Annotated in this window: 50 protein-coding genes, 5 tRNA genes and 1 riboswitch (2 of these 56 only partly in view); of the genes, 29 read left to right on the forward strand and 26 right to left on the reverse strand. The window is 69.4% G+C overall.

Annotated elements, in window-relative coordinates; genetic code table 11:
* On the reverse strand, positions 1-812 hold the 5' portion of the coding sequence (locus I004_RS0123895) for a Glu/Leu/Phe/Val dehydrogenase dimerization domain-containing protein (RefSeq protein WP_028437571.1). 319 nt of this gene lie to the left of the window's left edge; 812 of the gene's 1,131 nt are visible here — the first part of the coding sequence; its start codon is at positions 810-812; its stop codon lies off the left edge, out of view.
* A gap of 268 nt (positions 813-1,080) precedes the next feature.
* On the opposite strand from I004_RS0123895, the gene I004_RS0123900 reads away from it, so the two are divergent.
* On the forward strand, positions 1,081-1,956 hold the full coding sequence (locus I004_RS0123900) for a DUF8083 family protein (RefSeq protein WP_028437572.1): 876 nt from the start codon (positions 1,081-1,083) through the stop codon (positions 1,954-1,956).
* Between the two features lie 539 nt (positions 1,957-2,495).
* The gene (bldC, locus tag I004_RS0123905; RefSeq protein ID WP_027749187.1) at positions 2,496-2,702 is read left to right on the forward strand and encodes a developmental transcriptional regulator BldC; all 207 of its coding nucleotides are present in this window, start codon (positions 2,496-2,498) and stop codon (positions 2,700-2,702) included.
* A 578-nt stretch (positions 2,703-3,280) separates the two neighbouring features.
* Here bldC and I004_RS39920 read toward each other — a convergent pair.
* From I004_RS39920 to hrpA, 3 genes are all read right to left on the reverse strand, one after another.
* Positions 3,281-3,457 (reverse strand): DUF6274 family protein, encoded by a 177-nt coding sequence (locus I004_RS39920; protein WP_199779455.1) that lies wholly within the window; start codon positions 3,455-3,457, stop codon positions 3,281-3,283.
* A gap of 300 nt (positions 3,458-3,757) precedes the next feature.
* Positions 3,758-3,832: transfer RNA gene (locus I004_RS0123915), tRNA-Asp, on the reverse strand.
* Positions 3,833-3,916: 84 nt separating this feature from the next.
* Complete coding sequence (gene hrpA, locus I004_RS0123920) at positions 3,917-8,017, reverse strand: ATP-dependent RNA helicase HrpA (RefSeq protein WP_028437573.1); 4,101 nt, start codon at positions 8,015-8,017, stop codon at positions 3,917-3,919.
* Between the two features lie 310 nt (positions 8,018-8,327).
* Here hrpA and I004_RS0123925 point away from each other — a divergent pair, with 310 nt between their 5' ends.
* Entirely contained in the window at positions 8,328-9,329 is a 1,002-nt protein-coding gene (locus tag I004_RS0123925; RefSeq protein ID WP_037977530.1) for an ABC-2 transporter permease, read from the forward strand.
* A 121-nt stretch (positions 9,330-9,450) separates the two neighbouring features.
* Positions 9,451-9,660 carry a hypothetical protein gene (locus I004_RS0123930; RefSeq protein ID WP_028437575.1) on the forward strand — a complete coding sequence of 70 codons (210 nt, stop codon included), beginning with the start codon at positions 9,451-9,453 and terminating at the stop codon, positions 9,658-9,660.
* A gap of 119 nt (positions 9,661-9,779) precedes the next feature.
* On the opposite strand, the gene sph is transcribed toward I004_RS0123930, so the two are convergent.
* Positions 9,780-10,835, reverse strand: coding sequence for a sphingomyelin phosphodiesterase (gene sph / locus I004_RS0123935; protein ID WP_078511729.1), 1,056 nt, complete (start codon positions 10,833-10,835; stop codon positions 9,780-9,782).
* A 291-nt stretch (positions 10,836-11,126) separates the two neighbouring features.
* Between sph and I004_RS0123940 the strand changes: the two genes are divergently transcribed.
* Complete coding sequence (locus tag I004_RS0123940) at positions 11,127-12,599, forward strand: VCBS repeat-containing protein (protein WP_028437577.1); 1,473 nt, start codon at positions 11,127-11,129, stop codon at positions 12,597-12,599.
* A 186-nt stretch (positions 12,600-12,785) separates the two neighbouring features.
* On the opposite strand, the gene I004_RS0123945 is transcribed toward I004_RS0123940, so the two are convergent.
* Both I004_RS0123945 and I004_RS0123950 read right to left on the reverse strand, forming a co-directional pair.
* Entirely contained in the window at positions 12,786-13,661 is an 876-nt protein-coding gene (locus I004_RS0123945; protein ID WP_028437578.1) for a geranyl diphosphate 2-C-methyltransferase, read from the reverse strand.
* Between the two features lie 57 nt (positions 13,662-13,718).
* Positions 13,719-14,777 carry a family 2 encapsulin nanocompartment cargo protein terpene cyclase gene (locus tag I004_RS0123950; RefSeq protein WP_028437579.1) on the reverse strand — a complete coding sequence of 353 codons (1,059 nt, stop codon included), beginning with the start codon at positions 14,775-14,777 and terminating at the stop codon, positions 13,719-13,721.
* A gap of 662 nt (positions 14,778-15,439) precedes the next feature.
* On the opposite strand from I004_RS0123950, the gene I004_RS0123955 reads away from it, so the two are divergent.
* Both I004_RS0123955 and I004_RS0123960 read left to right on the forward strand, forming a co-directional pair.
* The gene (locus I004_RS0123955; protein WP_486580188.1) at positions 15,440-17,704 is read left to right on the forward strand and encodes a phosphoinositide-specific phospholipase C-related protein; all 2,265 of its coding nucleotides are present in this window, start codon (positions 15,440-15,442) and stop codon (positions 17,702-17,704) included.
* A 167-nt stretch (positions 17,705-17,871) separates the two neighbouring features.
* The gene (locus tag I004_RS0123960) at positions 17,872-18,102 is read left to right on the forward strand and encodes a hypothetical protein (RefSeq protein ID WP_028437581.1); all 231 of its coding nucleotides are present in this window, start codon (positions 17,872-17,874) and stop codon (positions 18,100-18,102) included.
* Positions 18,103-18,407: 305 nt separating this feature from the next.
* On the opposite strand, the gene I004_RS0123965 is transcribed toward I004_RS0123960, so the two are convergent.
* The 5 genes from I004_RS0123965 to I004_RS35715 all read right to left on the reverse strand — a co-directional run bounded on the left by I004_RS0123965 (position 18,408) and on the right by I004_RS35715 (position 21,050).
* Entirely contained in the window at positions 18,408-18,749 is a 342-nt protein-coding gene (locus I004_RS0123965; RefSeq protein WP_028437582.1) for a VOC family protein, read from the reverse strand.
* Positions 18,750-18,908: 159 nt separating this feature from the next.
* Positions 18,909-18,982: transfer RNA gene (locus tag I004_RS0123970), tRNA-Phe, on the reverse strand.
* A gap of 63 nt (positions 18,983-19,045) precedes the next feature.
* A tRNA-Asp gene (locus I004_RS0123975) sits at positions 19,046-19,120 on the reverse strand.
* Positions 19,121-19,159: 39 nt separating this feature from the next.
* Positions 19,160-19,232, reverse strand: a tRNA-Glu gene (locus I004_RS0123980).
* Between the two features lie 84 nt (positions 19,233-19,316).
* Positions 19,317-21,050 carry a metallophosphoesterase gene (locus I004_RS35715; protein ID WP_051345365.1) on the reverse strand — a complete coding sequence of 578 codons (1,734 nt, stop codon included), beginning with the start codon at positions 21,048-21,050 and terminating at the stop codon, positions 19,317-19,319.
* Positions 21,051-21,140: 90 nt separating this feature from the next.
* Here I004_RS35715 and I004_RS0123990 point away from each other — a divergent pair, with 90 nt between their 5' ends.
* The 7 genes from I004_RS0123990 to I004_RS0124020 all read left to right on the forward strand — a co-directional run bounded on the left by I004_RS0123990 (position 21,141) and on the right by I004_RS0124020 (position 25,975).
* Positions 21,141-21,503, forward strand: a complete 363-nt coding sequence (locus tag I004_RS0123990; protein ID WP_028437583.1) for a metallopeptidase family protein — start codon at positions 21,141-21,143, stop codon at positions 21,501-21,503.
* A 68-nt stretch (positions 21,504-21,571) separates the two neighbouring features.
* A complete protein-coding gene (locus I004_RS0123995) occupies positions 21,572-22,075 on the forward strand; it encodes a FluC/FEX family fluoride channel (protein ID WP_028437584.1) in 504 nt (167 codons plus the stop codon).
* A complete protein-coding gene (gene crcB, locus I004_RS0124000) occupies positions 22,072-22,446 on the forward strand; it encodes a fluoride efflux transporter CrcB (protein ID WP_028437585.1) in 375 nt (124 codons plus the stop codon). The genes I004_RS0123995 and crcB overlap by 4 nt, the downstream gene beginning before the upstream one ends.
* 135 nt (positions 22,447-22,581) lie before the next feature.
* On the forward strand, positions 22,582-23,091 hold the full coding sequence (locus tag I004_RS0124005; RefSeq protein WP_158677080.1) for a hypothetical protein: 510 nt from the start codon (positions 22,582-22,584) through the stop codon (positions 23,089-23,091).
* Positions 23,092-23,312: 221 nt separating this feature from the next.
* The gene (locus tag I004_RS0124010) at positions 23,313-25,148 is read left to right on the forward strand and encodes a DEAD/DEAH box helicase (RefSeq protein WP_078511747.1); all 1,836 of its coding nucleotides are present in this window, start codon (positions 23,313-23,315) and stop codon (positions 25,146-25,148) included.
* 77 nt (positions 25,149-25,225) lie between these two features.
* A tRNA-Lys gene (locus I004_RS0124015) sits at positions 25,226-25,298 on the forward strand.
* A 362-nt stretch (positions 25,299-25,660) separates the two neighbouring features.
* On the forward strand, positions 25,661-25,975 hold the full coding sequence (locus I004_RS0124020) for a DUF4333 domain-containing protein (protein ID WP_028437588.1): 315 nt from the start codon (positions 25,661-25,663) through the stop codon (positions 25,973-25,975).
* Positions 25,976-26,039: 64 nt separating this feature from the next.
* Here I004_RS0124020 and I004_RS0124025 read toward each other — a convergent pair whose 3' ends face one another.
* Positions 26,040-26,831 carry a hypothetical protein gene (locus tag I004_RS0124025; protein ID WP_028437589.1) on the reverse strand — a complete coding sequence of 264 codons (792 nt, stop codon included), beginning with the start codon at positions 26,829-26,831 and terminating at the stop codon, positions 26,040-26,042.
* Between the two features lie 220 nt (positions 26,832-27,051).
* Between I004_RS0124025 and I004_RS0124030 the strand changes: the two genes are divergently transcribed.
* The 4 genes from I004_RS0124030 (at position 27,052) to I004_RS0124045 (ending at position 30,182) form a co-directional block, all read left to right on the forward strand.
* Positions 27,052-27,738, forward strand: coding sequence for a hypothetical protein (locus I004_RS0124030; RefSeq protein WP_028437590.1), 687 nt, complete (start codon positions 27,052-27,054; stop codon positions 27,736-27,738).
* 245 nt (positions 27,739-27,983) lie between these two features.
* The gene (locus I004_RS0124035; protein WP_028437591.1) at positions 27,984-28,298 is read left to right on the forward strand and encodes a hypothetical protein; all 315 of its coding nucleotides are present in this window, start codon (positions 27,984-27,986) and stop codon (positions 28,296-28,298) included.
* A 10-nt stretch (positions 28,299-28,308) separates the two neighbouring features.
* Complete coding sequence (locus I004_RS37690; protein ID WP_051345366.1) at positions 28,309-29,550, forward strand: putative T7SS-secreted protein; 1,242 nt, start codon at positions 28,309-28,311, stop codon at positions 29,548-29,550.
* Between the two features lie 98 nt (positions 29,551-29,648).
* Entirely contained in the window at positions 29,649-30,182 is a 534-nt protein-coding gene (locus I004_RS0124045) for a hypothetical protein (protein ID WP_028437592.1), read from the forward strand.
* Positions 30,183-30,310: 128 nt separating this feature from the next.
* Here the strand turns inward: I004_RS0124045 and I004_RS35725 are convergent, their stop codons facing one another.
* From I004_RS35725 to I004_RS0124060, 3 genes are all read right to left on the reverse strand, one after another.
* Complete coding sequence (locus I004_RS35725; RefSeq protein WP_051345367.1) at positions 30,311-32,014, reverse strand: glycosyltransferase family 2 protein; 1,704 nt, start codon at positions 32,012-32,014, stop codon at positions 30,311-30,313.
* Between the two features lie 284 nt (positions 32,015-32,298).
* Positions 32,299-33,183 (reverse strand): FkbM family methyltransferase, encoded by an 885-nt coding sequence (locus tag I004_RS0124055; protein ID WP_028437593.1) that lies wholly within the window; start codon positions 33,181-33,183, stop codon positions 32,299-32,301.
* 68 nt (positions 33,184-33,251) lie between these two features.
* Complete coding sequence (locus tag I004_RS0124060) at positions 33,252-34,418, reverse strand: citrate/2-methylcitrate synthase (RefSeq protein WP_028437594.1); 1,167 nt, start codon at positions 34,416-34,418, stop codon at positions 33,252-33,254.
* 82 nt (positions 34,419-34,500) lie between these two features.
* Here I004_RS0124060 and I004_RS0124065 point away from each other — a divergent pair, with 82 nt between their 5' ends.
* The 5 genes from I004_RS0124065 (at position 34,501) to I004_RS0124085 (ending at position 41,709) form a co-directional block, all read left to right on the forward strand.
* Positions 34,501-35,793, forward strand: a complete 1,293-nt coding sequence (locus tag I004_RS0124065) for a citrate/2-methylcitrate synthase (RefSeq protein WP_078511731.1) — start codon at positions 34,501-34,503, stop codon at positions 35,791-35,793.
* Positions 35,794-35,902: 109 nt separating this feature from the next.
* On the forward strand, positions 35,903-36,661 hold the full coding sequence (locus I004_RS0124070) for a MerR family transcriptional regulator (RefSeq protein ID WP_028437596.1): 759 nt from the start codon (positions 35,903-35,905) through the stop codon (positions 36,659-36,661).
* Positions 36,662-37,105: 444 nt separating this feature from the next.
* The gene (locus I004_RS0124075) at positions 37,106-38,572 is read left to right on the forward strand and encodes an aldehyde dehydrogenase family protein (protein ID WP_028437597.1); all 1,467 of its coding nucleotides are present in this window, start codon (positions 37,106-37,108) and stop codon (positions 38,570-38,572) included.
* 42 nt (positions 38,573-38,614) lie between these two features.
* Positions 38,615-40,225: a GMC oxidoreductase gene (locus I004_RS0124080; protein ID WP_028437598.1), complete on the forward strand. Its 1,611-nt coding sequence runs from the start codon at positions 38,615-38,617 to the stop codon at positions 40,223-40,225.
* The gene (locus I004_RS0124085) at positions 40,222-41,709 is read left to right on the forward strand and encodes an amino acid permease (RefSeq protein ID WP_028437599.1); all 1,488 of its coding nucleotides are present in this window, start codon (positions 40,222-40,224) and stop codon (positions 41,707-41,709) included. The genes I004_RS0124080 and I004_RS0124085 overlap by 4 nt, the downstream gene beginning before the upstream one ends.
* Positions 41,710-41,760: 51 nt before the next feature.
* Here I004_RS0124085 and I004_RS0124090 read toward each other — a convergent pair whose 3' ends face one another.
* Positions 41,761-42,588 carry an SDR family NAD(P)-dependent oxidoreductase gene (locus tag I004_RS0124090; protein ID WP_028437600.1) on the reverse strand — a complete coding sequence of 276 codons (828 nt, stop codon included), beginning with the start codon at positions 42,586-42,588 and terminating at the stop codon, positions 41,761-41,763.
* Between the two features lie 193 nt (positions 42,589-42,781).
* Between I004_RS0124090 and I004_RS0124095 the strand changes: the two genes are divergently transcribed.
* A complete protein-coding gene (locus I004_RS0124095; RefSeq protein ID WP_028437601.1) occupies positions 42,782-43,693 on the forward strand; it encodes a serine hydrolase in 912 nt (303 codons plus the stop codon).
* Between the two features lie 226 nt (positions 43,694-43,919).
* Here the strand turns inward: I004_RS0124095 and I004_RS0124100 are convergent, their stop codons facing one another.
* Positions 43,920-45,215 carry a PP2C family protein-serine/threonine phosphatase gene (locus I004_RS0124100; RefSeq protein WP_051345368.1) on the reverse strand — a complete coding sequence of 432 codons (1,296 nt, stop codon included), beginning with the start codon at positions 45,213-45,215 and terminating at the stop codon, positions 43,920-43,922.
* A gap of 156 nt (positions 45,216-45,371) precedes the next feature.
* Positions 45,372-46,298 carry a Rieske (2Fe-2S) protein gene (locus I004_RS0124105; RefSeq protein ID WP_028437603.1) on the reverse strand — a complete coding sequence of 309 codons (927 nt, stop codon included), beginning with the start codon at positions 46,296-46,298 and terminating at the stop codon, positions 45,372-45,374.
* Positions 46,299-47,057: 759 nt separating this feature from the next.
* Positions 47,058-47,216, forward strand: a riboswitch (cyclic di-AMP (ydaO/yuaA leader).
* A 338-nt stretch (positions 47,217-47,554) separates the two neighbouring features.
* On the opposite strand from I004_RS0124105, the gene I004_RS35730 reads away from it, so the two are divergent.
* Positions 47,555-48,499, forward strand: a complete 945-nt coding sequence (locus I004_RS35730) for a peptidoglycan DD-metalloendopeptidase family protein (protein WP_051345378.1) — start codon at positions 47,555-47,557, stop codon at positions 48,497-48,499.
* Positions 48,500-49,130: 631 nt separating this feature from the next.
* Entirely contained in the window at positions 49,131-50,141 is a 1,011-nt protein-coding gene (locus I004_RS35735; protein ID WP_051345369.1) for an aldo/keto reductase, read from the forward strand.
* Between the two features lie 117 nt (positions 50,142-50,258).
* Here the strand turns inward: I004_RS35735 and I004_RS0124125 are convergent, their stop codons facing one another.
* The 3 genes from I004_RS0124125 to I004_RS0124135 all read right to left on the reverse strand — a co-directional run bounded on the left by I004_RS0124125 (position 50,259) and on the right by I004_RS0124135 (position 51,795).
* Entirely contained in the window at positions 50,259-50,684 is a 426-nt protein-coding gene (locus I004_RS0124125) for a PPOX class F420-dependent oxidoreductase (RefSeq protein ID WP_028437604.1), read from the reverse strand.
* A gap of 66 nt (positions 50,685-50,750) precedes the next feature.
* Positions 50,751-50,963: a DUF397 domain-containing protein gene (locus tag I004_RS0124130; RefSeq protein WP_028437605.1), complete on the reverse strand. Its 213-nt coding sequence runs from the start codon at positions 50,961-50,963 to the stop codon at positions 50,751-50,753.
* On the reverse strand, positions 50,947-51,795 hold the full coding sequence (locus I004_RS0124135; RefSeq protein WP_028437606.1) for a Scr1 family TA system antitoxin-like transcriptional regulator: 849 nt from the start codon (positions 51,793-51,795) through the stop codon (positions 50,947-50,949). Before I004_RS0124135 ends, I004_RS0124130 begins: the two co-directional genes overlap by 17 nt.
* 120 nt (positions 51,796-51,915) lie before the next feature.
* Between I004_RS0124135 and I004_RS35740 the strand changes: the two genes are divergently transcribed.
* Entirely contained in the window at positions 51,916-52,386 is a 471-nt protein-coding gene (locus I004_RS35740; RefSeq protein WP_078511733.1) for an ATP-binding protein, read from the forward strand.
* Between the two features lie 10 nt (positions 52,387-52,396).
* Positions 52,397-52,816 (forward strand): (deoxy)nucleoside triphosphate pyrophosphohydrolase, encoded by a 420-nt coding sequence (locus I004_RS38445; protein ID WP_078511735.1) that lies wholly within the window; start codon positions 52,397-52,399, stop codon positions 52,814-52,816.
* On the opposite strand, the gene I004_RS39620 is transcribed toward I004_RS38445, so the two are convergent.
* A complete protein-coding gene (locus I004_RS39620) occupies positions 52,813-53,778 on the reverse strand; it encodes a hypothetical protein (RefSeq protein WP_158677081.1) in 966 nt (321 codons plus the stop codon). The genes I004_RS38445 and I004_RS39620 overlap by 4 nt on opposite strands.
* 9 nt (positions 53,779-53,787) lie before the next feature.
* On the reverse strand, positions 53,788-54,786 hold the full coding sequence (locus tag I004_RS39625) for an SRA domain-containing endonuclease (RefSeq protein WP_158677082.1): 999 nt from the start codon (positions 54,784-54,786) through the stop codon (positions 53,788-53,790).
* Between the two features lie 106 nt (positions 54,787-54,892).
* On the opposite strand from I004_RS39625, the gene I004_RS37695 reads away from it, so the two are divergent.
* Positions 54,893-55,192: a PIG-L deacetylase family protein gene (locus tag I004_RS37695; protein WP_486580189.1), complete on the forward strand. Its 300-nt coding sequence runs from the start codon at positions 54,893-54,895 to the stop codon at positions 55,190-55,192.
* 230 nt (positions 55,193-55,422) lie between these two features.
* Here I004_RS37695 and I004_RS35750 read toward each other — a convergent pair whose 3' ends face one another.
* A complete protein-coding gene (locus tag I004_RS35750; RefSeq protein ID WP_486580190.1) occupies positions 55,423-55,893 on the reverse strand; it encodes an SseB family protein in 471 nt (156 codons plus the stop codon).
* 205 nt (positions 55,894-56,098) lie between these two features.
* Positions 56,099-56,797 carry the 3' portion of a PrsW family intramembrane metalloprotease gene (locus tag I004_RS35755; protein WP_051345371.1) on the reverse strand. The gene runs 651 nt beyond the window's last position, so 699 of the gene's 1,350 nt are visible here — the last part of the coding sequence; its start codon lies off the right edge, out of view — the gene reads right to left on this strand; its stop codon occupies positions 56,099-56,101.

The following is a 56,797-nucleotide window of genomic DNA, read 5'->3' on the forward strand; positions in this document are numbered from 1 at the left end:
GCGGTCAGGACCGGGACGGTGTCGTCGTCGAGCGCTCCGCCGAGGGCACAGGGCGCATAGACGTCGAGCCCGTCGAAGCGGACCAGTGCGGCGGCGTCCGCCACGGCCTCCACATCCGGGTGCGAGGAGCGCACCCGCTCGATCGTCTCGGGGCGTACGTCGGTGACCACGACGCGTGCGCCGTCCTCCAGCAGGTGCTCCACCAGGTGGTGGCCGACCTTGCCGACCCCCGCGATGCCGACCGTACGGCCGCGGAGCGTGGGAGCCCCCCACAGGTGCTGTGCGCTGGCGCGCATGCCCTGGAAGACGCCGAAAGCGGTGAGCACCGAGGAGTCGCCCGCTCCGCCCCGCTCGGGGGATCGCCCCGTCGTCCAGGGGCACTCACGGGCGATGACGTCCATGTCCTGCACGTACGTGCCCACGTCGCATGCCGTGACGTAGCGGCCTCCCAGCGAGGCGACGAAGCGGCCGTAGGCGAGGAGCAGCTCCTCCGTCTTGATCTTCCCGGGGTCGCCGATGATCACGGCCTTGCCGCCGCCGTGGGGGAGGCCGGCCATCGCGTTCTTGTACGACATGCCGCGAGCGAGGTTCAGCGCGTCCATGAGCGCGGCTTCCTCGGGCTGCTCGTGCCCCGAGTAGGGGTGGAACCTCGTCCCGCCCAGGCCGGGGCCGAGAGCGGTGGAGTGGAGGGCGATGACCGCCTTCAGACCGCTGGCGCGGTCCTGGCACAGCACGACTTGCTCGTGCCCGCCGAGCTCGGACCGGAAGAGAGTCCGCAGAATCCCTGTGCCGCTCGCTCCGTCGGCGCTGATGGTGGGCGCCGAGGTGTGCTGCGGGGAGGGACGTACGTCAGCCACGGTGGTGACTCCTGATGTCGGGTTGTACGCCCTCTTGGTCGCCGTCCGGGCTTGTGGCGAGGACGGCGGGGAGGGCCGGTCGACAGCAGGGTACGACCTGCGCGCGGCCGGATCGTTGCGGTGCCACGATCGGTGGTAGTCAACTGTCCTCGGGGCCCGCCCGGCAGGGCGCGGGCCGGGGCTCCTGCCGGAGCCGTTTTTCGTGAAATCTGGAGGAGAACGCGTGGGTCAGCAGGCGTCGGTCATCGTCCCGTACGCGGCGTATCTGCGGGTGTACGAGCCACTGGCCGCGTTTCCCGAACCGGAGCGGGCGCACTGGGTGCGGTACGCGAAGCGGGACCGGGTGCCCACCGCCCAGGACGAGTTGAGGCGTTCGCTGGCCGATCTGCTTCCGGTGCCGCCGGTGGCCGTGCCCGTGCGCGAGAGCGCGGACGCCTTCGTGGCGGAGGTGGACGGAGTCGTCTGCGTCTGCCCCTGGCGGACCCGGCTGCGCGGCTGGCAGGCGCTTGCGGCCCTGTCCCAGGCGGCGGGCGAGCAGGAGGTCGCGATGCCCCAGACGGTGCTGGACGCGGCCGTGCCGCCGGTCGTCCGCCGACAGGCCGCGGCGGACTATGAGCGCTGGTTGACCCGCAATCCCGATGCCCGTCCGTGGATCCGCACGGCGCTGTGGCACGTACCCGTGCGATGGTTCGTTCTTTTTTCTTCGGAAGAGAAAGAGTTTGCGAAGCCCGGAAGCGGTGAGGAGAGCGTTCAGCAGTCCGTCCTCCGCTATCGCACCCCGATGGTGCAGGCGAGGCGCCGCCTCGCTCGTGGCCTGAAGGTTCTCCGCGAGGAGTTGGAGGAGGGGCCGCTCGTCGACGGCCTGGTCGACGTGGGCCGGTGGCTGGAGGAATTCCATCCTCGGTCCCTCGTCGAACTGGACTACGGCGGTCTGGCGCACGCGATCTCTGAGGAGCAGCTTGCCGACGACGACTCCGCCGCGGATGTGGCGGAGGGCATCGCGGCACTGCGCGCAGGGGACGGGGAGCGGGCCGGCGTCGCCTACGAGCGGCTCACGGACCGCTGGCGGGCTGTGAGAGAACTGCAGTTCGCCAACTGACAACGCGGGTTCGGTCCGTGGGGTTCACGTACACGGTTGTGTTCGTGAACTGAACGCGGTCCGGGGCCTACGGGGTGGTGCACGTCACGGACCTCCAGGACCAAGGTCCCGAAAGGGGCCAAAGCCTCAAGCGTGACGGACAGCACTTTCTTGGGCCTTGCTCTCAGAGCGCTCCCTCGTGTCAAAATAGGACAAGGAGTTCGACGGGGGCTCCTTCCATCCAACTGTGGCCGGAAAGATCGGTATTGCCCACCTTGGTGGGGCTGGTGCCAGTAAGTCACCCTGTGACTGATCGTCACGGTGGGGTGACTGTCCGCTATGGGCTGGTCCATCGGCATCCGTTGAGGTTCACCACCTCAGAGGGCAATTCCATCGGTTTGGCCGACGTGGCTGGACAGATGGTGTAGTTGTAGTGCCGAGGACAAGCCGTTCGTCCTATAACCGACTCGGCTCGCGTACGTCCATATCGGGCATCGCGGGCCAAGGTGCAGAATTTTGGGAAAGAACCGTAAGGTTCGGTTCCTTCGAGGAGGCCGCTCATGACCGCTCGCACCCCTGATGCCGAGCCGCTGTTGACCCCGGCGGAGGTTGCCACGATGTTCCGCGTGGACCCGAAGACGGTCACACGCTGGGCAAAGGCAGGCAAGCTCACGTCGATCCGCACGCTCGGTGGTCATCGCCGATACCGCGAGGCGGAGGTGCGCGCACTGCTGGCGGGCATCCCGCAGCAGCGCAGTGAAGTTTGATCAGGCGAAATAACTGCATATCCGGGCGCATTCGGGGCCCTCATTCCCGATCGGCGCCCGAGGCAACAGACATCAGGCCGCTGTCCCCAACGGCGCTTGATCGTTGATCGCGCTGGACTCCGCCGGGTCCGGCGCGATCTTTTTGTGCCCGGATCTGCCGTGCCCGGACTGGTCGTGCCCGGATCTGCCGCATCCGGACGGACCCTCCGGTGAGCGGGAACCGCGTGGTCGACGGGGGTCCGACTGGCGCTTCGGGAGGGGGAGTTGGCGTGCCGGCTACGCCTCGTGCGGACCGCCGCGGACACCAATGGGGCGTAGTGCAATTGCACATATTAAATTGGCGGGTGGTGAGAAGGGCGTAAGTTCCCACACATCCGGAACAGAGGCCGTGACTCCTGTCACATCGGATGCCGGTTGTGGAGAACGATCACTCTCCGATATTGCGACGGCCTCCTGGGCCCGGTTTGCTGCAGCTTCACAGCACATCACCGAACGCCCTTATGCGGAACGGGTGTTGACTAGTTGGACTCGGCCGACGTGAGTGCCGGCCCGGCGCGGGACCGCCGTGGTCCGTCGGCTCACTCCGCGGGCCCGCCCGTGGGCCCCTCCGCCGCGTGCTCCATCGCCAGGCGCAGCAGCCTGTGGCAGACGGGGCAGTGGCGCGTCACGTGCCGGTAGCGGGTGGCCGCCGCCAGGTGAGCGCGCAGGAGTGCCCTCGTCTCATGTGGCCGAGAGCTGCGCGGAGTTGTCCCCATTGATGCCCCACCTCCCTTTCGAGGAGTACCGGCCGGACGGTTCGCCGTCAAGGAACCCAGGTGGGGGCGCACGGAGCACCGGGCACGGCGCACGGACCGCCGGAGGAGACGCTGAGAGCGCTTGTGACGGCTCGGACGGGGCTGACGGGGTGTCAGTGCCGCCGCTGCGCCTGGGAGCCGTGTAGGCGCCCCTCAGGGCGCCGCTGAGACGGTTCCGTTCCGGTGCCACAGCGCCGCAGCCCGCCCCCTGCGTACGGGGACGGGCTGCGGCGCTGACTCGATCTTCTTCTGCTTCCTCTGCGGTCCTGACGGGATTTGAACCCGCGGCCTCCACCTTGACAGGGTGGCGAGCACTCCAAACTGCTCCACAGGACCTTGCGTGCACCCGGCGAGCAGGCGCGAGCGAGACTCTACAGCAGCCCGCCGAGCGGCGCGAACTCACGTTGTGCGACGGGCTCGTCACCGCTGAGGCGCCGCCGCATCCACCGCCTTCATGATGCGTTTGTCCGAGACGGAGTAGGCGGTGCCCAGTGCGTGGGCGAAGTAGCTGACGCGCAGTTCCTCGATCATCCAGCGGATCTCCAGCGCCGCCTGCGGCACGGGCCGCCCTCGGGGGAACTGCTCCAGCAGCCACAGGTATTCGTCCTGCATCTCCTTGACCTTGGCCATCCGTGTGCGGTCGCGTTCGGCGTTGTTCGGCATCTGCTGGAGGCGGCGGTCGGCGGCGACGAGATAGCGCAGCATGTCCGGTAGCCGAGCCGCGCCGTGCCGTGTGACGAAGCCGGGGCTGACCAGGTCGGCGAGCTGCCGGCGGACGTCCTCGGCGGAATCCGCGAGGGCAGGGCTCGTGACGCCGCGCAGACGCGTCTCGCACGAGTGCCAGGCGGCCAGCACTTCCTGAACCTGCTTGACCGTCTTGAGTGTGGTGTCGACCAGGTCCGTACGTACGGCGTCGAAAAGCTTCCGGAAGGCCTCCTCGTCCCAGGCGGGTCCTCCGTGCCCCGTGATGAGCCGGTCGGCGGCGGCCGTGACGCAGTCCTCGAACAGCGCCTGCACGCTGCCGTGTGGGGACCGGGAGAGGGCGAGCTTCTGGGGGTTGGACAGCTTCGAGGCGGCGAACTTGGCAGGGTCGGAAGGGATGTTGAGCAGGATCAGCCGGCGCGTCCCGCGCCACATGGCCTGCTGCTGCTCGGCCTCGGTGTCGAAGAGGTGGACGGAGACGGAGTCGCCGTCGTCCACCAGCGCCGGGTAGGCCTTCACGGGCTGGGCGCCGACCGGGCCCTTCCCGCCCGACGCACGGGGACGCGTCTCGAAGACGCGGGGAAGGGAGCCGATCGTCCACTCGGTCAGGCCCGTGCGTGAGGAGAGAGCCGGTGCCGCGTCGCCCGACCCCGGCGCGGGCGCGGGCTCCTGTGCGGACGGCGACTTCGTGTCCTGCTCCCCCGCCTCCTTCCGCTGCGCGCGTGCGGACGACTCGAATGCCCGGGCGATGGCGGCCTGTGTCTTGTCCCGCAGCTGGTGCTGCAGTTCCTCCAGGTCCTTGGACTCGGCCAGGGTGCGGCGCCGTTCGTCCGTGACCCGGAAGGTGACCTTGAGGTGGTCGGGGACCTTCTCCGGGTCGAAGTCGCCGGCCTCGAAGGGCACTCCGACCATTCCCCGCAACTCGCGGGCGAGCGTGGCGGTCAGCGGGTCCTCCCCGGGAGTCGCTACGCGCAGGAACCGCGCGGCGAAGTCAGGGGCCGGGACGTAGTGCCGCCTGACGGCCTTGGGCAGCGAGCGGATCAGCTCGGTGACGAGGCTTTCGCGCAGGCCGGGAATCTGCCAGTCGAACCCGGCCGGCGTGATCTGGTTGAGCACCTGGAGCGGGACGTGCACGGTCACGCCGTCCGCGTCCGTGCCGGGCTCGAACTGGTAGGTCACGCGGAGCGTGAGCTGCCCCTGCTGCCACACGTCCGGGTAGTCGCTGCGGCTGATCTCCTCCGCCTGCTCGTTGATGAGCATCGACTTCTCGAAGTTGAGCAGGTCCGGGTCCTCGCGCCGCTGCTTCTTCCACCAGGAGTCGAAGTGGGCACCGGAGACGACGTGTTCGGGGACGCGCTCGTCGTAGAAGTCGTACAGCGTCTCGTCGTCGACGAGGATGTCGCGGCGGCGCGCGCGGTGTTCCAACTCCTCGACCTCGTCGAGGAGTTTGCGATTGTCATGGAAGAAACGGTGGTGTGTGCGCCAGTCGCCCTCGACCAGGGCGTGCCGGATGAACAGGTCCCGGCACGTCTCCGCGTCGATGCGCCCGTAGTTGACCTTGCGCTGCGCCACGAGCGGCACCCCGTAGAGCGTCACGCGCTCGTACGCCATCACGGCCGCCTGCTTCTGCTCCCAATGGGGCTCGCTGTACGTGCGCTTCACCAGGTGCTCCGCGAGCGGCTCGATCCACTCCGGCTCGACCTTGGCGTTGACGCGGGCCCACAGCCGTGACGTCTCCACGAGTTCGGCGGACATCAGCCAGCGCGGCTGCTTCTTGAAGAGCGACGAGCCGGGGAAGACCGCGAACTTCGCGCTGCGCGCGCCCAGATACTCGTTCTTGTCGGTGTCCTTGAGCCCGATGTGGGAGAGGAGACCGGCCAGCAGGGACTGGTGCACGGCGTCGGCCGGCGCCTCCTGGGAGGACGAGGCCGGAAGGATGTCCATCGCCTTGGCCACCTGGCGCAGTTGCGCGTAGATGTCCTGCCACTCCCGTATGCGCAGGTAGTTGAGGAACTCCGCCTTGCACATGCGGCGGAAGGCGGACGAGGACAGCTCCTTCTGCCGCTCGCGCACATAGCGCCACAGATTCAGCAGGGCGAGGAAGTCGCTGCCCTCCTCGCGGAAGCGCGCGTGCTGCTGGTCCGCCTGCTGCTGCTTGTCCGAGGGGCGTTCGCGAGGGTCCTGGATGGAAAGGGCCGCGACGATCACCATCACCTCGCGCACGCACCCGTTCCGCTCGGCCTCCAGCACCATGCGCGCCAGCCGCGGGTCGACGGGCAGTTGCGCGAGCTTGCGGCCCGTACCGGTCAGGCGGCTGCCGCCCTTCGAGGTGCGGGACGCGGGGGAGGCGCTGAACGCGTGCAGTTCTTCGAGGAGTTGGACGCCGGCCTTGATGCTGCGGTGGTCGGGCGCGTCGATGAAGGGGAACTTCTCGATGTCCCCGAGGCCGGCCGCGGTCATCTGGAGGATGACGGAGGCGAGGTTCGTGCGCAGGATCTCGGCGTCCGTGAACTCCGGCCTGGAGAGGAAGTCCTCCTCGGAGTAGAGCCGGACGCAGATCCCGTCGGACGTACGGCCGCAACGGCCCTTGCGCTGGTTGGCGCTGGCCTGGCTGACCGGCTCGATGGGCAGCCGCTGGACCTTGGTGCGGTGGCTGTAGCGGGAGATGCGGGCGGTGCCCGGGTCCACGACGTACTTGATGCCGGGGACGGTGAGGGAGGTCTCCGCGACGTTCGTGGCCAGTACGACGCGGCGGTTGTGGTGGCTCTGGAAGACGCGGTGCTGCTCGGCGTGGGAGAGGCGGGCGTAGAGGGGGAGGATCTCGGTGCCGCCGCCGGCTCCCGCGCCCGCCGTGCGGCCCTTGCCGGCGATGCGTTTCTCCAGTGCGTCCGCCGTGTCCCGGATCTCACGCTCGCCGGAGAGGAAGACGAGGATGTCGCCGGGGCCCTCGGACTGCAGCTCGTCGACCGCGTCGCAGATCGCCGTGGTCTGGTCGCGGTCCTTCTCGTCGGAGTCTTCCTCCAGGAGCGGCCTGTAGCGCACCTCCACGGGGTACGTACGCCCGCTGACCTCGACGATCGGCGCATCGCCGAAGTGCCGGGAGAAGCGCTCCGGGTCGATCGTGGCGGAGGTGATGACGACCTTCAACTCCGGGCGTCTGGGCAGCAGTTGCGCGAGATAGCCGAGCAGGAAGTCGATGTTGAGGCTGCGTTCGTGCGCCTCGTCGATGATGATCGTGTCGTACTGCCGCAGCTCGCGGTCCTGCTGGATCTCGGCGAGCAGGATGCCGTCCGTCATCAGCTTGACCAGGGTGTTCTCCCCCACCTGATCGGTGAAGCGGACCTTCCAGCCGACGGCTTCGCCCAGCGGTGACTTCAGCTCGTGGGCGACGCGCTCAGCGACCGTACGTGCCGCGAGCCGGCGGGGCTGGGTGTGGCCGATGACGCCGTGGATGCCGCGGCCCAGCTCCATGCAGATCTTCGGGATCTGCGTCGTCTTGCCCGAACCGGTCTCACCCGCGACGATCACGACCTGGTGGTCCCGTATCGCCTCGAGGATCTCGTCCTTCTTGCGGCTGACCGGGAGCTGCTCCGGATACGTGATCGCGGGCCGTGACTCGCGGCGGGACGCGACCTTCAGCTCGGAGTCGTCCATGGCCGCGGAGATCTCCGCGAGGACCGCCTCGCGCGCCTCCGGCTTGCGGATCTTGCGTGCGCCGTCGAGCCGCCGCCCCAGCCGCTGCTGGTCGCGCAGCATCAGCTCGGGCAGGCGCTCGCGCAGAGCGTCGAAGGACGGAGAGGGGGGCGTGGATGTCGGCATACCGGATCCAGGATCGCACTTCACTGAATCCACCGGCCAACCAATTCCCCCCGGCAGCCCCGCCCGCCTCCCGGAACGCTCGCCGGGGGCCGTTGACGGCACCGGTGGACGTCGTACGCAGACACCGGAAGGGAAGCAGCAAAGCCCATGAACGGCGCATATCGGACCTAGGGTGGCGCGCATGAGCGAACCGCGCGAGCCGGAGCCGCACCACCCGCGTGATCCGCAGCCCCCGGACGGCTCGCCGGGCGCAGACGACTCCCATGGTCCGTCTGGACGGCACGGTGCGAGGGGCGTGCAGCGCCCGCCGATGGGCCTGCGCTCCGGATGGCGCGCCTTCAGGCACACGCCGTTCTTCCCCGCGACCGTGCTCGCGCTCATCGTCGCCGCGGCGGCCGGGCTCTTCGCCAGTTCCTACATCTATGCCATGGCCGACCCCACGCCCCGCACCATCCCGGCGGCGGTCGTGGAACGCCCCGAGGGCGAACGCAGTGCCCGCGCCTTCATCGACGGCCTGGAGAAGGCGCTCGGCTCATCGCTCAAGGTGCACCGCTACCGCACGTTCGCCCAGGCGGAGGAGGCCGTCGACGACCAGAAGGTGTTCGCGGTGCTGCGGGCGGACGCCCGGGACCGCGTCGAGCTGAATCTCGCGAGCGCAGCCGGCGCCTCGGTGGCCGAGGTGCTGCAGCAGACCGCGCCGAAGGTCGGGGAAAAGGTGGGCGTGAGCGTGACGGTCAAGGATCTCAAGCCGCTCGGCAGGGGCGACCCGCGCGGACTGACGATCTTCTACATGACACTCGCCGCCGACGTCATCGGCTTCATCGGCGCGATCCAGCTCACCATCAACGTCCCGGAACTCTCCCCGGCCGCCCGGATCTCCTTCATCACCGCCTATGCGCTGATCGGCGGCTTCATCATCGCCGCGATGGTGGGCTGGTTCCTGCAGGCCGTGCATCTGCCCTTCGTGCACTCCTGGATGATCCTCGCGCTCACCATGTTCACCTCGGGCATGGTCTTCGTGATGTTCAACGCCCTCATCGGACGCTGGGCGATGATCCCCACCTGGCTGCTGATGGTGCTCCTCGGCAATCCGTCCTCCGGCGGCGCGGTCTCCTGGCCGCTGCTCCCCTCGGTGCTGGGCGCGGTGGGCCGCTGGCTCCCTCCGGGCGCGTCCGTCAACGCCCAGCACACGGCCGTCTACTTCTCGGGCCACGAGCACGTGATGCCCTATCTGGTGCTCACCGTGTGGGCGCTGGTGGGCATGGCCGTCTTCCTATGGCTGGACGCCCGGCGGCGGGGCGGGGAGCGGTGACGCGGAGACGACAGGAACCTTTGCGTCACGGAGGCGTCGTCGTCGCAAAATCATCTGTCGCCACGGCCTGCTGAGCTGACATTGTGTCACCAGGCAACTCACTGCGGACGAAGGGAGGGCGATGACGATGGAACCACTCGATCTCGTCAATTCGCTCAGTGCCGTCGTCAGCGCCGTGGCCGCCGTCGTGAGCGCTGTCGTTGCGCTGAACTCGTCGAACGGGCAGCAGCGGTCCGCGGAAGAGGACCGTGAGGATCAGCTGCCGCCGTGGATGATCGTGCCGTGCGGGAAGCTGAGGGCGTCCGAAGCCCTGTGCCCAGTCCCGGCCTGAGACCGGCGCGAAGCCGGCACCGCACCTGAGACGCCGCCGTCCCGGACCCCGCAGACCGATACCGGTTCGACGGACCCCCGGCACACTGGGCCGGGGGTCCGTCGTTGCTCACGCCCGCCCTACGAGGCGGGGCCGCCGATCACCGGGTAGTGGTCGGAGAGGTTCGTGAACGTGCCCTCCGAGGTCTCCCAGGGCGCGCACTCCTCCTTGATGACCTCGTTCTGCCAGCCCGCGGGACGGGCGTGGCCGTTGCGGTGCAGCACGTAGTCCAGGTCGGACCGGCCGCCGTCCGGGTCCCGTCCCTTGGCGATCGAGTTCGTCTGGTGGTCCGAGGAGTAGGGGTGTCCGGTACGGGCGTCGGCGGGGGCGAGGTCGGCGTTGGCGAGCATGGATGCGTACTCGTCGCCCCGCGAGTCGGTGTTGAAGTCGCCCGCGACCATGACTTCTTCGTCCGCGGGGATCTTCTTCTCGTCGAGGAAGGAGTCGATCGCGCGGAACTGCTCGGCGCGTATCTTCTTCGCCTCGCCGTCCCCGCAGGCCGAGTCGCCCGCCTGGACGTGGGTGCCGACGACGTGCACCTTGGTGCCGCCTACGTCGAGCACGGCGTACACGAAGCCCTTGTTGGAGAGGTAGTCGGCGCCGCAGCCGTGGTCGTAGACGAACTGTTCCTTGTGGACGATGGGCCACTTGCTGAGGATCGTGACGCCGCCGTCCTCGGGTGCGATGTCCGACCACGAACCGCCCGTCGCGTCCCAGCCGCTCTTGCTGCGGCCCAGCACGGGGGTCTGGTGCGGGTACTGGCCCGCGGCCTTCTCCTGGAGCTTGTCGGAGACGGAGTTCTCGAACGCCTCCTGGAGCACGACCACGTCGTTGCCCTGGAAGAAGTCCGCGTCGGGGATCGCATCTCCCCTGTGGTCCTGGCCCCAGGTGGGATAGATGAGCTTGTTGAAGAGGAACGTGTTGTAGCTGAGCACCTTGAGGCTCGGGGCTTCGGCCGCGGCCTTCTCCCCTGACCGGGCTTTCGCTTCGGGTGCCGCTGTGGCCGATGAGCCGGTCGCCACGAGCGCTGTCGCGGCGAGGGCGCCGGCGGCGGCAAGGCCCTTGAGGCCGCGCAGTCCTCCCGGCCTCCGGGGCGGGGGTGCGGGCGTGGGGTCGGCGGATGCTGAGGGTGGCATGTTCGTCTCCCGTGGGGGGTGGGGATACGTACACCTCATATCCAAGCAAGCAAGCTTGATTCCTGTAACCGTCCTCGCGCGCCAAAGTTGCTTCGACGGGGCCGAGTCGGGGCGACCAAGGTCGGACAGGGGCGGACAGGTCCGGTCGGATCTCACCTCGGAGGCGGATCGGGAGGGTTCGAACGTTGCTCCCGATTGAGGACGAACCAGTTGGCGCACAACTTTTCGGTCATGGCGCGAGTCTCACTCGTACCGGCGCCGCCAGGCGCATCGGGGGGACTTGGAGGGGTAATGCGCGTTCGCACACTGTGTGCACTCGTGGCAGGGCTCGCCGTCGCGCTCACAGGAGGAGCGGCATCGGCGACCGGCCAGGCGGAGACCGCCGGGGGGAAGGCGGCGAAGGAGGCTTCCGTACAGGAGGACTTCAACGGGGACGGATACCAGGACGTGGCCACCGCGGCCCCCGGGGCGACGATCGCGGGACAGGCCAGGGCCGGGTATGTCGTCGTCACCTACGGCTCCGCGTCCGGGCTCGACGCCGGCAACAGCACGTACATCAGCCAGAACACCGCAGGCGTCCCGGGCACGGCAGAGGCCGAGGACTACTTCGGTGCCAAGCTGATCGCCCGCGACCTCGACGGCGACGGCCTCACCGACATCGCCGTGCGGTCATCGGGCGAACAGGTCACCAACGGCTACGGCTCTGTGACCGTCCTCTGGGGCCGTACGGGAGCGATCAGCGGCCAGGACTCGGCGACCATCGCGGCCCCGGCCACCCCTTACTGGCAGGTGGGGGCCAACCTGACCGCCGGCGACTTCAACGGCGACGGCAGCACCGACCTGTTCATGCAGTACGGCGACGACTGGGAGTTCCGTTCGGTGCTCTCCGGCCCGTTCACCCGCGACGGCGAAGCGGCTGACGAGCAGCAGATCGACATGTTCACCACCGACAACGACATCTACATCACCACCGCGGGCGACGTGACGGGCGACGGCATCGACGACCTGGCCACGTTCTACGTCTACCAGAACCACGCAGAAGGCGGCCGGTTCTGGCCCGGCACCGCTTCCGGTCTCTCGACGGACGCGAAGCAGCTGAGCTCCGCGGCCGCGGCCGTCATCGGCGACTTCGACAAGGACGGCAAGGGCGACCTGGCGACCCGTACCGTCCCGAACGGCATCACCGAAGACCTGCCGTACGACGCGGGCACCGTGAAGGTCTACTACGGCACCGCGGACGGTCCAAGTGCCACCCGCACCCGGACGATCACGCAGAACACCGCGGGCGTCCCGGGCACCAGCGAGAAGGGCGACCAGTTCGGCGCCCGGCTCGACGCGAGCGACGTCACCGGCGACGGCTACGCGGACCTCGCCGCCGGTGTGCCCTTCGAGGCCATCGGCACGAAGAAGGCAGCGGGCGCCGTCGTCCTGCTGAAGGGACGCTCCGGCGGTCTCAGCGGCACCGGCGCGCAGGCCTTCCACCAGGACACGTCCGGGATCCCGGGCGTGGCCGAGGCCGGCGACCGATTCGGCGGGGCGGTGCGCCTGCTGGACGTCACGAAGGATGCCAAGGCCGAACTGGCCGTCTCCGCACCGGAGGAGAACAAGACGGGAGCGGTCTGGTCGTTGCGCGGCACGTCGAGCGGCCTCACTGCGACCGGCTCGCTCGCCTTCAACCCGGTGGACCTCGGTACCCCGTCAGCCGACGCCGGCTTCGGCTACGCCTTCTCCAACGAGCCCGGCACATTCCTCTACGCGCCGTAAGCGGCGGCGCGGCGGCCGCTCGGCGGCGAAGCGGACAGCACCGGGCCTGCCTCGACGGCAGGTCCGGTGCCCGTCTGTGGAGCGCGTGCTCCGCTGCTCAGGATCCGCAGAGGTGTCAGCGTCCCGGCCGGAGCCACGGTGCGTCCCCGGCCGCAGCGCCGGCGACGCACCGTGGCGACGGGAGCGTCACACCCGGTCGGCGGCGATCAGCAGGTACTGGAAACTGCCGTTGCGGTACGCGTTCAAGAAGGTGTCCTCGATGCCCGTGACCAGGCGATCGGCCTCCCGGCGCAGTTCCCAGTACGGAATGGTGGCGGCCGTCAGGTCCTGGACGTGTACGGGTACGAGCCGGTTGCGGGCCATGGCGCGGAAGTACGCCGAGCGGGGATGGATGTCGCAGATGTAGTGGGCGTTGATGAGGGAGACCTCTCGGGAAGCCTGCCCGTAGGTGTCGTTGTAGCAGCCGGTGATCACCACGTAGCGGCCGCCGCGTCGCAGCAGCCGCGCGTGCTCCGCGAACAGCAGGTCCAACTCGACGTACATGGTGGACTCGTTGTTCCAGGACGCCGCGTACGCACCCGAGTCGAACCCGGTGTCCAGCATGTTGCGGTGGTGGTAGCGGACCTTGCCGCCGATGCCCCGCGCGCGTGCCTGCTCGTTGGCGAACTCGGCCTGCTTGGTGGAGAGCGTCACCCCGTCGGCGTGGCAGCCGTACCGCAGATTCGCCACCACGCTGCCTCCCCCACGTCCGCAGCCGGCGTCGAAGACGCGGTCGGTGGGGGAGAGTTCACCGAGGTGAGAGGCGAGCAGCTCGGCCTGGGCGTGTTCCAGCCGGTGCAGTTCGCGGGTGATCCGCTCGCCCCGCTTGTCAGGATCGGACTCGTCCAGCACCGACCGGTCGGCCTCTCCCACGCCGTAGTGATGGTGGTAGAGGTCGTCGACCTTTCCGAGTTCGAGGTTGACCGGGTTCTCTTCGGCGTTCCAGTAGTCCGCGACACGGGTCTGGTACGTGGACTGATTCGGCACCGTCGCGAAGGTGGTGCCGGTGTGAGAGGTGGCCAACGATGGCTCCTTGCCGTAGTGCGTAGAAGTGCGGCCGGTCGGTCGGACGGACCCTGATCACCAGTAGTTGGGCAGGCTGTAGCGGTCGGTGTTGGTGGCGTGCCATTCGTGGTTGCCGGACACCCAGGCGGCCAGGCTGCGGGCGTACCTCTCGACGAGGGGCGACGTCGCGGAGGCCAGCGCGGACTCCGTCTCGAACGCCTCCATCACCTGGTTGTGGATCTCGACGCTCTTCAGATAGGCGGCCTTGAGACCGAACTTGTCGTTCGCTGCGACCACTTGCGGCAGATTCAGGTGTGCCGGGTCGCTCGCCAGCTCCTTGGTGAAGGAGTACAGATCGTTGACGATCGTCGTCGCGTTGCAGGCGAGGGCGGTGATCCGTTGGATTTCCGGCCGGGCGTAGAGCGGTTCGGGCAGTTCGTAACCGTCCACGGCATCGACGATGGACAGGCAGGGACGGAAGTTGTTGAACTGCCGCATCACCAAGTACTCCCAGATCTGCGGCACATGGCGGGTCTCCGCCCAGGAGGCCTCGGCGAGATAGCCCAGGTGCAGCCTGGCGATGTCGTGCACGAATCGATCGGTCTGGCTCGGCGTGGCGATGGCCGCGTAGTCCTTCAACGCGCAGTGGTACGAACGCAGCGGGCCGTCGGCCTGCACGCCCCGGCGCCACTCCTCCTCCTGCTCGGGCGGGCCGTGGAACGGGTCGAGCGCCGACTGGGCCACGACGAGCCGGCCGCCCAGGCCACGGTGCGCGCCGCCCCTGCCCTCGTCCTCCTCGCAGTAGCAGCTGTCGACCATGTTCTCGGCCAGCAGCAACTTGCCTGCGACGGTGAGGCGTTCGAGATCCGCCGCCTCGGGATGCTGGAGGACCACGGCCCGGCCGAACCTGAACTGTGTGAAGTCCCCCGTCCATTCCGGTGGGAACAGGTCCTGCTCCCGTGCCCAGTCCTGCAGCCGTCGGTCGATCTCGGCCGCCTTCTCCGGGTCGGCCGGTGCGGCGGGCCTGTACCTCAGTCCGGGGACGGCTCCCAGGCGCCGCTTCGGCATGGCACCTGGGGGTCGGGGAGGGCGGGGCGGTGAGAATCCGGCGGTGACGTTGGTGGACGTGCTCATGGTGCGTACTCCACACGGTCGGTCCGCAGTCCGGCCGAGCTGGACGTTCTCCAGGACTCCGGCTGCGTCGGTGGCTGCGTCGGTACGGGAATGGCCGGCGAGTGGCGATCGGCCGCGCTTCTCGGGGATGCGGGGCCGCAAGGGCACGCATCCCGGGTTCGGTTCTCGTGGGTCCGGTTCTGGTGGTCGTCGTCAGTCGGGCCCGGCGTGTGCGCCGAGGGTCGTGGCACGTTGATCGTGGACGGTTCGGGCGGATCGTTCGGCGGCGGTGTCCGGCGGCGAACCCGGGGCGCGCAGAACGATCTAAACAAGCGAGAAGAGCAGGCCGGTAGGGCGTGACGGGGTGGTCTCACGCGCGGAGCGCATAAACCGGCGTGACGAGTCAGACGGCGCACGCGGCCCCCGCCGCACGCCGTCCCGGTGGCATGCCGTGGCATGCCACGGCATGCGGCGAACGGTGCGCGGTTCTGCCGAGGCCTCCCCGGGTTCTGCCGAGGCCGTGCCGTCCTCCTGCACGTGTGTGGCTGCGTCGGCAGCCTTCAGTCGTACCGCTGTCGAGTGGGAATCGGCATGGGTGCGGCCGGATTCGGGAACGCAGCCAGGCCGGGCCCCTGCACCACGGGGCTCTCCCGACCCGGACCCGGAGAGCTGGAGGGCGGACGATGGCCGCGTCTGGCGCCGTGCGCAGCGAGTTCCTGCGTCGCGCTCACCCCGCGGCGGCGTGGCGGCACGCGCGCTGGGTGGGGCCCGTACGGGTGCTGGCGTGCCTGGTGGCAGTCGTGTGCGTCACGGCCCTCGTCGGCGCTGCGACGCTGCGCGCAACGGTTCTGGAGCGCGGTTACTACCAGGGCGTGCTGGACGACGAGCGCGCGTACGACCGGCTGTACGACAAGGTCCTCGTCGACCCGCGCTCGCACCCCGTCACCAAGAGCCTGCTGTCCCGGTTGCCCGTGCCGGAATCCGTGGTGACGGCCAACCTGAAGACGGTGCTGCCCCCGGCCACGGTCCGGCAGCTGACGGACGAGCAGATCGCCGCTCTGGTCGGCTACTTCCGGGGTGACTCCGACGCCCTGGGGGTGTCTGTGAACCTGCGACCGGTCCTTGCGAACGTCGGCGAGCTCGCGCAGGTGTACCTGGGCGATCTGGCCTCCGGGCATCGGGCCTCGCCGGAGTCGGATGTGTCGGCGGCGCTCGCCCGCCTGGACAAGGCCCTGGACAGGATCGCGGAGGGCCGCAAGCCGGCCGACCTGCCCAGGGTGGAGCTCAGCGACCGGGCTGTGGACACGGTGAGTTCGGCGTTGCTCTCCGGCGTGCCCGCGGACGAGAGGTCCTCGCTGCGACCGCAGGTCGAGGGCGCGCTCGCGGTGGGTGACGCGGGCACGGCTCTGGCGGCCGCCGGGCCGCATCTGCCCGGCAGCAAGGCCGGCAGCGGTGAGAATAGTCGACGGGACCTGCTCCGCATGGCCGACGGCGGCCGCTGGAACGCCGTCCGGGACCTGAAGGGCGCGGGCTTCGACACGGGCGCCCTGGAGTCGGCACGCGACGCCACCCGCTTCATGCAGGGCCCGGCGCAGACGCTGTCCGTCGTCGTCGGAGGTCTCGCCGTCGTCTTCCTCTGGGTGTCCGGGCCACCGGGACGGCGGACACGCCGGCTGCGAACCGTCGGCTGGACCCTCGCCGCTGGCGGCGCCTTGCCGGCCGCTCTGTTCTGGGCGGTGCGCCGGGGTGCCGACGACCTTCTCTGGCAGGCTCCCGCGACCTGGCCGGCGTCGCTGGCCGGCCTCGTGGAGGACCTGGAGCGCAACGCCCTCGCCACCTTCACCACCGCGGGACTGTCGGCGGCCGCCGTGCCGTTCGCCGCCGGTGCGCTGCTGGTGGCCGCGACATACGTACGGGAGCGGCACCGGGCCGTGCGGACCGCCCTGGTCGCGATGACCCGGCGTACGCGCACGCGTCTGGTGGGCATCGCCTCGGTTGCCCTGGCGGCTTCGGTCGTGCTCGGCGTCGTGTTCGCACCCAGCGCGGCCGGCGGGCCGGAGCGGACGTACTGCAACGGATCGGCCGAGATGTGCGGCCTTCGCTACGACCAGGCCGCCTATCTGACGACGCACAACTCGATGTCCTCGACCGCCGACCGGTTCATCAGCCCCCTCCAGGACGGCGACATCAAGACCCAGCTGGACGACGGCGCCCGCGCGCTGCTCGTCGACACCCACCTCTGGGAACGCTCCGACCAGGTCGCCGAGCGGCTGAAGGTCTCCGACTTCGCACCCCGCATGCGAGGGAAGGTCGCGGAGCTCATCGACAAGACCGGTCCCGCCCGGCCCGGTCCATGGCTGTGTCATGCGGTCTGCCGCGCCGGCGCGCTTCCACTCGTCGACACCTTGCGCGAGATCCGCACATGGATGGACCAGCACCCGGGGGAGGTGGTCACGCTGATCGTCCAGAGCGGAATCTCCGGCGGACAGACGGCCTCCGCCTTCCGCGAGGCGGGTCTGCAGGACCTGCTGTTCACCCCGGACAGCGACCCGAAGACCCCGTGGCCGACGCTGGGCGACATGGTCGCCGACAACAAGCGTCTGGTCGTCTTCTCGGAGGGGTCGGGCGGGCCGGCCGCCTGGTACCGCGGCTTCTACCGCTACGGAATGGAGACCCCGTACGACTTCCGCCATCCCCGGAAGATGAGCTGCGCACCCAACCGCGGCGGCACCGGCAAGCGGCTCTTCCTGCTCAACCACTTCATTACCGACGCGGGCGGCAGCCGCCTTGACGCCGGCCAGGTCAACGCGAAGAACTTCGTGCTGGACCGCGCCCGTCGCTGCGGGGCCGAACGCGGCCGGCCCGTGAACTTCGTCGCCGTCGACTTCGCCAACGTCGGCGACGCCCGGGGCGCCGTGGCCGCCATCAACGCGGCACGTACCCGCTGACAGCCCTCGCCCTGTGGCACCGCCCGTATCTGCATACAGCCCCGGCCCATCCTCGGGTCCCCGTCGTCAAGCCGGCGGGACCCGAGGCCGTTCGGTGCGGCCCCGGCACAGCGAATCGCTGCGTGCCCGGTTGCCCAATAAATCGAACATACGATCTACTCGGGGTCATGGATGCCAACGCCTTCCCTCGTGATCTTCTGGAGGCCCAGACGGCCTGGTACGCCACGTACTGGCGGCTCGCGAACGCCGCGTCCAGCCATGGCACGACCGAGCACAGGCGGCGCCTGCAGCAGCTGTCCCGGCTCATCGCCGACCACCCGTACTGGCGGACCTCTGCGGGTACGCCAGAAGCTCGGATGGCGCTCAAGGAGATTGCCCGCACCCATGCGCGGCTGTGATGCCCACCCGCCGGCCGGGAGTGTCATCCGCCGTGCGCATCAGTTGCCGGCTGAATACGGGAGCGTCGGGGCCGGAAGGACGGCCAGGGTCTCCGTGGGTCACACAGGTTGGCGTGCGAGGAGCTCCAAGTGCCCGCAGCTCGGGCGGCGGTGAGCCTCGATCTGCCGGCGTCGGCGGCCCATGCGCTGGGCGCCGCGGCTCAAGTAGCCCGCAGACCTCGGTTTCCCCTGACTCCCCGTCCCATCCGGTGCGTGAGCGGCAGGGACGCGACGAACGGCCCCCGGGTGCTGCCCAGTCGTCCCGGTCAGACCGGGCCGCCGCCGAAGCCGGTCTCGTTGCCGTCCGGGTCGCGGAAGACGGCCTTGCGCACGCCGTTGCCGTAGGTCTCGCGCGCGACCGGCTCCAGGCCCCTCGCCGAGATCTGGGCGATGCGGTCCTCGAAGTCGTCGACGAAGACGGTGTGCAGGGCGTGACCGGCATGCTCGGGCCGCACCTCGATGACCAGGAATCGGTGGTCGGCGAGCTCCCACACCGCCTCGGTGTCGTTGGGCACGAACGAGGGCGGGGCGCCGAGGAGTTGCTCGTACCAGGCGGCTGCCCGTGCGTAGTCCCGGACGGGGATGCCTGCGAAGAGGTCCACTGCCACCAGGTCATGCTAGTTCTCCGGGCCTCGGCACGGACCGGGCCGGCGTCGCAGGTCGACTGGAGCGGTGCCAGGCCGGAGCCGTGCGACGACAATCGCCGTCCGGCACAGCGAAGCCCCCGCCGATGATCTTGGCGGGGGCTCTTCGCTGTTCAACTTCGGTGGCTGGGGCCGGGGTCGAACCGGCGACCTTCCGCTTTTCAGGCGGACGCTCGTACCAACTGAGCTACCCAGCCCGGGGTCCGGGGGCGAAGCCCTCGGTCGGGATGGCCTCAGGAGGCGAAGCAACCCGAGGACAGCGGTCCTGACGGGATTTGAACCCGCGGCCTCCACCTTGACAGGGTGGCGAGCACTCCAAACTGCTCCACAGGACCAAGCATCGCGCGAGCACCAGTCTCGCACAGGATGGTGCGTGCCCCCAACGGGATTCGAACCCGTGCTACCGCCTTGAAAGGGCGGCGTCCTGGGCCACTAGACGATGAGGGCTGATGGCCCACCTGAGCGCTTCACTGAGCCAGCGCGTCGGGGACGTGAGAAGCATATGGGATAGCGGAGCGTTCGCCAAAACGGTTACGGGGAGTTCGCCGGGGATGCCGCCGGCGTGGGCCCGGGGGAGCTGAACGTGGGGCCCGGCGAACCCGAGTCCGAACCCGAGTCCGGCGAGCTGGATCCCGGTGAGGGAGAGGGCGAGGGCGAGCGGGGGGAGTCCCCCTTGTCCTCCGCGAGGTGGCGTGTGACCTCCGCGGTGGTCAGGCCCAGCCCGCCCAGGGTGATCTCGTCCCAGGCCTGCAGCTTGCCGTCGTCCCGGCCCAGATAGAGGACGGATGCGGAGACCTTCTGCGGTTTCTCCTTCTCCACGGCGCGCAGGCCGCCGCCGCCCGTCGAGCCCTCGATCATCAGCCGGGTGTGCCGCGGCAGCCGCTCCTGGGTGCGCTGGTGCGTGTGTCCGGCGAGAGCGAGCGGCACGAGCCCGTCGGTCTGCTTGACCAGGACGGGGTTGTGGGAGACGGCGATGTCGACCGGTGTGTCCGAGGCCTTCTGGGCGCGCAGCGCCAGGGCCAGGCGCCGTCCCTCCTGGCGTTCGCGCGGGTCGCCCTGCGGCTTGACGGAACGGTCCGGCGTGAACTGCGGGTCGCCCCAGCCGGCGAGGCGCAGCCCGGCGACGTTGAGCGGCACACCGTCGTCGAGGACGTGGACGTTGCTGCCCTTCTTCTTCGCGAGCTCCTCGAACGCCTTCTGCGTTTCGGCCGAGTCGTGGTTGCCGCGCACCCAGATGTACGGGGCGCCCAGGTCCGTCACGGGTTCGAGGAAGCCGTTCTCGGCGGAGGTGCCGTGGTCCATCGTGTCGCCCGTGTCGATGATCGCGTCGATCTCGTACTGCTCGACGAGCGACTTGATGATCTGCCAGGCCGCCGGGTTGAGGTGGATGTCCGAGACGTGGAGGACGCGGGTCGTGGAGGGGTCCGGCTGGTAGGCGGGGAGCGTGGAGGTCGCCTCGTAGAGCTTGGTCACGTTGGTGACGAGACGCGCCAACTCCCGCTGGTAGATGTCGAAGTCGGTGACGATGCTGCGCGCGTTGCCGACGACGGAGGGGGCGCTGGCCAGCAGCCCGGAGAACTTGGGTTCGAGCACGGACTTCGGGTTCCACGTCGCGTACGCCGCCGCGCCCGAGGCCGCCAGCAGCGCGAGCGCGAGACCGCTCGCCGCGAGGGCGCGGCGGGGGCGCCGGTAGACGACGAGCCCCAGCACCCCGGCTCCGACGATCACGGCGACGGCGGAGCGCAGCGCGAGGTCGCCCGTGCCCTTCTGGACGTCCGAGGTGATCTCGCTCTCGAGCCCTTCAAGCCGTTCCGGATGGTCGACGAGGGCGGAGGCCCGCTGCTGGTCCAGCTGGTCGACATCGACGTCGAGGCGGAGCGGAGCCGCGTGACTGCGCAGTTCCAGGGCGCCGAGTGGCGAGACGTTGACCTTGGTGCCGCCCGTGAGGGAGGGCCGCAGCGCCATCTTCGTGTCCATGGGGCCCACGGGCGCGTCGATGCTGCCGACGATGAGCAGTCCCAGCCAGGCGCCGGCGAGGGTGGTCGCGACGAGGCCGAGGGCACGTACGTACGAGCGCGGGGCCGGTCTGAGGCCGAGCGTGTCCGGGGACGCGGCGCGTGCCGCGCGGGTGCTCCGGGTGCCGCGGCCTTCCCGACGACGGAAGAGGCGGTTGCGCAGGAGGGATGCGGGGTTCGGGACGGACGGTTTGCGTACCCATTGCGGCAGAGGGAGCGGTTTACGGGGCTTCCTGGCATCGCGGCCCATGAGGCCCCCTATGCCCGTCGGGCAGGGCACCTATGCGAGCTGTCGGTACCGGCCGTGCACGGCGGAGCGGCGTTGACCGACAATGGCCGAGTGCTGGAGATGACGCGCGAGGACTTCGAGGGGCTGGTGGCCGAGGCGCTCGACCGCATTCCGCCCGAGCTGACGCGGCTGATGGACAACGTCGCGGTCTTCGTCGAGGACGAGCCACCGGCGGAGGACCCGGAGCTGCTCGGCCTTTACGAGGGCACGCCGCTGACGGAGCGGGGCGAGTGGTATGCGGGCGTGCTGCCGGACCGGATCACGGTCTACAGAGGGCCGACGCTGCGCATGGTGGGCGGTGAGGACGGCGGCCGTGACGGTGTCGTCTCCGAGGTCGAGGTGACCGTCGTCCACGAGATCGCGCACCACTTCGGAATCGACGACGAGCGGCTGCACGAGCTGGGGTACGGGTGAGCGCAGAGGGCGGGCCGAACCGGGATCCGGCGGGAGGGCCGGGCGGCCCGGAGGAGGGCGGCCGGCCTCTGTCCGCCGGTCAGCCGCCATGGCAGGAGGCCGTCGATCCCGACGTCGACCTGCACGTACCGGCTCAGCGGTCCGAGACGGCTGGCCGGCACGGGCTGGTGGTGCTGGCCGTGATCGGAGCGGGGGGCGCGCTGGGCTCCCTCGGCCGTCACGCGCTCGCGCTGTGGCTTCCGGCCCGCGGCTCGGCGGGGTTCCCGTGGGGGATCTTCGTCGTCAATCTCTGGGGCTGTGCCCTGATCGGCGTGCTGATGGCGCTGGTCGGCGAGGGCGGCCGTGACGCCCGTGCGCCGGCGCTGCTGAGGCCGTTCCTGGGGGTGGGTGTGCTCGGGGGCTTCACCACCTTCTCGACCTACGCGGTCGACGCCTCGCATCTGCTCCGGGCGGGCCCGCACGCGGTGCCGATCGCTGTCGCGTATCTCGCCGGGACGCTGCTGGGGGCGCTGGCCGCGGTGTGGGCCGGTGCGGCGGCGACGCGCGCCCTGCTGGAGGTGCGTGGACGTTGACATGGGTGCTGGTGGCCGTGGGCGGCATGGTGGGCGCGCCGCTGCGGTATCTGACGGACCGGGCCGTGCAGGCGCGGCATGAATCGGTCTTCCCCTGGGGCACTTTCACGGTGAACGCCGTGGGGTGTCTGATGCTGGGCCTGCTGACAGGCGCAGCGGCCTCGGGAGCGGCCGGTTCACCGATCATGGCGCTCCTGGGCACGGGGCTGTGCGGGGCGCTGACGACGTACTCGACGTTCTCCTACGAGACGCTGCGGCTGGCCGAACGGGGCCGCGGGGGGCTGGCGTCGGCGAACGCCGTACTGTCCGTGCTGGTCGGTCTGGGCGCTGTGTTCGCCGGACTCGCCCTGGCACGGGCCGTGTTGGCGTGACCTGTTGCGCGCGGCGGCAGTTGAGCAGAGGGCTCGCCGCTCCCGCTTCCGGCGCCTGGAGGTTCCCCCGTGCGCTCGCCCAGTTCCCCGTTCCGTTCCCGGACCGCCCTTTCCGGCTCAAGTTCCGTCCAGCTGATGGGAGTTGGCAAGTGTGCCGCTCGTACGGCCGCCGGCGTGCTGTTGCTTGCCCTGCTGCAGGGATGCATGACGGTGCACGGGGACCCGAGCGGCGGCACCAAGGAGAGGCGAGGCGGAGCCTCCTCCGCGGATGCGGGGGACGAGGTGCCCGAGGGCGGATTCTCGGGCAGCGTCCTGAGGCACGGTGAGGGCGCGCGCAGCGGCGATGACGCCCGGCGCGCGCACGGCTCGCACCGGGCACGCCACGGCCGCGACGCCGACGAGAAGGACGGCGACCGCGAGCGCCGGGCGGAGGAGGACGCCGAGCGGCGCAGCAAGCACGGGAGGGGCAAGTCCGGTGCGGGAGATGACAGTTCGCGTGACACCCCGAAGGTTCCGGACTCTCCGTCGTCCCCTCGTCCTCCGCGTCCGAAGCCGCCCGCGCCGCCGAAGCCGAGTGTGCCGAAGCCCACTCCCACTCAGCCGCGGCCCCCGACGGAGGCTCCGACGTCGCCCACCAGCGGATAGTCTTCTCCCGAGCGCCCGCGCAGCCCTCGTGATCTCATTTGCGCAGCGCCCCGCGGGGTGCGTATGCTGGTTGATCGTTTGATCCCATTTGCCCGGCGCCCTTGCAGAGCGCGCCGCGTGGCGCGTTTCTCTCAGCCGTGGCTGACCGCATAGAGGCGGTCGTTTGCGAATTCACGGAGTCTGAGCGCGTGCTGCTGAACTCCGGAAGGTTCGCACTTCGCATGTCTGTTGCCTCGATCGACGCTGTCCTGCCGCAGGACGAGGACACCGTCACCTTCGCCGATCTCGGGCTTCCCGAGCCCGTGGTGCGCAAGCTCGCGCAGAACGGCGTCACCATCCCCTTTCCCATCCAGGCCGCGACCATCCCGGACGCGCTGCGGGGCAAGGACATCCTCGGCCGTGGCCGCACCGGCTCCGGCAAGACCCTCTCCTTCGGGCTGCCGCTGCTGAACGGCCTGGCCGGCGGCCGCACCGAGCGCAAGCGCCCCCGCGCCGTCATCCTCACGCCCACCCGCGAGCTGGCCATGCAGGTCTCCGACGCGCTCCAGCCGTACGGTGACGTGCTCGGCCTGAAGCTCAAGGTCGTCTGCGGCGGCACGTCCATGGCGAACCAGATCACGGCTCTGGAGCGCGGCGTGGACATCCTCGTCGCCACCCCCGGCCGCCTGCGCGACCTGATCGGGCGCGGTTCCTGCTCCCTCCAGGACGTCGAGGTGGCCGTGCTCGACGAGGCCGACCAGATGTCGGACCTGGGCTTCATGCCCGAGGTCACCGAGCTGATGGACCAACTGCCCCAGGGCGGGCAGCGGATGCTCTTCTCCGCCACCATGGAGAAGGAGATCGACACGCTCGTCAAGCGGTACCTGGACACCCCCGTGGTGCACGAGGTCGACGCCGCACAGGGCGCGGTCACGACCATGAGCCACCACGTGCTCGTGGTGAAGCCGCGTGACAAGGCGCCCGTGACCAACGCGATCGCCTCGCGCAAGGGCCGCACGATCATCTTCGTGCGGACGCAGCTCGGCGCCGACCGCGTGGCCGAGCAGCTGCGCGAGGGCGGCGTGGGCGCGGAGGCGCTGCACGGCGGAATGACGCAGGGCGCACGGACGCGCACCATGGCGGACTTCAAGGACGGCAAGGTCAACGTGCTGGTCGCGACGGACGTGGCGGCCCGCGGCATCCACGTCGACAACATCGACCTCGTGCTCAACGTCGACCCGGCCGGCGACCACAAGGACTACCTGCACCGCTCGGGCCGTACCGCCAGGGCGGGGCTGTCCGGCACCGTCGTCTCGCTGGCGCTGCCGCACCAGCGGCGGCAGATCTTCCGGCTGATGGAGGACGCGGGCGTCGACGCCTCGCGGCACATCATCGGGCGGGGCGACGTCTTCGACGAGGAAGTGACGCGGATCACAGGTGCGCGTTCGTTGACCGAAGTGCAGGCCGACTCGACGGCGAACGCCGCCAAGCAGGCCGAGCGCGAGGTCGCCAAGCTCAGCCGGCAGCTGGAGCGCGCGCAGCGGCGTGCGACCGAACTCCGCGAGGAGTCCGAGCGGTTGACGGCGCGCGCGGCGCGCGAGCGCGGGGACGACCCGGAGGCCGCCGTCGCCGAGGCATCGGCGGCTCTGACCGCGGAGGTCGAGGCCGAGGTGCAGCGCGAGCTGCGCCGGGAGCAGCGCCGCGAGGAGCGCGAGCAGCGCGACCGTGAACAGCGCGACCAGCGTGACCAGCGCCGGGACGGGAAGCGTGACGAGCGCGGCGGCGACCGCGACCGGCGTGACGGTGGGCGTCCGGCCTACAACCGCGGACGTGACCGCGACAGGGACCGGGACCGTCCCCGTGACGGACGCGAGGCCCGCCCCGCGTACAACCGTGAGCGCCGCGAGGGCGACCGGAACGGCTTCCGCCGCGACGACCGCCGCCCCACTTCCTCCTACGGCCGGGACGCCCGTGCCCACGACGACAGGCGTCCGCACGGCCGTCGTGACGATCACCGTGGGGGCGCCCGCCAGTTCGACCGCCGCGCCGACAAGCCGCGCTGGAAGCGCAACGGATGACGGTCCTCTGACACCTCCCCAGCACGAAGGCCAATGCCTTCGAAGCCCGGCGGTCTGCCGGGCTATGCTGCGGGGGCGGGCCGTTAGCTCAATTGGCAGAGCAGTGGACTTTTAATCCATTGGTTGAGGGTTCGAGTCCCTCACGGCCTACCGCTGCACCGCCTGTAAGGGCCGCCGACCTGTGAGTCCGGGCCTCGGCCACCTCCCGTGGCCGGGGCCCGCGGTCGTTCCGGGGGCTTGCGTGAAGACCGCGTTCGCCCGCCGCTTCCCTCTTGCCGCGGGTTGCGGGGAGTCCTGCCGTCCGCGAGAGGGCGTGGACGCCGGAGCTGCCCGGCGATCTTGTTTTGAAAAAGGGCTACCTGAGGCGGGAGGCCCGTGAAGATCGTTCGCGCGCGGGAGCAGGGGACTGTGAAGACCCGGCCGGACGGGCAGTCCGGGCTGATAGATAATCATCCCGACGACCGTCATTCTTCGACCCTCGTGGTCCTTTCGCCCCGAACGGAGCTCACCTCATGCCCAAGCCCCTGTATTCCCTTACCACTTGGGGCCTCGCCGCCGCAGCCGCCGGTGCGCTGCTGGTGGGCTGTTCGTCGGAGGAGGCGAAGCTGCCCAAGGACAAGGTGGCGAACACGGTGGCCGAGAAGCTCGCCGCTCAGACGGGCCAGCCGAAGCCGGACGTCACCTGCCCCAAGGACCTTGTCGGCAAGGTCGGCACCACGATGCGCTGCAAGCTCACCGCGAGCGACGGCAGCAGCCTCGGTGTGACCGTCAAGGTCACCTCCGTCGACGGCGACGACATCAAGTACGACATCAAGGCTGACGGGTAAGCCTCATCAGTACAGGCAAGGGGGCCCGAGCGCCGGACGTTCCGCCGGTGTTCGGGTCCCTTGGCTATTGCCAGGCGCGTGCCGGTGCGTGGTCGACCACCCGGGACAGGTAATCGAGCTTGCGCAGCACGTCCTGCGGGCGCAGCCGCTCCTCGTGCCAGGTGAGGACCTCGCCGTTCTCGAACCGCAGCGGCTGGTCCTTCAGCGCGGGCTCACGTGCGAGTTGGCGGGTCAGCCCCGGTGCCGCGAGCCGCTTCGCCGCCGCCCGGTCCTCGGCGATCACGCGGTTGTCGGCGTCGAACTCCGCGTCCCCGGTCGCGACGATCTCCCCGCCGCCGAACACCGAGTCCAGGAAGCCCTCTTCGCGGATGACGGTCCGCGGCACCTCCCCGGGTGTCGAGACGGCGAACACGGCGTAGTACTCCGACTGCTCCCTGCCGTTGACCCGCGTGCCCGTCGATTCGTCCTCGTACTCGAAGTACCGGAACTCCCGTCCCTTGTACCGGCCGTGCGTGTAGTCCGACACCTGCAGTCCGGTGCTCACATCGGGGAACGGCTCCACACCCTCGAGCCGGTCCACGACCCCCGGCCTGCTCGGCTCGTGCGACCAGCCGTGCTCGCGGGCCAGTTGGGCCAGCCCGGCCTCCTCGCCCGTACTCCGACTGTCCTTCTGATTCCCCCAGTAGATGAGTCCGAGCACGCTGGCGAAGAACCCGCCCATCACCAGCACCACTCCGCCCATGACGAGCGCCGCGACCCGCCGCGGGTACTCCTTGTTGCCGATGACCAGCGTGAACTTCTTGCCGCTCGGCCCGTGTTCGGCAATGGTGCGGCCGCTCGTCCACTTGTCGCTCACGACATCCCCCTCCGGTGGTGTGGCGCCCTCGCGCGCCCGAACAGTCCCGGGCGGGCCGGTAGTTCGGCTCGGCACAGCGTAGGGAACCCGGAACACAGGCGCGACGCGGGGACGGGCCCCGAAGGAACGCGCGTGTGATGACATGTGAGGCTGAGGTGCAGGTTGTATCGGAGTGCGCGGGGGCTGGGCCTACCGGGGCACAGGGAGGCATGCTGACGTCATGGAAGCCTTGTTCTACGTGTTGTGGTTCGTCGCGATGGCGGCGCTGTTCATCTGGTCCCGGAAGCGGGCTGCCCGGCGTGCGCAGAGCAGGGCGGAGGGGCGCGCGGAGCTGAGGGCCCTGGCAGAGGGTCGTGGATGGACTTACGCGGTCGGTGTCCCCGGGCTCATCGATGAGTTCTCCGGTGCCGGGCCGCTGCCCGTCGCGAAGGGAGTGGCGGGCGGCAACGTCGTCGTCGGCACGCATCGCGGATTCGCATTCCGGGCCTTCGAGTACCAGAGCACCCTCTCCGTCGGGTCCGGGGTGGACGATCACATGCAGCAGCAGATCCACTACTTTCCCGTGTGGGCGCTGAAGTTGACCGCACCTGTTCCTGACATCCGCATCCTGCACCGGCGTTGGCACAGCAGGCTCACCTCTGGTACTCCGCTCGCCACGGGGATCCCCCAACTCGACGAGCAGTTCCACATCGTCGCCGAGGACGAGCAGAGCGCGGTGGTGTTGCTGCAGGGCGGGCTGGGCCAGTTCCTGATCTCCGACCCGCGCGCCGGCGAGTGGCCGCTCGAGGTGCGCTACGGGCATCTGCTCACGTGGCGTCGGGAGGAGAAGCTCTCGACCGAGAACCTCGACGTGATGCTGGACTTCCTCACCGACGCCGTCGGCAGGCTTCCGGCCCAGACGTCGTAGCGGAGCCGTCCTGGCCACCGTCAGCCGGCGGCCGGGACGCCGTGCTCCCGTCTCCCTCGCCCCTGGATGCCCCTCGGGGGGCCTACTGCCCACGCAACGGCGTCATGTGAACGTCTCTTGCAGAGACTGTGGTCTTGCCCCTTGCCGAAGTCATCGGCAAGAGAGAATGGTTGACTGAGCGTCAACCAACGGGGCAGTGACTGCAGTTCACCCCCTGAATAACGAGTCGAAAACGGGGGGTCCGCATGGCGGACATGCGCGTCGAGCCGAGCGAACTTCGCTCGGCATCGGGAAAGATCAAGAAGGCAGTCGGCAAGGGCGACGACGCCAAGCTCGATGACATCGCGAACGGCGCCGACTTCGGCCACGGCGACGCCGCCAAGGCCTTCTCGGAGCTGATGGCCACCTGGAACGTGGCCGTCACCAAGACGCTCAAGGACGACGCGGAGTCCTCCGCGGACAAACTCAACGACAACGCCGCGTCGTACGAGCGCTCCGAGCAGCAGTCACAGAACCACTTCACCGGGCCCGCGGTCGGCGCGCCGGGCTTGATCAACTAACGGGGAAACAATGGCGGCACAACTCGGCGAGACCCGCGATCCGCGCCAGCTGATACCGGGCGACCCAGAAGACCTCACTGGCCGGGCCGACAAGCTCCGCGCCAGGTCCAAGACCCTCGAAGGCGTCGGCGACGACCTGGGCGCCATCCGCATTCCCAGCTGGGAGGGCAAGGCCAGCGACGCCTTCTGGAAGGACTTCTCACCACAGAAGGCGCGCTGGCACCGCGGTTCCGATTCGATGGACGAGGCCGAGAAGGCACTGCGCGACTACATCAGGACCCTCACCTGGGCCCAGTCCCAGGCGGAGCGGGCGATCGAGCAGCACGAGAGCGGGAACGAGGCCGCGGCCGAGACGACGCTCAACTCTGCGCGCAGCCAGCTGAACACCGCGGGCGACACCGCCGCGAAGAAGTTCGAGGCCCAGGGCGGAAAGGCCGAGGGCGCACCGGACTGGCTGTTCTTCTCGGCGGCGGCAGCCGAGAGTAACACCGGCAAGACCAGTATGGAGTTGGTCAACCGTGAGATGAACCCGCTCACGAACCGCCGGGCCTGGGGCGATTTCAAGGACATGACTCCCGAACAGCGGCGAAACCTGCGCGAGGAGATCTCCGGCAAGGGCCCCGGCATCTCCGTGATGGGTCCCTCCGTATCCGGAAAGGCGAGCGTGTGGGGGGCGGAGGCCCAGGGCCGGAGCGACTTCGCGGGTGGCGAGGTCTCCGGCACGGCGGGCGTGAACCTTCTCGGCGTCGAGGGCCAGGCAGGCGTCGGTCTGCAGGACGGGAACGCCACCGCCTCTGCCTCCGGAAAGGCATACCTGGCCCAGGCCTCGGCCGAAGGCAAGTACCAGGCCGGCTACTTCGAGACCTCCGGCAAGGCTTCGGCCTTCGCCGGCGCCCAGGCGGAGGCCAAGGGATCCGTCGGCATGGACGGCGCCCACGGTGAAGCCGGAGCGTTCGCCGGTGCCAAGGCCGAAGCGGAGGGGCACGCCTCGGTGGCGGGTGTCGGCGTCGGTGGTACTGCCGAGGGCTGGGCCGGAGTCGGGGCCGAGGCCAAGTTCGACGCCGGCTTCAAGGACGACGGAACGTTCGTCATCGGCGGCGAGGCCGGGGTCGGCCTGGGCCTCGGCGGCAAGCTCGGCGGTCAGATCGAGATCGACCCGGGCAAGGTCACCGATGCGGCCGGCGACGCGGCGGACGCGGTCGGGGACTGGGGTTCGAGCGCCAAGGACACGGTCGGCGGCTGGTTCGACTGATCCGCCGCGGGGCGGCCCCGCACGGGGCTCCCCGCCGGCGGCTCCTCCCCGTCGTTTCCCGTACCGTCGACATCCGTACCGCAAGGAGTTGATCCACCATGACGGGCACACTTCCGGTGCCGCTCAACGTCGAGCTTCCGCAGGGCTGGGAGTCGGCGCCCCCGGACAAGGTCGGCGCACCGCACGCCGCCTTCGTCGGGCTGCACAAGGCCTCACAGGGGCAGGGCTTCACGCCCAACATCACGGTCACCGGCCACACCCTCGAGGGTTCGGGGAACCTGCACCGCCTCGCTGAGGAGTCGGTGCAGCGGCTGCGCGAGAACCTCGGCGCCGTCGAGATCGTCAAGCGCGCCGAGGTGGGCACCTCGGCGGCGCCGGGCCTCGTCGACGCCCCGGGGATCGTGCAGAACCTGCGCATCCAGGCCACCGTCAACCAGCAACCGATGGAGCTCGCGCAGAGCCAGTTCATCCTGCTGCTGGAGAACGAGCAGCAGCGCGGTGAACTCGTCGAGATCGAGGTGGCGTTGACGGCAAAGATGAGCCAGCTCGACGACGTCCTCGAGGACTTCCAGACCTTCCTCTCCGCCCTCCGCCCGGCCGCTCCCACCTCGGGGGGCAACGGGTCGGCCTGACACGCCGCGGTATGAAGCAGCGGGGGGCCGACCTGTGAGTCAGGGCCCCGGCCACCTCCCGTGGCCGGGGCCCGCGGTCGTCATCCGGGGGGCTCGGTGAAGGCCGCGTTCGCCGGCCGCTTGCTCCGTCACCCGCGGGCTGCGGGGACGGCCTGCCGTCCGCGACGAGGGCGTGGACGCGGAAGCCTGCCCGGCGCGCGCACCGCCGGAACCGCCCGCGTCGGCTCCGCCGGCACGTCGATCGAGTAGCCGCGCAGCGCCCGCGCGAAGCGCCAGCCGCCGCAGCCCAGTTGGAGCTGGAGGTCCCAGGTGCCGGGGGCCAGTGGCTTGCCGTTGTCGGCCGTCGAGGGGTCGACGGTGAACTCGGTCTCGAAGCTCAGGGAGCACGTGTCCGCATCATCCTGGCTCCGGCCGGTTCCCGGGAGGCGGGACGTGAGCCGTGCCGGCAGCCCCATCCGGCGCGCGGCCCTGGCCACCGGTTCCGCCGCGGTGCTCCCGTCCCGCGCGGGCACCTCGACCACGCGGTGGGTCAGCGGCACGCTGAGCACCGTTCCTCCTTCGCGGTGGCGCAGGAGACCCCGGACGTTGCTGCGTTGCACCGCCTTGGTGAAGTCGGCCGCCTCCGAGGCTCCTGGCACGGCGGCGACGCGGGGCGGCAGCTGCAGCAGGCGCCGGCCTCCCGCGCGGGAGAAGAGAAGCGGCGCGGAGGAGATGCCCCTGCCCTTCCTGCGCACGAGCCGCGTCTCGCACCTGACGGTCAGCCGGCCGTCCTTCCAGCCGGCCGAGCGGACGCGGGGCCGGTGGTCCACTCCGGCTTCGAACTCCGCCTGTTCTTCAAGGGGTTCGAGCTCGCGGTTCCTGGCGAGGGCCGCGACGATCCGCAGCCGCGTCGTCAGTGCCGCGTCCGCCTTGGGCGGCATCTCGGCGGCCAGGGCGCCGACGGCGTCGAGCCATTCGGCCTTGCGTGGCCCGGGCTGGTCGAGGAATCGCTGTCCGCTGATCCGGGCGAGCGCCTTCTTGCCGTACCAGTTCGCGGCCAGCCGGTAGCGGTGACGGCCGGGGGCGACGCGGGTGTCAGGGGCGTCGAGGATGGCAAGCACTCGCCGGACGCTGTCGACGTACGGGCCCGGCTCGATCCTCTCGTAGCTGATGTTGTGGCCCTCGCCCTCGTGACGCACCCAGTGGTAGCAGGTGTAGTCGTGGACGGTGGCCACGCGGCCGGTGAGGAGATAGGCGCGCAGGGTGAACATGTGGTCCTCGAGCCGCACTTGGCCCTCCGCGAAGCGCAGCTCGTTCTCCTGGAGGAACGAGCGCCGGAACAGCTTGTGGATGGTCATCGAGGAGAGCAGCTCGGTGTCGGAGCGCAGGTCAGCGGCGGCGATCGGCTTCTCGAACAGGGCGCGGGGCGCCCGCCGTCCGTGTCCGGCCATCCGTCCCGCGACGATGTCGGCGCCGGTCTCCCGCGCCCGCGCGTAGGTGCGCTCCAGGGCTTCGGGAGCGAGCCAGTCGTCGTCGTCGACGAAGTGGACGAACTCGCCACGGGCGGCGTCCATGCCGATGTTGCGCGGCCTGCCGGGCCAGCCCGAGTTGGGGATGCGGATGAGCCGGACGACCGACTCGGCTCCCTGGTCGGCGACTTCGTCCTCCAGCAGTGCGACCGTGTCGTCGCTGGAGCCGTCGTCGACGTAGATGACCTCGAAGTCCGTGCGCGGCATGGTCTGGCCGAGGAAGGAGCGCAGTCCGGTCAGAACCGTCTTCCCGGTGTTGTGGGTGGGAACGACGACGCTCACCTTGACCGGTGGCTCGCTGACCGTGGGCGACGTGTATTGCACTGCTGCCTTTCGAGTGGATTACGGCTCATTTGCGTGCCTGCCCGCAACGTACGAAGCGAAGGTGAACGGCGGCCCACAGGCCGGAAGTCATGCAGTGACCACCACGTCCGCTGCACCCTCGGGCGGTCCGGGTCCCACGCCCGGGGTGAGAGATGCCGTGGGGGATCTCACTCACGCCAGCGCCTGACCTCGCCGTTTCTTCAGGGGGGCGTTGCCGGGGTGAACCGGACCGACGTGCCGTGTGGTCGCCTCGCGCACGGCACGTCGTCCGACTCACCGTGGATTCAAGGCAGTTGGGCCGGTGCCGCCGAGGCGCGGGCCAATACGCAGTCGAATTCGACGACCCGCCCTGTGGATCCCTCACGTGTGACGGGATACATGCCGGTGATCTCGAAGCCCGCGTCCTCGTAGGCGGCGATGGCCTCGGACATGTGCGGGCTCCCCTCGTAGAGCTGCAGCGCGGCAACCTCCGACTGCATCCCGACGAACTCGCCTTTGCGCTTCCCGGCGCCGGCGAAGACCTCCATGTCGAAGCCCTGCGTGTCCATCTTCAGGTACGGCCGCGGGTCGGCGATGCCCGCCAGGGCGTCGTCCATGATCGCGTCGAGCCGCCGCAGTTGCACCTCGGTCGTGCTGGAGGTGTCGGCGAACCGCTTGTAGCGCTTCTGTCCGTACTCGCTGGGCTCCAGCAGCGAGTTCATGGTCTTCCACCCCAGGTGCATGTTCTCGACCGACTCGCTGCGCCCCAGCGCGAAGGGGTGGACCTGCCAGTCCGGGTCCCGTTCGGCGACCTTGCGCAGCGTGGCCAGGGCGTCCGGAACGGGCTCGAAGGAGACGATCCTGCCCCGGTAGCCGAACTCGCGCAGCTGCTTGCCGTACTGCCCCTTGTTGGCCCCGACGTCGAATACGCAGTTGACGTCGTAGTTGACCAGCAGATCGGCGACGTGCCGGGAACACAGGCTGCTCGCGGCCGACTTGTGCAAGCCCCACCCGTCGGCGGGGGTGCGGGTACCCGGCCCCTTTCCGCCGACCATCCAGGCGTCCCCGCTCATCTTCGTGGCCGAGTAGCCGCCACGCCGGGAGACCACCGCGGCACCCGGGCCGAGATCGAGTACCTGCACCCCCACGCGCGGCAGCACACCGAGGGCCTTTCTGAACATAGTTGTCATATTGTGAGGCTATCCGCGCGTCGTCCGACGCTGTCAAACACGAGGCGGGGAGCCCGCGAGCCGGCAGGTCAGGCGGCCGGCGCCGACGGCAGCTGCGGCACCGGAGCGGGCGGCACCGGCCCCGTGTAGCGGGCGGAGGGGCGAATGATCTTCGAATCCCCGGCCTGCTCAAGGATGTTGGCGCTCCAGCCCACCACGCGTGCCGCGCAGAACGTCGGCGTGAACATCGAACGCGGCAGCCCGCACAGCTCCATGACGACGCCCGCGTAGAACTCCACGTTGATGTGGAGCTCACGCCCCGGCTTGAGCTCGGCCAGCACGGCCTCGACACATTCCTCGACCTGCGTCGCGAAGTCGACCAGCGGGCCACCGAATTCCTGGGCGATCCCTTTCAGCATGCGCGAACGCGGGTCCTCCGTGCGGTAGACGGGGTGCCCGAAGCCCATGATCCGCTCGCCGGCCCGCACGCGGTCCCGCACCCAGGCGTCCGTACGGTCCGGCGTGCCGATGGCCTCCAGCGCGTCCAGCGCGCGGCTGGGCGAACCGCCGTGCAGCGGCCCGGACAGGGCGCCGATCGCGCCGGTCAGGCACGCGACGACGTCGGCTCCGGTCGAGGCGATCACGCGTCCGGTGAAGGTCGAGGCGTTGAACCCGTGGTCGACGGTGGAGATGAGGTAGCGCTCCACCGCCCGGGCCTCGCGCCGGGCGGGCTCCTCGCCGGTGAGCATGTAGAGGTAGTTGGCCGCGTACGGCAGGTCGTCGCGCGGTTCCACGGGTTTGAGGCCCTGGCCCAGCCGGTGCAGTGCGGTCAGCAGCGTCGGCACGAGCGCGCACGCCGCGAGGGCGTCCTCGCGGCGCTCACCCGGTGTGAGGTCGTAGACCGGACGGAATCCCGCCGCCGCGCCGGCCAGCGAGAGCGCGGTGCGCAGCCCGGCCAGCGGACCGGAGGCGGCCGTGGCCCGGGAGACGGCGGGCAGGGCCTCGCGCACGGGTCCGGGCAGGTGGCGCAGCCCGGCGGTGAGTTTGGTGAACTCCACGCGGGCGGCGCGGTCCGGGAGTTCCCCGTGAAACATGAGATGCCAGATGTCCTCGAACGTGCGGCGCTCGGCCAGCTCCACGGCCGAGTACTGCCGGTAGTGGTAGAAGCCCTCGCGTCCGCGTACGTCCCCGAGGGTGGTGTCCGTGACGACGACTCCGGACAGTCCGCGCGGGACCTCGATGCCCTGTTGCTCCATGTCGGATCTCCGTTTCCCCGTACCCCTTACTTGATTTCGACTGTCCATGCTTTACTCAGTTCCGTCAATATTGATCGAATCAATGCAAGTCTCGGGAGTGTGTGTGAGCGAGCAGGGCGGCGGCGACAGCTCCGAAGAGCGGCCCCGGCTGAGCACCCGGCAGGCAGCCGAGCGGCTCGGGGTGAAGCCCGAGACGGTCTACGCGTACGTGAGCCGCGGCCTTCTGAGCAGCCGCCGCTCCGCGGGCGGCCGCGGCAGCACGTTCGACGCCGACGAGGTCCAGGCGCTGGCGGACGCCGCCCGCAGGCCCGCCGCCGCACCGCGGCAGGCAGCGCCCGAGGCCATGACCGTACGGACGGGCATCACGCTGATCGAGCCCGACGGATGCTGGTTCCGGGGCGTCGACGCCCGTGAGCTGGCCGCGACCCACACCTTCGAGGAAGCGGCCGACTGGCTGTGGACGGGTCGGCTCACACCCGGGCTGCGCTTCACCGCTCCTCCCCCGCTGCTGGACGCCGCTCGTACGGCCGCCGGCGCGCTGCCCGGACACTGCGCCGTCACCGACCGGCTGCGCGCCGCCGTCGTCGCGGCGGCCGTGGCCGACCCGCTGCGTTTCGACCTCGCGGAGGAGGCGGTGATCGCGCGGGCCCGCGGACTGCTGCCCGTCATGGTGGGTGCGCTGCCGCTGCAGGGGAGCGGCCCGGACGGAGAGGAAGCGGGCGCGGCAGCCGGCGGCCTCGTCAGTGCGCTGTGGCCACGCCTGACCGGTCGCCGTCCGACGGAGGCGTTCGTACGCGCCCTCGAGCGGGCGATGATCCTTCTCCTCGACCACGACCTCGCGGCGTCGACGCTCGCGGCACGTGTCGCCGCGTCCGCACGTGCCCACCCGTACGCGGTCGTCTCCGCCGCGCTCGGCGCGCTCGACGCCCCGCTGCACGGCGCCGCGGGCGCGGGCGCCCACCGCATGCTGGCCGAGGTCGTGGAACGCGGCAGCGCCACGGCGGTGGTGGCCGAGACCCTCAGGGCCGGGCGCCGCGTGCCGGGCCTCGGGCACCGCGTCTATCCCGGTGAGGACCCGCGGGCCCGTGCCCTGTTCACATGGCTCGAGGAAGTTCCCGCCTGCGCCGACGCGCTCGCGGCGGCGCACGAGATCGCGGCGACGGCCGGGCGGCAGGCCAACATCGACCTCGCCCTGGCGGTGCTCACGCTCGGCGCAGGCATGAGCCCCGAGGCGAGCGAGGCGGTCTTCGCCGTCGCGCGCACGGCCGGCTGGGTCGCCCACGCGCTCGAGGAGTACGGCGAACGTCCGCTGCGTCTGCGGCCCCGCGGCCACTACACCGGGCCACGGCCGCCCCTGCCCGCACCGGGCGAGTAGGGCCACGGGCCGTACGCGGCAGGCCGGCGATGGCCGTCCCGAGAAATTCCGCTTGCACCTCACGTCACGTGAGGACTCATCGTGAAGTGCGTACGAGAGAGGAGCGCAGATGAGCTACTCCGTGGGAAAGGTCGCCGGAGTCGCCGGGGTGACCGTGCGCACGCTGCACCACTACGACGAGATCGGCCTGCTGGTGCCCAGCGAGCGCAGCCACGCCGGCCACCGCCTGTACGGCGATGCCGACCTGGACCGGCTCCAGCAGATCCTTTTCTACCGGGAGCTCGGCTTTCCGCTCGAAGAGGTGGCGGCCCTGCTCGACGACCCGGACGTGGACCCGCGGGAACACCTGCGGCGGCAGCACGAACTGCTGCGTTCGAGGATCGAGAAGCTGCAGAAGATGGCCGCCGCCGTCGAACACGCGATGGAGGCACGGAAGATGGGCATCAACCTCACGCCCGAGGAGAAGTTCGAAGTCTTCGGGGACAACGACCCCGACCAGTACGCGGAGGAGACCCAGCAGCGCTGGGGCGACACCGACGCGTACCGCGAGTCGCAGCGCAGAACGGCTTCCTACACCAAGGAGGACTGGCTGCGGATCAAGGAGGAAGGCGAGGAGTGGAGCCGCCGCTTCACCGAACAGATGGACAGTGGTGAAGGACCCGAGTCCGAGGCGGCGATGGACCTGGCCGAGGAGCACAGGCAGCAGATCTCCCGCAATTTCTACGAGTGCCCGTACGAGATGCACACCTGCCTCGGCGAGATGTACGTCGCGGACGAGCGTTTCACCGCGTACTACGAGGCGATCAAGCCGGGGATGGCCGAGTACCTGCGGGACGCGATCCTCGCGAACGGCGCACGCCGCGTCTGAGTTCCGGAGAAACCAGTCCGGGACCGAGTCCTCGTGTGAAGCCCCGCTCCGGGAACCGGGCCGGACCGTCATGCCGGCGGTCCGGTGGCCCGGCAGTCCGACGGGTTCCCGGGGCAGGGGCAACCGGCGTGCGGCCCCGTCCACTCACGTGGGTCCCGGCATCCTCACCCGTCTGGGGCCTGACGGCCCTCCGCCGTGTGACGGAAGCTGTCGCGTACGACGCACCCGGGCGGGCCCCCGCCGGGCCCGCCCTGCGGCGGCTCCGGGCCGTGGCCAACTCCGTTCACGCGCTCGCCCGTTCTTAGACCACCTGGGTCAACATCCCCTCCCCAAGTCCCCCCGTTCGGTGCGCCCCGTAGGAGGCGGCCTCGCCCCGCACGATGTTGGAGCGGTCATGCCGAGATCGGGGGCGACGAACACCACGGGCAAGTGAGGGGTTTCGCGATGGCCGAGCTGTATATCGACGGTGAATGGACCGGAGGCGTCTCGGGCCGATCGCGGGACGTGATCAATCCGTTCGACGGCAGGGTCATCACGAGTGTCGCCGAGGGCGACGAGACGGACGTCGACATCGCCGTACGGGCCGCCAAGCGGGCCTTCGAACGCGCCGACTGGGCATGGGCGCCCGCCCGCCGGCGCGCCGACGTCCTCTACCGCGTGCACGAACTGCTCCTGCGTGACCTGGAGCAACTGGCCCGTATGGAAACCCTGGACACCGGAAAGACGCTGACCGAGTCGCGCCTCGACATCGAGGACATCGCGAGCGCCTTCCGCTACTTCTCCGAGATCGTGGGCAAGGAGGCCGGCCGCGTCGTCGACGTCGGACCGGACGTGCTGAGCCGGGTCGTGTACCAGCCCGTCGGCGTATGTGCGCTGATCTCGCCGTGGAACTACCCGCTGCTCCAGACCTCGTGGAAGGTCGCGCCCGCACTCGCCGCGGGAAACACCTTCGTTCTCAAGCCGAGCGAGATCACGCCGCTGACGACGATCGCGCTGATGGGCCTCCTGGAGGAGGCCGGCACCCCGCCGGGCGTCGCCAACCTCGTGCTGGGCGCGGGCCCCACCGTAGGAGCCGCCATGACCTCCCACCCGGAGGTCGACATGGTCTCCTTCACCGGCGGGCTGGCGACCGGCCGGAAGATCATGGAGAACGCGGCGTCCGGCGTGAAGAACATCGCCCTGGAACTGGGCGGCAAGAACCCCAACATCATCTTCGACGACTCCGACTTCGAAGCCGCGCTCGACTACGCGCTGGACGCCGCCTTCCTGCACTCCGGGCAGGTCTGCTCGGCCGGCTCACGCCTCATCGTCCAGTACGGCGTCCACGACCGCTTCGTGTCCGAACTCGCCTCCAGGGCCGAGGCGATCCGCCTCGGCAACGGTCTGGAGCCGATGACCGAGAGCGGCCCCCTCGTCTCCGCCGAGCACCGCGCGAAGGTGGAGAGCTATCTGGAGATCGCACGCATGGACGGGGCCCGGCTCGTGACCGGCGGCCGGCGTCCCGACGATCCCGAACTGGCCAGCGGATTCTTCCTGTTGCCCACCGTGTACGCCGACTGCAAGTCGACGATGCGCATCGTGCAGGAGGAGGTCTTCGGGCCCGTCGTGACGGTGGAGCGCTTCTACACCGAGGAGGAGGCGCTGGAGCTGGCCAACGACACGCGCTACGGGCTGGCCGGCGGCGTGTGGACCAACGACGCGGGACGCGCCCAACGGGTGGCCAACAGGCTGCGCCACGGCACCGTCTGGATCAACGACTTCCATCCGTACGTGCCGCAGGCCGAGTGGGGCGGCTTCGGCAGGTCCGGCATCGGACGGGAGCTCGGGCCGACCGGGCTGCGCGAGTACCAGGAGGCCAAGCACATCTACCACAACCTCTCGCCGGCGCCGTCCGGATGGTTCAAGGGCTGAGGCACGGGACAAGGCCGGTCACCGGCGGAGAAGAGAACGCAGATGGCAGACACGCCGGCAACGGGCGGGTCCGGCAGGGACGACGACGCCTACGACTACGTGATCGTCGGCGGCGGCACCGCCGGCTGTGTGCTGGCCGCGCGGCTGAGCGAGGACCCGCACTGCCGGGTGTGCGTCATCGAGGGCGGTCCCAGCGACGTCGGAGACGAGAACGTGCTGAAGCTGCGGAACTGGATCAATCTCCTCGACACCGACTACGACTACCGCTATCCCACGGTCGAACAGCCCCGCGGCAACTCGCACATCCTGCACTCACGGGCACGCGTGCTGGGCGGCTGCTCCTCCCACAACACCCTCATCAGCTTCCTGCCCTTCCCGCACGAGCTGGAGGAGTGGGTGCGCGCCGGCGCAGCCGGCTGGGACGCCGGGACGCTGCTTCCGTACCGGCACCGGCTGCGGAACTCGATCCGCCCCGTGGCCGAGAAGGACCGCAATCCCGTCGCGCACGACTTCATCACCGCCGCGGTCGACGCCCTCGACGTGCCCGTCGTCGACGACTTCAACGCCCATCCCTTCACCGAGGGCGCCGGATTCTTCTCCTTGGCCTACGACCCGGCCACCGGGCACCGCTCGTCGGCGTCCGTCGCCTATCTGCACCCCGTCATGCACCGTTCCAACCTGACGCTGAAGCTGGAGAGTTGGGCGTACCGCCTGCTGCGCGACGGGGACGGCCGCCTCACCCGGGTCAGGGTCCGGTACGCCGACGGGTCGGACGGCACGGTGCGCGCCCAGCGCGAACTGCTGTTGTGCGCGGGGGCGATCGACACCCCGAGGCTGCTGATGCTCTCCGGCATCGGCCCCGCCGACGAACTGCGCTCGCTGGGCATCGACGTCCTCACCGATCTGCCCGGCGTGGGGGAGAACCTGCTCGACCACCCGGAGTCGGTCATCGTCTGGGAGACGGCGGGCCCGCTGCCGCCCAACTCCGCGATGGACTCCGACGCGGGCCTGTTCGTACGGCGCGACGCCGCCGAGCCCGGCCCTGACCTGATGTTCCACTTCTACCAGGTGCCGTTCACCCGCAACACCGAGCGCCTCGGCCTGCCGACACCCCCGTACGGGGTGTGCATGACGCCGAACGTGCCCAAGTCCCGCTCCCGGGGGAGGCTTTGGCTGCGAAGCGCCGACCCGGGGGAGAAACCCGCCCTGGACTTCCGCTACTTCACCGACCCGCAGGGCTACGACGAGCGCACCATCGTGGACGGCCTGCGCATCGCCCGCGAGGTGGCCGCGACCGGGCCGCTGCGTGACTGGCTGGTGCGGGAGACCGCCCCCGGTCCCGACGTGACCACCGACGCGGAGCTGTCCGAGTACGGGCGGCGCGCGGCGCACACCGTCTACCACCCGGCGGGCACGTGCCGGATGGGCGGCGCCGGCGACGCGGGCGCGGTCCTCGATCCGCTGCTGCGGCTGCGCGGCGAAGAGGGAGTACGGGTGGTCGACGCGTCCGTCTTCCCGGACCTGCCGATCGTCAACCCGATGGTCACCGTGCTGCTCGTCGCCGAGCGTGCCGTGGATCTGATCACCGGCCGGGCCGGTCCCACACCGGCGTCGGCCGGTGGAAGCAACGTGCTGGGAGAGGAGCAGCGATGACGGACGCCGGAAGTTCCCCCGCGGCAGGCGGACAAGGTGGAAGCGGCGGGGGGAGCGCCGAGCACGGCTCCGAGTTCCGCAAGGAGATGGGACCCTGGGCGAACTTCGCGCTCGGTTTCACCTACCTCTCCCCCGTGGTGAGCACCTACACCCTCTTCGCGACGGCGCTGGCCACCGGCGGTCCCCCGATGATCTGGGCGTTCGTGCTGGCAGGCGCCGGGCAGTTCCTCGTGGCGCTCGTCTTCGGTGAGACCGTCGCGCAGTACCCCATCGCGGGCGGCGTCTACCCGTGGGCGCGCCGCCTGTGGGGCATCCGCTGGGCGTGGATGACCGGTTGGGTCTACATGTGGGCGCTGCTGGTCACGATCACCGCCGTCGCATACGGAGCCGGGCCGTTCATCGCGATCCTCTTCGGCCTCGGAGCGTCCGTGCACACCACGGTGTTGTGCACCGTGGCGCTCATCGTGATCGCCGCGCTCATCAACTACGCGGGCACGAAGGCTCTTTCGAAGGCCGCCATCATCGGCTTCAGCGCGGAGCTCATCGGCGCCGTCGTCGTGGGCGTGTGGCTCCTGGCAACGCACCGGTTCCACGGGCTCGGCGTCCTCTTCGACAACTTCGGTGCGACGGAGGGCGGTTCGTATCTGCCGGCGTTCCTCGCGGCGGCAATCATCGGCTTCTACCAGTACTACGGATTCGAGGCGTGCGGGGACCTCGCCGAGGAGGTCGCGCGCCCGGGAGTGGTCATCCCCAAGGCGATGCGCCGCACCGTGTACGTCGGAGGCGCGGCGGCGTCGTTCACCTGCCTGTCGCTGCTTCTTGCCGTCTCCGACTACAAGGCGGTGATCGCGGGCAAGGACACCGACCCGGTCGTGCGTGTGCTCTTCGACGCGCTGGGCGAGTTCGGGGCCCGCACGGTCATGGGCGTCGTGCTCATCTCGTTCCTGTCCTGCACGGTCAGCCTTCAGGCCGCCGCGGGGCGCCTCATCTACTCCTACGCACGGGACAAGATGATCGTCGGGCACCAGGTGCTGCGCTCGTTCTCCTACGCCCGTGCCGTGCCGCACAACGCGTTGCTGGTGGCCGCCGTCATCCCGACGGTCATCGCCTTCGGTTCGCTGATCTCCGAGGACGCCCTCACCAAGATCGTCTCGTTCGCCATCCTCGGGATCTACGGCTCGTTCCAGATGGTCGTACTCGCCGCGCTGCGCGCACGGTTGAAGGGCTGGCGGCCCAACGGGGAGTTCCAGCTGGGGCGCTGGGGGATGCTCATCAACGCCGGGGCGCTCGCTTACGGCATCTTCGCGATCATCAACATCTCCTGGGCGCGCAACCCGGACCAGTCCTGGTTCGAGAACTGGATCGTGCTGCTGTGCGGCGGCGTGGTCGTCGGCACGGGCCTGCTGTACATGTTCACGACGCACCACTACGGGCGCAGCGATGCACCCGCGGGCGACGCGATTCCGGAGCGCTCCAAGGTGTGAACCGGCGCGCGGGCCCGACTGGGGTCGCGCCCGACGATCGTCCACGGGAGCTCAGGGCACCAGCCGCGCGGTCATCCGGGCGAGCCGGGCCCGCGCCTCCGGTTCGTACGCCTGGCTGTGAGCGGCGGCCTCGGTGAAGCGGTGGAAGTAGCGCCCGGTGACGCCCTCCAGTTCCGGGTCGTCGATCAGCCGGCGCACCGCCGTCACCCCGTCCTCCACGTCCGACTGCGGCGTCACCGAGATCTGGCGCACCATGTCGGTGTCCATGAGCGAGGCGGGGTGCACGGCGTTGACCGTGACAAGGTCGGCCTTCTCCTCCGCGGCGAGGTCGAACACCGACATGATCAGCGCGACCTTGCTGCGGCAGTACGCGAGCAGCCCGTCGTAGTGCCGCTCCGTCATGAGGTCCTCGAAGTCGAGCGGCTCCTGCCCCGCGGAGGCGACGCCGACGACGCGCGCCGGCGCCGATTCCTCCAGCAGCGGGAGCAGCCGTCGGGTCAGCACGAGCGGTGCCAGGTAGTTCACCGCGAAGCGCAACTCCAGCCCCTGGGCGCTGACTTGCCGCAGCGTCCGGTCCGGGCCGCCGCCCACCGCCGCGTTGTTGACGAGGACGTCGAGTCTGCCGCCCTCGTCGAGGAGCGTGTCCGCGAGAGCACGCACCTGCTCCAGATCGGCGAGGTCCGCGGGCATGCCGCGCACATCTGCTTGCGGCACGGCCCTGCGCAGGTCTGCTACTGCGAGCCCCACTCGTGTACGGTCCCGTCCGTGCAGCAGCAATGTGTCGCCGCCCGCTGCCAGTTCACGGGCGAGGCGGTGGCCCATGCCCCTTGTGCTGCCGGTGACAAGGATCGTTCTGCCTTGCGTCGGGCGCGGATTCATCTGATGCCTCTTCCTCCTCGTCGTCGACCGCCCGGTCCGGCGGACCAGGAGGAACTGATGTACGGAACGGTCCGGTGCAACCAAACGGGGCGTTGCGTTGTCCTTGGGGCAACGAACCTTTATTCACGGGGTGGCCGCCCGCAGGGACGCGGGCGGCCGTCAACCCCGCCACGGACGATGGAGCTTCGAGTTGATGCGTGTATCCAAGAGGGCCCGCCGGGTCGGCGCTGTGGCGGTGGCGGCCGGAGCCCTGCTGGCCGCGGGACCCTTCGTCTTCCCGGCGCAGGCGGCCGGCCCCTCCGGCATCAAGGCCAAGGGCGCCTTCCTGCTGGACAACGCGTCCGGTGAGGAGCTGTGGGGCAAGAGCTCCGACACCAAGCGTCAGATGGCCAGCACCACGAAGGTCATGACGGCCGCCGTCGTGGTCAGCTCCGGCGTCGACCTGGACCGCACGATCACGGTCAAGAAGGCATACCGCGACTACGTCACCCAGTGGGGCGGCAGCACCGCGGACCTGAGGACGGGCGACAAGCTGAAGCTGCGGCAGCTCCTGTACGCGATGCTGCTCCCCTCCGGCTGCGACGCCGCGATGGCGCTGGCCGACGCCGTCGGCAAGGGCAGCTCCACGAACGCCCGCGTCAGCTCCTTCATCGGGAAGATGAACGCGAAGGCGAGCCAGCTCGGCATGAAGAACACCCAGTTCGACTCCTTCGACGGCATCTCGAAGAAGGGGCTGAACCAGTCGACGCCGCGCGACATGGCCAAGCTGGGCAAGTACGCCCTGGGCAGCACGAACATCCGCAAGGTCGCGAAGTCCACCTCGACGCAGCAGAAGGCGACCAACGGCCGCACCTACACCTGGTACAACTCCAACCAGCTGCTCGGCTCGTACAAGGGCGTCATCGGCATCAAGACCGGCACGGGCACCAAGGCCGGGCCGTGCCTCGTCTTCGCGGCGGAGCGCAACGGCCGCGCGATCGGCGGAGTGATCCTCAACAGCAGCGCCCGCTACACGGACGCGAAGAAGATGCTGGACTGGTCGCTGGAGCAGCAGACCCCGAAGCTCGACCTCCGCTCGCTGCCGGAGGGCGCGGAGCGCGACTGACGCGACCCGGGCGAGTGACGCTCCCTGCGCGGACGGACAGGCCGTGCGGGGAGCGGGAGCCCCCGGGCTCCGTCGGCGCGAGGACGGGGCCGGGCGCCGGCATCTGGCGTGCACCGCTCCGGGCCGCTCGGCCCGCGTGGCCCGCACCATCCGAGTCATCCGCACCACGCGGGGGCGGCCGTCACCGTACGGCCGCCCCCGGTCCGGTTCCGGGGGCCCGTGCGGGTCACTGCGTGGAGGCGGCGTGCGCGGACGCATCGTGCGCGGACGCATCGTGCTGGAGGACGACGATCACCAGGTCGTCGTTGATCGACTCGGCCCACCGCGTGACGTCCTTGTGCACGAAGGAGACGACCTCCGACGGATCGACGGTCTCGGGCTTGCCTCGGATGTGTCCGCCGCCCCCGCTTCTCCCGGCCTTCGAGGCGCCCGCGTAGCGCTCCTCGAGCCGCTGCCCCAGCGGGTAGAAGTCACCGTCGGGCCTCCGCGCCTCCGTGACCCCGTCGGAGTACGCGATCAGCGCCTCGCCCTCGGCCAGTTCGTACGTCGTCTCCCTCGGCGGCCCGTGCGGTGAGAGGTCGCCGAGCCCCAGCGGCAGGGCTGGCTCGGGGTTCACGGGTGCGACGCCCTCCGGGCCACCGAGCCGGAACACCGGCGGATGCCCGCGGTTCAGAATCCGCACGCACCCTCCATCCGAGGGGAACTCCAGCAGCACCGCCGTGGCGAACATCTCCTGGGCCCAGCCGCGCGGCGTTCCCCTGACGGGGACGGCCAGCGATCCGCCCACCTCCATGTCCTCCCGGTCCATGGCCATAGCCGCCTCGATGCGTACGGCCACGTCCGACAGCGTCGCGCAGGACATGGCCGCCTCCCGGAACGAGGAGGTGATCGTCGCGACGCCCTCGGTCGCCCCGATGCCCTTGCCCCGTACGTCGCCGATCACGGCCCGCACCCCGTACGGCGTCGGCCGGACGCTGTAGAGGTCGCCGCCGATGAGAGCGGCCTCGTCGGCGGCGCGGTAGATGCCCGCGAGGCGCACATGGCGCAGCCGTTCCGGCAGGGGCCGCAGCAGCGCCCGCTGGGTGGCCTCGGCGACGGCCTGCACCTGTACGAGCCGAAGCGTCGTGCGTTCGAGGATCATGGCCAGCAGCGCGGAGAAGCCGGTGACCAGGACGAGAGTGATGATGGGGCCCGCGACGTTGTCCGGATACACGTCCGTCAGGGCCACGTGCATTCCCGCCAGCAGACCGATCGACAGGGCGCCGATGACGAGCGTCCCGGCCGGCCGGGACAGCAGCGCCGCCAGGACGACGGCCGCGGTGAGGAACGAGGCGAACGAGTAGCGGGTCGGGGTCAGCAGCTCCAGGACGAGCGCCAGCACGACCAGCCCGGGTGGGAGGGCCTTCACCCAATTCGGCAGCCAGTCCGTGCGCCGCGCTCCCGCCACACGCCTGGCGAACGCACCGTCCGGAAGCCTCAGGCGTTCCAGGATGCGTGTGGTGCCCGTGCCTCCCGCGTCCACGTCTGTCGTTTCCTTCCGACTGGGTGCGCCGCTGTCGCTTCCGCTCCGGCTCCTCTCAGTCTCTGCCACGGGTGCCGATCCGGCTCGGCGTCCGGGTCCGGGCGGCCGACGGGGTGAGGGAAGGCCCAGTGGCCGCGGCGGGGGACCACCGCCGGTTCAGGCGAGGCGCGCCTCCACCTGCCCGTCCACGTGCCGCGTCTCGAAGACGGGCTGGGGGGACGTGGCAGGTCCGCCCACGTTCCAGCCGTCCGAGAGCCTGAAGACGCTGCCGTGCCAGGGGCAGCGGACGCACCCGTCGACGATCTCCCCCTGCGACAGCGGGCCCGCCATGTGGCTGCACCGGTCCGCGAGTACGTGCACGGCGTTGCCGCTCGCCCGCACGACGAGCACCGGGGTCTCGCCGACGGTCCGCCGCACCGCCTTCCCGACCGGGAGATCCGTGACCGCGCCAAGGGTGTGCCAGCCGGGCTCCGTGCGCACCGGGATGTCCTCGGCGTGGTTGACGGCCGCTGCCTGCCGGTAGGCCAGGTGCCCTCCGAGCGCGCCGCCGACCGAGACGGCCGCGAGCCCGGCGTACCCGAGGGCCCGCCCGCGTACGGAACGGCCGCGCACGCGCGCGCCCAGCGAGGACGCGTACAGGAGGATCGCGGTGGAATTGGCGAGCGCGTGCACGAGGCCGACGCGCATCTGCGGTTTGCGCAGCTCGGCCCAGTCGACCCATCCGGTCACCGCGGCGGGCACGGCGGCGACGAGCCCTGTGGCGATCAGCATCGCGGGCGCGTAATGCCTGCGCTTGCCAGGAATCAGGTCCAGGACGGCGGCGGAGAACCATGTGCCGAGCGGGATCTGCACGAGGGCAGGATGCAGAGGGTGGCCCAGCCAGTGGCCGTGCAGCAGGTCGCGGTCCTCGTCGCTGAGGGGGAGTGCGTGCACGGCTCGCTGGATTCCCTGGACGGGAGGGTCCAGCCGTGTGTCGTGCTCGGTCTTCTCGATGGCGGCGAGCACGCGTCCCTGCCGCTCGGAGTCGGGCAGCACGGAGCGCAGCGCGCTGGCGCAGGCAAGCAGCTTCTGTGAATAGGACATACAGCCCGGTTCCCGTCAGGAACGGGAACAAACCGTGACATGGAGGGCACGGCGGGTGGGTGGTCGGGTGCTTGGGCCGGTCGGATTGCGGCAGTCGGCCCGGCCTCGCCCGGTCGCGTGGAGCCGGTTGGCGGAGGGGTGCGGGTGCGGGACGGGCGGCCCGCAGCTGCCTCGATGGTGCACGCGGCTCGTGGGCTCGGTCTCCCCCAGCGGGACGAGGACGTGGCTCGTCCGTATGCGGGTCTGGTGCACGCGACGTCTGCGGAGTCGCCCCCATCGTCGTGCCGCCGAACTGCCGCTGAACGACCGTGTGCCGCAAGGGTGTTCGCCTTGGGCTGCGGGTGGGGCCCGCGGGGGTCGGGGCAGTTGTCGCGGGTGCGGTCCGTGTCGGCGAGGCCGGGGTGCGTACGGGCCGGACCGAACTGCCGCAGTGAAGCGCCCGTTCGGCGTTCCGGTCGGTGTGCTGCTCCCCGGCGAGACATCGGGTCGGGACACCAAGCAGAAGGAACCGCCCTTCACGGACGGTTCACCCGTCACGCACCGCGACCCCACGAGCGATGCTGGGTGACCGCGTGCCCCAATTGGTCCTTACTGTCCAGGAACCTGCATGTCATGCAGCTACAAATCTCACCGGAACCGCTTGGAATCTCAGCTGCGGCTCTATTAACGTTCCATAACGCAGCGCGGTCGTCACTGCCGTCACGAGAGACGGCTCCGTGCGCCGTCGCCGAATCCTGAAAGTGCACCACCCCGAGCCACAACTCGATATCGCTGCACCAAGGGAACCGGGGAACCACCCCCTGCCACACGGCAGGGATGGGGTGAATCGGCAAGTTCCGCCCACGGGCGGGCAGTTCGTAGGAGACCTTCCTGCTCCGAACCCGTCAGCTAACCCGGTAGGCGAGAAGGAAGGAAAGGAGAACGCCCCCGTGGCGTCCAACAGGCATGCCCCCGAGGGCACGTATGACCCGTACCTCGACGACGAAGAGTCCGACAGATACGGCCAATACGGCTCTTACGGCAACGACGACCCGCACCAGCAGTCCGGCAGCTTCGACTACTTCGAGCAGGCCGACCGGTACAGCCAGTTCGACGCGTCGGGCCAGTACGGCCAGTACGACGCGTACGCCTCGCAGCTGACCGAGACGTACGGCACGGACGGCACGTACGGGTACGGGACCGACGGGGCATACGCCACGCAGGAGTTCGCGGCGCCCTCGCCCGAATACGGCACGTACGACTTCGGCCAGGGCGAGATGCCCCCCGTGCCGAACGCCTTCGACGCCGCCGCGGGTGCCGCCCCCGGCGAGGAGTGGAACCCCACCGAGGACTCCGTGCGGCCCGTACGCGGGCGGCACAAGCTCGCCAAGCAGCGCGGCGGCAGCATGGCCCGCAGCAGTGCCGTCCTCGGCGTCGGCATGATCGCTGCGGTGGGCGCCGGCGGAATCGCCACGGCGCAGGAGAAGCCCTCAACGGCGATCTCCATGCCGGACGTGGCGGAGAAGGCCAAGGAGCTCCCGGGCGTCAAGCTGCTCGCCGGCGGTTCCGAAGAGAACGTCGCAGGTCAGCCGCTCACGCAGGCGGCCCTCACGGCAAGTGACGCCAAGGAGGGCCAGACCGACGCGGGCGAGGCGCTGCGCTCCCGCATCCTCCAGCAGGCCCAGTCGCAGCAGTCGCAGGCCGAGGCCTCCGCGCGCGACGCAGCCATCGAGGAGGCGCAGGCCAAGGCCGCGAAGGCCCAGAACAAGGCCGAGGCCGAGAAGCGCCAGAAGGCGGAGGACGCCCGCCTGGCCAAGCTCGCCAAGAGCTTCAAGCTTCCCGTCTCCGGCTACCAGCTCACCTCTCAGTTCGGCGAAGCCGGCAGCCTGTGGTCCAACGGCCACACGGGCACGGACTTCGCGGCCTCCTCCGGTACGCCGATCCGCGCGATCCACTCCGGCACGATCAAGGAGGCGGGCTGGGCCGGCTCGTTCGGCTACCGCACCATCCTCCAGCTGGACGACGGGACGGAACTCTGGTTCGCCCATCAGTCGTCGATGAACGTCTCGGCGGGTCAGAAGGTCCGTACGGGCGAAATGATCGGCCGCGTCGGCTCCACCGGGAACGTCACAGGTGCTCACCTGCACCTGGAGGTCCACCCCGGCGGCGGCACCGCGATCGACCCGGCCGCGTGGCTGCGGGGCAAGGGCCTCACGCCCTGACACCGCTGCGACGGGAGGGGCGGCCGTCCGCGGGCTCCCCTCCCGTACGCCACACCGACACCGTCACCATTCCCGACACCGCTTCGGCGGCGGTCCGCCGTCAGCGCCGACGTCATACGCACCCCTACTCGTACGCACGCGCATCACGCGCATAGGGCGTACGCACAGCGGTATACCCGCCCTCCGGGCGTACGCCGCATCTCACATCTCCACATGCACGACGACTGCCCGTCGCGATGACCTATCGCGCCGCCGCCGCCTCGCACCGTCGAGGTGCGCTGGACCACGCACAACTCGCCCATGCCCCTCGGCGTACACAAAGGAGGGGACGAGGCGGCGGCGGACGGGGGCCCTCTCCTGCGAGCACGGCCCCGCCCCCCAAGTGCCGGCGGCCCTGGTGGACCACCCCCCGACGCCAGGGCCGCCGGTCTTTCCATGCGCGGGTTCGCGAGGGACGTCGGGTTCGCGAGGCGATTCGTGAGGTGCGCGGGGCCGCGGGTTCGTGAAGTGCGCGGGGTCGCGGGTTCGCGAGGCGCACGGGGTTCGCGAGGCGCGAGGTGCGTAGGTTACCGATGCGTCCGCGCTGAGAAAGGCATGGGCGGGTGACCGGGCAGGGCGCTACGGTCGGCACATGTCTGAGCCCAATTCCCTTGATCCGACGGCCCCGACGACCGGCGGGCTCTCCTCGCGCCGTCCGCTCGGGCGGCTCTCCGTATCGCCGCTGTGCCTCGGCGGCAACGTCTTCGGCTGGACGGCCGACGAGGCCGCCTCGTTCGACGTCCTCGACACCTACACCGCGGCGGGCGGCAACTTCATCGACACCGCCGACGTCTACTCCGGCAAGCGGCACGGCGTCGACGGCGGCATGGACTCCGAGACCGTCATCGGAAACTGGACGGCGGCGCGCGGCAACCGCGACGACGTCGTCATCGCGACCAAGGTGGGCGCTCACCCCGAGCGCAAGGGACTCTCCGCCGCCAACATCAAGGCCGCGGCGGATGATTCGCTACGCCGGCTCCGCACCGACCGCATCGACCTCTACTACACGCACTTCGACGACGAGAGCACCGAGGTCTCCGAGATCGTCTCCGCGCTCGACGACCTCGTACGCGCGGGAAAGGTCCGTGAGATCGGCGCGTCCAACATCTCACCGGAACGTCTCGAAGCCTCCCTCGACTTCAGCGCCGAGGCCGGCGCCGGCACGGCCCGCTACGCCGCGCTCCAGCCGCACTACAACCTCGTCTCGCGCGACACCTACGAAGGCCCCCTGGCGGAGCTCGCCCAGCGCCGGCAACTCGCGGTCATGCCGTACTTCGCGCTGGCCATGGGCTTCCTCACCGGCAAGTACCGTGCGGAGCAGGGCGGTTCGGCGGGTACGGGAGCAAGCCCGCGCGCCGAGCGCGCCTCGAAGTATCTGGAGACGGAGAGCGGCCCCCGCGTACTCGCCGCCCTCGACCGGATCGCCGAGGCCCGGGGCGTCGCCCACGCGACGATCGCCATCGCCTGGCTTCTCACCCGGCCCACCGTCACCTCCCCGATCGCCAGCGCCCGCTCACGCGAGCAACTCCTGCCGCTGCTGGCACTCGACGAGGTCCGACTGACCCCGCAGGAGACGCAGCTTCTGACGGAGGCGTCGGCGTAGGGCGGTTGATGGCGGGGAGCCGTGACGCCGGCTTTCAGGGTCCGGGTCGGGCGGACCCGAGCCGGACCCGGAATCACCGGACCCGGAATCAGTATCAGTGGAGAAGGGAAGCCTCGCTCAGCGCTGGAGGGGCTGCCCGTACGCGTGGTCGATGCCGAGGCGTACGACCAGGCGCCGGTCGGCGACCATCGCCGTACGGTACTCGTCCCAGTCGGGATGCTCGCCCTGGATCGCGCGGAAGACGTCGATCAGCTCCTCGACCGTGTCGTCCTGCGGGTCGGTGGCGACCGGCGTCAGCTCCGCGTTGCCCTCAGCCACCGTCCAGGCCCAGCCGTCGTTGCTCCTGACGTGGAAGCTGGCGCGCGGATCGCGCAGGAGATTCCGCGTCTTGGCGCGGTCCGCCGTGACGGAGATCCGGATGAGCCGACGGGCCGAGTCATAGGTGTAGTTGACGTTCGACAACTGCGGCCGCCCGTCCCGCTTCAGAGTCACGAGCACGCCCAACTTGTGCTCGGCGAGCAGCGCGAGCAGTTCTTCGTCCACGAGCCTCGGCCTGTCCTCTCGGTCTGTCCGGGCCGTCCGCCCGGAGGCGTTGCCGGGGTGCGCCCGTCAGAACTGCCGGCGCTTGACGGCGTCCACGAACGCGCCCCAACCGCCGGCGGGAAACACCACGACGGCGCCGACGCTACCGGCCCGCTTGCTGTCCCGTACGGGAACGACACCGGGCAGGCCACGAGCGACCTCGACGCAGTTACCCCCGTCCCCGTTGCTGTAGCTGCTCTTGTGCCAGGCGGCACCGCTCAGATCAACGTGAGTCGTCATTTGCGTAGTCCTCTGCAGCGGCCTCAATCATCGTCAGGGACGCCCTGGGAGGTGACGCGGCGGCCCTCAGCAGATCGTACGACTTGGTGTACTTCTTCACGAGCGCCGAATCATCGATGGTCTGCCCGCTGTGCAGCGACTCCGTATAGGCCAGTGCCGGAGCATCGTCAAAGGTCATCAACATGACCGATCCGATCATGAAGGGGTGCGCCCCGGCGTTCAACGGCAGCACCTGCGTAATGATGCGTGCCCTCCGGGCCAGCGCGGCGATGTGCTCGAACTGCTCGGCCATGGCACCTGACTCCATGATCGGCTGACGCAGCAGCAACTCGTGCAGAATCACCCAGTATTCGGGCGTCTTCGGGTCGTCGAAGACCGCGGCGCGCTCCAGCCGTGCGCTCACCTTCTTGTCGACGTCCTCGGCCAGGTCGAGCGGGTACTGCGCCCGTACGACGGCACGCGCGTACGCATCGGTCTGCAGCAGTCCGGGAATCAGAGTCGGCGCCCACTCGTCGATCGTGCGGGCCCGCCTCTCCTGTTCGACGACGTCGGCGAAGTACGCGGCATGGCCGTTCTGGCGGGCCTTCCGCGCGTCCTCGCAGCGCCGCTCGAAGAACCCATCAGTGTCTAGGAGTTGATCGGCGTGGCGCGCGAGATCCAGCGGCATACGACGGTCGCCCATCTCGATCTGGCTCAGAAACGCGACGCTGTAGAAACAGCCCTCCGCCAACTCCTGGAGTGTGAACCCGGCGTTCTCCCGCTTCCAGCGCAACTCAGCCCCGTAGAACGCGGGCACACTGGCCGCCGCATCGACGTCCTTGCGTGGTGGCATGGTTGATGACCTCCGCATTCAGCACGGGTTGCCGCTGAACCTGAACCCCTGTCACATTACGCAGCGGGCTTCCACTCTGTGAGTGATACGTCACAGAGCGCACCGAAAGGCTGTGGACCGATGACCGGCGGCGAAGAACGTCCCGCCCTCGCGGAGCTCGAACGGCAACACCTGACGCGCAGGTGCTGCGTCACCCTGACGATTCCGCTCCTCGCGGAACCCGAAGCCCTCTCGCCGGCACGCCACCGCATCGGCGCCTACTTCGAACTGTGGGGCCTGCCCGAACTCGCTGATACGGCGCGGCTCTGCGTCAGCGAACTCCTCACCAACGCGATCGTCCACGTCGGTCCCGGCACCCCAGTCACCCTCCACGCCTCCATGGCCGGCGCGAACCCTCGGATTTCGCTCACTGACCTGGCGCCTGACAGTCCCCCCACTCTCCAGCACGCCCCGGACCACGCCGAATCCGGCCGCGGACTAGCCCTCTTGGACGCTCTGACTCTCCGCTGGGGCGTAGACCTCAGCGCTTCCACTAAGACGGTCTGGTGCGAGCTGGACGCGAATGCCGAGGGCGCGCTGCTGAACAAATAGGCTTCCGCTCATGGCATATGCGGAAGAAGAGCCTCGCCTGGTGGTCGGGGGTGCCGTGATTGACAAGGGAAGGCTGCTGGCCGCCCGGCGATCAGCTCCTGCTGCGCTGGCGGGCCGTTGGGAACTACCGGGGGGCAAGGTCGAGCTTGGTGAGACACCCCAACAAGCGCTGGTACGCGAGTTTAAGGAGGAACTCGGTATCGTCATCGAGCCACTTGAGCGCGTGGCGGGGGCGTGGCCCCTGCAAGCAGGTTTGATCTTGCATGTCTGGCAGGCAAAGCTTCTAAGAGGAGAGCCTTATCCACTTCAAGATCACGACAAGATTCTGTGGTTGGCCGTAGAAGAGGCGCTTGATATTGAATGGCTGGAGCCGGATCGTCCCGCGGTGGCTGAAGTTATCAAGAGGCTGAGCGGACGAAAAATGAACTAGGTAGTCGGCAACGTGAAGTAGGGCCGGGGCCAATTCACCATCTGTTCCACTTCAGCCGCGTAGATGTGGGTGACTATAAGCGCACTTAGACTATTAGGGTCGAACAACGATCGTAAGACTGTAGCCTCGTCCCCTGAAAGGATGTCGTCTTCGAGGATTGCTTTGATGAAGTCGAGGTTCACGCCTAGTAGCTGCGCTATATAAGCGAATTCAGGAGTCATCGACGCCCGTTTGAACAAATGGTCCTTGAGGCGTGCGCAAAAATCCAGAGTGGCCTTCCCTCGGTCGCTGATGTAGTAGTCACCACCGAGGAGTTCACCGCTCTCGATCATGCCTGTTATGAAGAGGCGTTGTATTTCCCCCTTGAGGATGTCGCCGCCAAATCCCACGCCGGCGGCTGTCTTCCTTAGACTCTGATACCCGTGAGACGCAACATGCGACAGTATTGCTAGGGGGTAGCCAGGGTGTAGAGATGTGGCCAAACGGACGAGGTCGCCGCGATTCATACCGCCCAATACCACCTGTAGTAGAAGATCTCTAGTGATCTCTTCTTGCAGCATGCTATAGGTGGCTTCTCGCGAGACCTCGTCGTCTGCATTGAAGTCGCTAGGAACCCAGAAAACACGGAGTTGAGCTAATTGCTTTCCCATGATGGGCCGGTATGAAGCAGCGACTTCGCTCACCCTGGTCATGTTGGCCGTAGTGTGCTTCGCTATGTATATTGCAGCGCCTACGTCGGAATCTGTGAGTAACGTTCTAAAGTCCTTGTCGATCCCGTCCCTGTCATGGCCCCAGAGGGTCTGGCCTGAAACTAACTTTGACCAGTCTCTCTTCAAATCGCAAGAAAAATCGAACAGCTTGCGACTGCCCTCCTTGTATGCATACAGGCCCGACCTTGAGGAATCTTGCAGGATTCTCAGTGCAGAGTCCGACAGAAACTCGTGCTCAGGTGATGTGGGCATTGGTAGTTCCTAGGCTCGACTAATCAAGGTGGTAACGTCTCCTGCAAAGTCTTCACCCGCTTGATAAACCAGCAATATGTTCTCAGCTTGCAGGAAATCTTGCAGGTCGTCGCAAGGCATGTTAGGCAATGCAACGGCGAGGCGGGGATTTTTCGGCTCTATGTGTCGACGGTAATCCTTCAACTGCCCCACGGCCATGCGGATATCTTCACGACTGCATGACCCCCTGAGTGAGTAGAGCACGTGATTTGTCTCGTCATAGAGATCTGTCTTCAGGGTCGAACTCGTTCCGGCAGGCTTTATTTGGTACGCAAAAAGTCTACAGCCTCGCTGCTCTAGAAAGTTTCGATAGCGCTGGGTAAGTTCATTCTTTCGGTGCTCGGTTCTGGTGCTGGGTTGTGCAGACCGTCTGCTTGTTCCTGTTTTCCCCTCCTCTGGTTCAGCAAGTGCCGCCGCAGTCACCTGGGAAGATACTTTCAGGATCTCGGTCTGGGATGCCCGGGTGATGGTGTCCTTGGGTGAGTGTTGAAAAGCACCCATGGGACGCATTCGAAACACAATTATGCGGCGACGATCCCCCTGTTCGTCGCTTCCTTCGCGAATTATGTAAGGCTGACCCTTGTCGAGTTCAAACTGACCTAGAAAGCGTTGTTGCTTCGCCGCAGACTTAGACCCAGGGACTCGGCCTTCGGCCATGAATAGTAGGAGGGATCGTCTCTCGTCTACGTGCCTCAAGATTGCCTTGTTTCGGGAACCAGCCTGACCGAAAAACGTTTGATGACCTATGGCCCCTCGGCCCGTATATTCGAAGATTGGGCCTAAGTCGTCCTCTTCGGCAAGCCAACCGTCTTCGTAACCGTATTTTGCGCCGCTGTGGTGATCGACGTAAATGAGGATGAAGGGTGACGTTTTTGAAGGAACGATGCCTTCCTGGCTTCCGCCGCCGTACCTCTTCTGGTTCTCATCTCGGGTTGTCAGTTGGCCAGGCGTCAGCGTCACGCGATTCATGGGAGGACGTTATCGGACCAGTCTGACTAGCACACTGGCGGCGACGGGTTGCGGAAGCTGCGTGGGCCATCAGGGGCGAGAGGCGGGGTCGTTCAGAATGTCCCCCATGCCCACCCTCGTCGCCCTCCACGGCCACCCCGACGACGAAGTCCTGCTCGTCGGCGGAACCTTGGTCGGGGCAGCGGCCGAATGCCACCGGGTCGTGGTTGTCGTGGCTACGGACGGGCTCATAGGGGAAGCGCCGGAGGGCGAGGCACCGCGGCGGATGGGCGAGTTGAGGGCAAGTGCGGCGGTGCTGGGCGCGGCGTGGGTCGTGCACCTCGGGTACGCGGACAGCGGTAATGGGAAGGAGTTGTATCCGGATCCGCCTGCCCCGGATCCGGTTCGTACGGGCGGACACCGATGAGGCCGCGCGGCGAGTGGCGGAGGTGCTGCGTGAGGAAGACGCCGATGTGCTGCTCAGCTACGACGCCAACGGCGGCAACGGGCACCGGAACCATGTGAAGGTGCACCACGTCGGGGAACGGGCCGCCGAACTGGCGGGGACGCCACGCGTGGGCGGGGCTGTCGCTCTCGTACGGGCCTGTAGAGGCCGGTCCTGGCAGAGGAGCAGAGGGAAGCCAGGGCCAGGTGTGCTCAACGGCTCCTGGTGCGGCCTCCGTTGGCCGCATACGCGTCGGCCGTCGCCCTGTCCGGGACGATGCCCGCCACGGGCGGCAGCACCTTGCCGTCGTCCGCGCCGGCGTCCAGCGCCACGCCGCAGGGCCGGCCGGCCGCGGGTACGACGAAGTCGAGGAGCTTCCAGCCCATCACCTTGCGGTGATCCCAGATCTGTTTGCCCTCCTCCTCGGAGGTGCCGGGCTGTCGCATGCCGATGTCGGCGTCGCTGCCGTTCTTCGCGAACGCGGCCATGAGCTTCTCGTCGGAGAAGGCGAGGAGCCAGCGGATTCCGTCGACTTCGGCGGACCAGATGCCGCCCTGGTCGTCCATCGGTACGAGCAGGGTGCTGTGGCGGATGCCTTTGAGGAAAGCGGCGAACTCGGGCCCTCCGGCGGCCGCTTGTTCTCGGATCTGCTGCTGGGCAGCCACCAAGTCGGTCAGTTGCACGACCGCCCCCAACCCTCTGCTGCCACTCCCGTACCGATGGGGGGCATGCTGGCAGCGATGCAAGGTCCCCGCAAGTATGTGCTAGTCGATGCGACGGGCACACGGAGTGAGGGAACTTGGGCCGCTTTGCCCGCCGCATGCCGAACTGCACCGGCGCCACGAGCCGTTCGCATCGCCGTGGTTGCGAAGCTCGCCACAAGGACCGTCAACGGACCGGGAATTGGAGAGGCCCGTGCGGTGCCGTTCCACCGCCAGGAGAGACGCCGGGCGCACCACCTTGCGGACCCCCCGGCGGTCCTCCCCATCCCGGAGGCCGCGGCGGACGCGGCGGCCGGTAGCGGTTGAGGTTGATCGCGGCGGACGCCGTCGGAGGTCCGGCCACACCGTGCCGGTGCCAGAGGTGGTGCAGGAGTTCCTGCTCGCGGGCGTGGAAGTCGGGTGCGGGCGACCCGTGGTGCGCACGGGCCCGCAGCAACGCCAGCGACGTCGCGAAGTGCTGGTACTCGGCGACGGTGCGGGCGCCTGTCGGCCCGTGCGTACGGCGCGCGAGCGTACGGGCCATCGCACGCGCCCTCATGGAGGCCAGCCCCCACGGCTCGGGCGTATCGAACCAGCCGGCGGCGGCGTACGCGGGAAGCGTGTCGCGGACCGTACGCAGCTCCAGCCGCCGCGACCAGATCGCCAGCCACGTCAGCGCGGTGAAGACCGGGATCATGAAGAGGGCGTAGACGAACAGGAACGTGAAGTCGGGCAGGGACGCCGAGCCGTTCCAGATCGCATGCAGGAGTGACGCGGTCAGCAGCCCCAGGATCGGGATGAGGATGCGCAGTGTGCGTCCGAGACTCGGCAGCGCGGCGACGATGCCGAAGGCGATGCCGGTCAGAGTGGTGAAGAGCGGGTGGGC

Source organism: Streptomyces sp. TAA486 (assembly GCF_000426165.1).

Coding starts and splice junctions, on each gene's coding strand:
- I004_RS35735 (WP_051345369.1), top strand. CDS start 49,131: ATGTCTGAGCCCAATTCCCTTGATCCGACGGCCCCGACGACCGGCGGG.
- I004_RS0124035 (WP_028437591.1), top strand. CDS start 27,984: ATGGCGGACATGCGCGTCGAGCCGAGCGAACTTCGCTCGGCATCGGGA.
- I004_RS0123925 (WP_037977530.1), top strand. CDS start 8,328: ATGGGCCTGCGCTCCGGATGGCGCGCCTTCAGGCACACGCCGTTCTTC.
- I004_RS0124070 (WP_028437596.1), top strand. CDS start 35,903: ATGAGCTACTCCGTGGGAAAGGTCGCCGGAGTCGCCGGGGTGACCGTG.
- I004_RS0123960 (WP_028437581.1), top strand. CDS start 17,872: ATGGATGCCAACGCCTTCCCTCGTGATCTTCTGGAGGCCCAGACGGCC.
- bldC (WP_027749187.1), top strand. CDS start 2,496: ATGACCGCTCGCACCCCTGATGCCGAGCCGCTGTTGACCCCGGCGGAG.
- I004_RS0124060 (WP_028437594.1), bottom strand. CDS start 34,418: ATGGAGCAACAGGGCATCGAGGTCCCGCGCGGACTGTCCGGAGTCGTC.
- I004_RS37695 (WP_486580189.1), top strand. CDS start 54,893: ATGCCCACCCTCGTCGCCCTCCACGGCCACCCCGACGACGAAGTCCTG.
- I004_RS0124085 (WP_028437599.1), top strand. CDS start 40,222: ATGACGGACGCCGGAAGTTCCCCCGCGGCAGGCGGACAAGGTGGAAGC.
- I004_RS0124095 (WP_028437601.1), top strand. CDS start 42,782: ATGCGTGTATCCAAGAGGGCCCGCCGGGTCGGCGCTGTGGCGGTGGCG.
- I004_RS0124090 (WP_028437600.1), bottom strand. CDS start 42,588: ATGAATCCGCGCCCGACGCAAGGCAGAACGATCCTTGTCACCGGCAGC.
- I004_RS35740 (WP_078511733.1), top strand. CDS start 51,916: ATGACCGGCGGCGAAGAACGTCCCGCCCTCGCGGAGCTCGAACGGCAA.
- I004_RS0124135 (WP_028437606.1), bottom strand. CDS start 51,795: ATGCCACCACGCAAGGACGTCGATGCGGCGGCCAGTGTGCCCGCGTTC.
- I004_RS35715 (WP_051345365.1), bottom strand. CDS start 21,050: ATGGGCCGCGATGCCAGGAAGCCCCGTAAACCGCTCCCTCTGCCGCAA.
- I004_RS0123955 (WP_486580188.1), top strand. CDS start 15,440: ATGGCCGCGTCTGGCGCCGTGCGCAGCGAGTTCCTGCGTCGCGCTCAC.
- I004_RS0124130 (WP_028437605.1), bottom strand. CDS start 50,963: ATGACGACTCACGTTGATCTGAGCGGTGCCGCCTGGCACAAGAGCAGC.
- I004_RS35730 (WP_051345378.1), top strand. CDS start 47,555: ATGCCCCCCGTGCCGAACGCCTTCGACGCCGCCGCGGGTGCCGCCCCC.
- I004_RS0124020 (WP_028437588.1), top strand. CDS start 25,661: ATGCCCAAGCCCCTGTATTCCCTTACCACTTGGGGCCTCGCCGCCGCA.
- I004_RS0124105 (WP_028437603.1), bottom strand. CDS start 46,298: ATGTCCTATTCACAGAAGCTGCTTGCCTGCGCCAGCGCGCTGCGCTCC.
- I004_RS0123940 (WP_028437577.1), top strand. CDS start 11,127: ATGCGCGTTCGCACACTGTGTGCACTCGTGGCAGGGCTCGCCGTCGCG.
- I004_RS0124065 (WP_078511731.1), top strand. CDS start 34,501: ATGCAAGTCTCGGGAGTGTGTGTGAGCGAGCAGGGCGGCGGCGACAGC.
- I004_RS0124045 (WP_028437592.1), top strand. CDS start 29,649: ATGACGGGCACACTTCCGGTGCCGCTCAACGTCGAGCTTCCGCAGGGC.
- I004_RS0124080 (WP_028437598.1), top strand. CDS start 38,615: ATGGCAGACACGCCGGCAACGGGCGGGTCCGGCAGGGACGACGACGCC.
- I004_RS39920 (WP_199779455.1), bottom strand. CDS start 3,457: ATGGGGACAACTCCGCGCAGCTCTCGGCCACATGAGACGAGGGCACTC.
- I004_RS37690 (WP_051345366.1), top strand. CDS start 28,309: ATGGCGGCACAACTCGGCGAGACCCGCGATCCGCGCCAGCTGATACCG.
- I004_RS38445 (WP_078511735.1), top strand. CDS start 52,397: ATGGCATATGCGGAAGAAGAGCCTCGCCTGGTGGTCGGGGGTGCCGTG.
- I004_RS0124005 (WP_158677080.1), top strand. CDS start 22,582: ATGGGAGTTGGCAAGTGTGCCGCTCGTACGGCCGCCGGCGTGCTGTTG.
- sph (WP_078511729.1), bottom strand. CDS start 10,835: ATGCCACCCTCAGCATCCGCCGACCCCACGCCCGCACCCCCGCCCCGG.
- I004_RS0123930 (WP_028437575.1), top strand. CDS start 9,451: ATGACGATGGAACCACTCGATCTCGTCAATTCGCTCAGTGCCGTCGTC.
- I004_RS39625 (WP_158677082.1), bottom strand. CDS start 54,786: ATGAATCGCGTGACGCTGACGCCTGGCCAACTGACAACCCGAGATGAG.
- I004_RS0124075 (WP_028437597.1), top strand. CDS start 37,106: ATGGCCGAGCTGTATATCGACGGTGAATGGACCGGAGGCGTCTCGGGC.
- I004_RS0124030 (WP_028437590.1), top strand. CDS start 27,052: ATGGAAGCCTTGTTCTACGTGTTGTGGTTCGTCGCGATGGCGGCGCTG.
- I004_RS0124010 (WP_078511747.1), top strand. CDS start 23,313: ATGTCTGTTGCCTCGATCGACGCTGTCCTGCCGCAGGACGAGGACACC.
- hrpA (WP_028437573.1), bottom strand. CDS start 8,017: ATGCCGACATCCACGCCCCCCTCTCCGTCCTTCGACGCTCTGCGCGAG.
- I004_RS39620 (WP_158677081.1), bottom strand. CDS start 53,778: ATGCCCACATCACCTGAGCACGAGTTTCTGTCGGACTCTGCACTGAGA.
- I004_RS0124055 (WP_028437593.1), bottom strand. CDS start 33,183: ATGACAACTATGTTCAGAAAGGCCCTCGGTGTGCTGCCGCGCGTGGGG.
- I004_RS0123950 (WP_028437579.1), bottom strand. CDS start 14,777: ATGAGCACGTCCACCAACGTCACCGCCGGATTCTCACCGCCCCGCCCT.